Genomic DNA, 57,083 nt, shown 5'->3' on the forward strand with positions numbered 1-57,083 from the left:
GCAGCAGGTCAGGACTCGCCGCGGCGAGGTTCTCCTCGGCGAGGGCATGCAGGGGCAGACTGTCGGGTGCGGTCATCGTGCTGATCTCCTTCGAGCTTCGACACCTCGAAGATCAGCCGGTGGCCGTTCTCATATCCGGGCCCTCACTCCGACGCCAGGCCAAACGCCCGGATCAGGTGGGAACCCGTACACCACTTCCCAGGACGCAACCCTCGCCGGGCTGGTACCAGAACGCAGGGAGGGGGCTCCCAGAAGGCGGGGACCTGACCTTCCTGGCCAGAGCGCTCCAGGCTGCCACTGTCCATGAGTGAGGTGTTCGCGTCGAACGGTCAGGCCGCGTGGAGCCAGTCTCGGTAAACGTGAGTGAGGTCGTCGTCTCGACGGATCCCGCGTTCGGGGGCGGAGATGGTGGCCGGCCAGACCTCGAAGCGACGGGCGGCCGCGGGACCGATGACAGCCCAGCGGATGAACGACCTGGCGGCGCTGGATCAGCACGTGGAACTGCTCCCGCAGAGGAGCGGTGACGGAGGAAGACAGGACGAGCACGTGACCTTCTGCTTGGCCGGTGGTGATCGTGGACCTGTCGTCTCCGGGGTTGTGCCCGTCCGGACCGCCGGACGGGCACAACCCTGCCCAAGATCACCCGAGTGTTTCCTCCGTCACCGCGGCGGGCACGGAGATGCGCCAGGCGACGCACCCGGCCGCGGCGAGCCCGGTGACGGCCAGGAAGCTACTGGCGAGGAACGGGTCGGCGCCGTCCAGGGTGGGAGCGAACCCGATGCCGACGTAGAGCGTGATCCCGGTGGAACCGCCCAGTTGGTCGGCGGCTCGCTGGACGCCGGAGGCGATGCCGGCGTCCTCCTCCGTCACGCCGGTCACCGCGACGTACTGCAGCCCGACGATCCCGAACCCCATCCCGGCCGCGATGAGCGTCATGGCCGGAATCATCGCCCAACCGGTGATCCCGAGGGAGGAGACCAGAGCGATGGCGGCCATCGCCAGCACGGTGAAGCCGATCCCGGCCAGGACACAGGCCCGGACACCCCACCGTCCGAGCAGCCGGGGAACCAGCACCGAGGCCGCGATCAGGGACACCGCCAGGGGCAGCATCGTCAGACCGGCCCGGAGCGGGCCGGCGCCCCACCGGTCCTGCAGGTAGTAGGCGAACAGCAGGAACGAGGTGGACAGCGCCGCGCTCAGCAGAGCGGTGGCGAGGTTGGCCAGGACGCGCGGCCGGTTGCGGAAGAACCGCAGCGGCACGAGCGGGTTCCGTGAACGGCGCTCGACCCCGATGAACAGGGCTCCGGCTGCCACCGCCCCGATCAGCGCCACCGGTGGCAGCCACGGCAACGGGCTGTCCGCCTCTCCTGCCTCGATGACGCCGAGGGTGAACAGCAGCGGAGCCGCGACCAGCAGGAGCGAACCGGGAAGGTCCAGCGGTGTGGGTCCGGCGGGCCGTTCACTCGGCACGAGAACGGCCACAGCGGCGAGCACGGCCAGGATGAACGGCACGGACACCAGGAAGATCCACCGCCAGCCGAGCAGCTCGGTGATGATTCCGGAGACCACGAACCCGAGGACGAGGCCACAGCTCGCGACGGCCGCCCACACGCTCAGCGCCCGCGACCTGCGCGGCCCCTCGGGGAACATGAGCACGATCACCGCCATCGCCGCCGGAAGCGCGATCGCCTCTCCGGCACCCTGCAGCAGCCGGGCCGTCACCAGCACGGCGAAGGACGGCGCGAGCCCGGCCAGCAAGGACGCGGCACCGAAGAGCGTCGTGCCGAGCAGGAGGATGCGGCGCCTGCCGAGCACGTCACCAAGTCGGCCACCGAGCATCAGCAGCCCGCCGCCGGTGATCGTGTACCCGACCACGACCCACGTCAGTGCGTGACCGTCGACCCCGAAGTCGGCGCCGATCGAGGGCAGGGCGACGTTGACCACGGTCACATCAACCGCAATGAAGAACTGCAGCATGGCCATGCAGCACAGCACCAACCACGCACGCACCGGGGACGATCCGTCCCCGCGCGAAGAGAGAATGCCTGAGAACACCGAATGCTCCGTTGCCCAGAAGAAGTTCCGAGCAGCACGAACGTGCCGCTCCGGTCCAACCACGGAGCGACGGAACGTCCAACAGAAGTGAGATGAACGCCCCGCCGCTAGCGGAGCGTCCTCGTCACCGCGGCACAAGCCGCGCACGAAGCACCAGACATGTCGCCGATGGTACCGGAGCCGACGGCAAGTGATCCCTCGACGTCACTCCGCCGCGGACCTACCAGCCGCCCCCGCACCACACCCACACCCAGCCCCTGTCCCCCGTCACACCCGGCCGAGCCGACGCCGAAGCCGGTGGAGACGCTGAGAGCATCACCGGCTTCCCAGGCCTGGGCGAACTCACCGGAGCCCGCGTCCTGGCCGAGATCGGCGACGACCGGTCCCGGTTCGTCGACGGCCGGGCGCTCAGGGCATACGCCGGCTCGGCCCCCGTCACCAGAGCTTCTGGCAAGAGCTCGATCGTCCACCACCGCAAGGTGAAGAACCAGCGACCGGCCGCAGCCGGCTACCTCGCCGCCTGCGCAGGACTCACCCCGGCCATCCGGAACTCGGGCTCGTCGATCCGCGGCGAACAGCCCTCCAGGAGGGGAAACAAACAGATCAAACAGGCCTGCCTCCTTCTTTCTTTCCGTGTTCGCCGCCCTGAGCGACCCGGCATCGCGGGTCTGCTGCGACAAGAAGACCGCCCTGAACAAGCACCACACAGGCCTTGCGCTGCCCCGCCGCACACCGGGCGGTCACGCTCGTCGACCGGGTCGATCACGACCGGGTGACCACGGAAGTCGCACGGCCGCACGGCCTCACCAGCCGACCCCCGAACAGACACGTCAACACTCACGGTAGCCACACTGCCGGACCCCGCCCGGCACCGATCCGACCCCCTTGACCAAAGACGCAGGGACTCCCTCCCCACCGCGTCGGTCGTGGAAGCCGTCGCAGTTCTGGGACCGGGCGTCCGGTTCGTGCGCTACGCCGAGAGGTGAGCCCGGGCGTCGTCCGGCGGCGGAGTACGCGGGATGAGAGCGAGAAGGTCGAACGCGAACGCGGCGGCGTGAAGGCTCGCGCGCGGGTCCTCGGCGGTCTCGCCCACCCGGTGTGTCACCCCGTGCAGGGTCAGTACGTCGAGCCGTGAGTTCAGGTAGGCGCCGTGCAGGAATCCGTGCCCCTCGGTATCGACGAGCAGGGCCTCGCTCGCGTCCCGGGCCAGCAGCGCGGCCGTCTGGGAACGGTCGTCGCCGACGGTCGTGGGGCCGGTGGCCACCAGCCCGACCAGGGCACGCGGGGCGCCCTGGTCCGGCGACCGGCCGTCCCACCGGTCGCCTCGGGCGAGATGGCGGGCGTACTGGAGCATCCGGTGCGTGACCCGGTGCGCCCTGCCTCCCGGCAGCGGCCCTTGCGCCGTTTCCTTGACCGTCTGGTAGTCGAGGACGCAGTCGGCGACGACCACGTCACCGGGCCGGGCCTCGCCCAGGCCGCCGCCGAGCCCCACGAAGACGACGGCCTCGGGTGCGAAGGCGCTGCCCGCCCGGTCCGCCGCCAGCCCCGCCGACGCCATGCCGGGCTCCATGTGCACGAGAGCCACCTGCCAGGTGCCCATGTGCGTGGTCAGCACGCCGGTTTCGTACAGCGTGCCGCGCACCTCCCGCAGTTCGAAGGGCTCGTGGAGGGCGTCGCGCAGGGCGCGGTAGACGTCACCCGACGAGGTGAGGACCACGGCCTTGCGGCAGCCCCGGTCCGCGGTCGCGGCGGGCGTCCTCTCCAGCCGGCCCGGCTCCGCGGCCGCGAGTATCTCGCGCACCGGGGACAGAGCCGCGTCCAGCGTCGAGATCTCCTGCCGCAGCCGCTCCGTCAGCCAGTCCGCGAGCCGTCTGTCGTCCGCCAGGGGGCCTGCGCCGTCCGGCATCCAGCGCAACGCCGCGCGGAGGTTGGCGGTGATCTCGCCGTTGGCTTTGCACATGCGCCGCAGGCGCGCACGTCGGTGGGCGGCGGACTCGTCGAGCCGCCTGAGCCGGTCGACGAGTTCCCCGCGCGGACTCGCCCCGCGGACCAGGGCGTCCAGAGCGGTGTCCGTGCTGTCCCGCAGGTGGCGCTCCGTCCGGCCGTCGTCGAAGTGGCGCAGGTGGTGGCGGACCTTGGCGGCGTGCAGCAGGTGCCGGGTCAACGGAGCCGGCCGGCCGTCGCGGAAGGTGGTCCAGGTGATCCCGTCGGCCCGCGACTCATGGGCGGCGGCCACAGTCAGTGCGAGCCGTCGCAGCGGGCGGCCGTCGGCGAGTACCGGACCCGGCTCCCAGACCAGCAGCGCGCCGAGGTCGGTCGTCGTGGCGAGGGGAACGGAGCTGGTGCGGCCCGGCCTCCAGCAGCCGATCGCGCTCGGCCCGGGGAAGTGGCCGCGGACGAGCGCCGACGTCTGCGCGCCGGCGTCATGGACGGACAGGAACAGCCGCGCCTCCCCGAGCGCTTCGGGAACACCGCCGAGTTCCTCTCTGCACCGTTCGAGTCCGGCCCAGACGCGGCCGCACGGCTCGTCGGTCCTCGGTGCCATCATCAGCGTGAGCAGCAGCACGTCGTGTGCCGCCCACACGAGCGCCTGCCGGACCCCGTCGCCCGTCCGCTCGATCGCGGCGACACCGCCCGAGCCGGCGACGGGGGCCGGAATGCCGTCCGGCAACCCAGTGGGCAGGCCGAGAGCTGGGACGGGACGGTCGTAGCCGAGCCGGTCGACGATCCGGCACCACAGGGTGCGCAGCCCCTGCCAGGCCGGCTCGGCGTCGGGACCGGACGCGGGGACGAAGACGTGCGTCAGCAGCGCCGGGGCGCCGAGACCCCCGGCCGGCTCCGTCAACTGCCGTCCGCGTAAGCGGTGTCGATCCGGTGGATGAGTTCGTTGCCGACGTCGCGGCGAGCGGCCGACGCCTCCACCTCCGGGTCGTCCTCCTCGTCCGCGTCAGGCTCCTCACCCTGCTTCCGCGAGACCCGGAAGGCCATCTCGTCCAGGTCGAGCACGGCTTCGCGCAGCGCGCTCTCGTTCCCGTCGTCCAGCGCCGCCGACAGCCGCGCCACGGCATCGTCGTACGACACCCAGTCGGACACGGTGAGACGCGTGCGGAGCGTCATGCTCACCGCCTCCCTGGCCTCCTCGACCAGTGCGGGGTCGATCCCCTGGTTCACTGCTTTCCCTCCTTCATCGTGCTCGGTCCGTCCCTTTCGCCCGTCGGGGCACCCGCCGGTGCTCCTCAGGCTCCCATGTGGATGTGCGCCGCCCATACCTCCGGGAACCCCTCCCAGCGGTCCCGCAGTCGGTGGGTCGCCCGGTGCAGGGCATGCGGTGCGCCTGCCGCGCCACCGGTGCCGACGGTGTCGTACACCTCGGTGGCGACCCGCAGCGCGTGCCGGTCGGCGACCCGCCAGAGAGTGGAGACGACGTGCGAGAAACCGGCGAGCTGGAACGCCGCCGCGAGATGGATCGCCTCGTCCGGCAACGCCGTCCCCCGGCGCGCTGTCGCGCAGGCCGACAGGTAGGCGAACTCCGCGCGGTCGAGACGGAGCCGGACGATCTCCGCCACGGTGAGCGGGGCCGCGCGGTGGTCGTGGACGAGGAGCCGGCTGTCGGAGGGTGCCGCCAGGTCTCCGTACGCGTGGCAGGCGAGGTGGACCCAGTCGAACGACGGCAGGTCGGCGAGGAGACGGTCCCGGGTCGCCTCCGCGCCCTCCAGGACGGTGACCTCAGCGGTCGTGCGGGTGCGCAGCAGGTCCGTCTCGGCCACGGCGCCGGGCAGGTCCCGGGCGCCCGGGGTACGGGGCATGGCCACCCCGAGCGCCCGGGCCGGGGCCGCGTCGTCGCGCTCCGGCCGGGGGCGGCGAGCATGCCGCAGGGCACGCAGATTCGGGGTGTACGAGGACACGACCCGGTCGAGCACGGTGCGCGGGTCGGCGTCACCGCGGGTGCCGTGGTGGCCGGCGGCGTGCAGGGGCAGCAGTGACAGCGGGCCCGTCGGACACCACCACAACCGCTCCGGGGCGTGCTCGAAGCGGTCCAGCACCGGGCCGGTGACCCGGTCCCAGAGCCATCCCAGGGTCGCCTCGAACGACGCGCGCTCCTCCCGCCGGCGAGCGTGGTCGGGCCGGGGCCGCCCGGGGTCGACGTAGGTGAGGACCGTGTCCAGCCGGCGCTGCACGGCGTCCGGTGTCACCCCGGGCAGCGGCACCACGTCGATGCCGTCCGGGTTGAGGACCAGGGCGTCGGACCGCAGATCGCTGACGGTCAGTACGACGACGGGGCCGTGCGCCGCCGTGGCGAGGAGTTCCGCGGCGGTGGGCGGCAGTTGGAAGCGCTGGAAGCCCGGGAGGGCACGGATCCGGGCGAGGACGTCGGTGAGTGCCGTGGCCGCCTCGCGCCGCGCGTCGGTTCGCCGCCCGGCGGCTTCCGGCGGTTCCGGGCGCGACGGGCCCGGCGGCGGCGCCGCGTCCAGCGCGGCACGGAGGTCCTCGAACCGCTTCGCCAGCCGCGGGGCGGCCCGTCGCAGGCCGGTGACGTCCAGCCGGGCGTCGAGCAGACGGCTCGTCAGGACGTCGACCGACTGCTCCCAGAAGGTCAGGGCGTCCTTGGTCCGGCCGGCGCGCAGGCAGCTCGCGGCCGCGTCCGAGCCCAGGCCGACCAGGCCGCGCAGCGCCTGTTCCGTGTCGGCCCGGGTGTGGCCGGGAGGCGCGACCAGGCCGACCAGTCCGACGGCGGTCGCGTGGGCGTCGGCCGCGGGTTCCCAGCGATCGCCGCGGGCGGCGGCCGCCGCCCACTGCCGGGCCGCCGCCAGTCTCACGGTCGGAGGTCCGGCCGGGACCAGCGCGGCCCGCCGGTCGAGCTCCTCGACGGCCCGCAGATCCTCGGCCGAACCGGTCCGCAGGTGCCGGGTCCACCGGGCGGCGGCCAGGTTGACCAGGTACAGCGGAGCGTCGGGATGGTCCTCGGGCACGGCGTCCACGGCCTGGCGGCACGCGTGGACGCCTTCGTCCAGGTACGCGGGCGTACCGTCGTGTTCGAAGCGGGCGAGCAGCGCGAGACCGAGGTTGGACCAGTGGCCGGCCCGGCCCGGATGGTCTGCGGCCATCCCGTCCAGCGCCTGCCGCAGGTACCGGAGGGCTTCGTCGCCGTCGGTGGAGTCGGCGGGGCCGGCCGGATCGGTGGTGGCGTCGGCCGTGGCACCCTGTTCGGACTGTTCAGCCGCATCAGCCGTCTCGGCCGCATCGGCCGCATCGGCCGCATCGGCCGTCTCGGCCGTCTCGGCCGAGGTGCCGATGGCGACGGTGGGGTCGACGGTCCCGCTGCCGGCGGCAGCCGTGATGCGGATGCCGCCTGCGGCGTGTTCGTGGCGGGTGAGCAGCGCCAGGCCGAGGGTGGACCAGCGCACGGCCCGGTCCGGGTGGTCCGGCGCGGTACGGGCGACCGAGGCCCGGGCGGCGTCCACCGCGTCGTCGAGGTCCGCGGGGCGTCCGGCGGTTTCGTAGCGGGTGAGCAGCGCCGAGGCGAGGTTCATCGACACGGCCGCCTGTTCGGTGTGGTCGGCGGGGAGCACGGTGAGCGCGGCACGCAGGTGGCCGACCGCTTCCGTGAGGTCGTCGAGCATGCCGGTGTGCCGGAACCGCCCGACGAGCGCTGCCCCCAGGTTGCTGAGCAGGCCGGCCCGGTCGGTGTGGCCGGGTTGCAGGGTCGCGAGCGCGGCCCGCGAGGCGTCGACCGCCTCGTCGGCGCTGCGCAGGTCACCGTTGAGTTCGGTGCGGGTGCGCAGCACGCTGCCCAGGTTCGCCTGGTGCAGGGCGAGGTCCGGGTGACCGGCGGGCAGCGCGGCGACGACGGCGCGGGCCGTCCGTACGGCCTCGGCGAGATCGTCGTCCGAACCGGTGCGGATCGCCCGCGTCTCCAGGGCCAGGGCGAGCGTCGACTGCCGCTTCGGCCGGCCGGCGTCCCCCCGCGCGGTGTCCGCGACCGCCTGCCTGGCGTCTGCCACGGCCCGGTCGAGATCGGCCAGGTCGCCGGTCTCCCCGGCCCGCAGCCGCAGTACGTCGGCACGGTGGGAAAGGTGCCGGGCCCGGTCCGGATGGTCCTCGGGTGTGGCGGCGAGCGCCTCGGTCAGGCAGCGGTCGGCCGTGTCCAGGTCGGCGCGCCGTCCCGTGCGCTCGTAACGGCCGCGCAGGGCGGCGGCCAGTTCGGAGAGTGCTTCGGCGCGTCGGGCGTCCGGCTCCGTCGCCGCCTCCACCGCGCGCCGCAGGACGTCGACGGCGCGGTCGGCGTCCCGGCGGTCTCCCGTGTGCTCCGCGCGCCGATGATGGGCGCGGCCGAGCTGGATGAGGCTCGTGCGGCTCAGGTGCGGGCCGTCGACGGCGTTCTCCAGCCGGCCCACGGCCTGGTCGAGGAGGTCGCGGCGACCGGTCCGCACGCCCTGTTCGAGGAGGGACGCGCCGAGAACGCCGAGCGCGATGCGGTGATCGGGCGAGCCGGGCGCGGCGGCCTCGACGGCCTGCCGTGCGGCGGACAGCGCCGCGTGCAGGTCGTCGGCCGAGTGCCCGCGGCGGTACCGGGTCAGCAGGCTGCCGCCGAGGGTGGCCAGGTAGGAGGCGCGGTCCGTCGAGTCGACGGCGGGCAGAGCGGCGACGGACCGTTCGTGGGCGTCGACCGCTGCGTCGAGGTCCGTGGCGCGGCCCGTGTGCCGGTACCCGGCCAGCAGGGCGTTGCCGAGGTGGTGGAGAGCGGCGGCGGGTTCGTCGTCCGTGGCGTCCGCCGCGTCAGGGCCGGGGTCGGCGCGGCGTGCCAGGGCGATCGCCTCGCGCAGGTCGGCCGGGTTGCCGCTCTCTTCGAACCGGGCCCGCAGCGCGGCACTCAGCCCGGTGCGCCTGGACCGCGCGGACGGGTCGTCCGGGACGGTGAGGGCGAGGGCCTGGTGGGCGCTGTCGACGGCCTGGTCGAGGGCGGCCGCGTCGCCGAGGAGTCGGTGCCGCAGCCGCAGCGCGCCGCTGAGGTTGGCCAGGTGGGGTGCTCGCTCAGGATGCTCTGCGGGCAGGGCGTCCAGGGTCTCCCGCAGCGCCTCGACCGCTTCGTCCAGGACGGCGGTGTCCTCCGTCGCCACGGCGTACGCCAGCAGCCGCGCGCTCTGGCTGCCGGTGAACAGCGCATGGTCGTCGAGGAGTTCGGGATACTCGTCGAAGTACTCCGCGAGGGGCCGCGGCACCAGTTCGGGCCGTCCCCGGTACCAGGGCCGGAACAGGGCCAGGGCCCGGCACAGGTCGAGCTGGTCATGGCCGTCCGGCAGGTGCAGGTACCGGCCCAGGTGCACCAGGCCGGCGGTGCGGGTCACGGCGGCGTCGCGGGTGACATCGGGGCTCGCACCGATCAGTGCGCGCACGAGGCCCGGTGTGTCCTCGTCGAGCAGGGCCGCGGGGTCGCCGGTGTCCGCGCAGCGGTCCACACGGGTCCCGAGTTCGGCCAGGAGGACCGTGCGCCGGGAGGTGCCCCCGGTCACTGCCGGCGTCCCGCCGACCGCAGTACGTCGAGCAACTCGAAGGCGAAGGCCGCGGCGTGCCGTGCGGCACGGGGCTGTTCGGCGCGGTCGTTCTCTTCGCCCTTGTCGTCCAGCAAGTCCGAGACGCCGCGCACGACGAGCGCGTCGGCCCGGGGGTTGAGGTAGGCCCCGTGCAGGAAACCGTAGCCCTCCATCTCGACCGCCACCGCGTCACCGCAGTGCGCGCGCAGCAGCTCCGCGGTCCTGGAGCGGTCGTGGCCGACGACCTTGCCGCCCGCGGCGATCGGTGCGACCCGGGAGCGCGGCGGCGTCCCCTCGGGCGGGGCGGGGCGGACACGGGCCTGCCACTGTTCCCGGCGCGCAGTGGCCCGCGCGTACTGGAGCAGGCGGTGCGAGGACGACTTGGTCTTGATCCGCGGGACGAACCCGTCCTCGGTGTCCTTGCCCCGCTCGTAGTCGTAGACGGAGTCGGCTGCCACGACGTCCCCCAGCGCGACGTCCTTGACGCCCCCCGCGATGCCGACGAACAGCACCACGTCGGGCCCGAAAACCCGTACGGCCCGGTCCACTTCGATGCCGGCGCTGGTGTTGCCCTGCCCGGCCTCGACCAGCGGCACGGTCCAGGGACCGTGGTCTCCGTCGAAGGTGCCGATCTCGTACACCGTGCCGTCGGCCTCGTGCAACGGGCGGCGGCCGGGTGCGAAGTGCTCGGCGACCGCACGGCTCTCCACACCGAGGGCCGTGACCACCACCGCGACGGGCCCGGTGGACCCGGCGGGCGGGTGGGGAGCGAAGACGTCGCTTCGTGTCATGGCACGAGGGTGGCAGAAGTACCGCCCGCTCCGCACCACTTGAAGATACTTCGCCGGTCTTGGTTCACTTGCCGCCTGCTCGTCGGGCCCTCGCCGAGCCGCCCGCCGGAGCGGTGGAGGCCCGGCTCGTGTCGGGAGGGTCGGTGTCCGGTGACGACGACCTCGAGGAGATGGTCCGCCGCATCGCGGACGATCCCGTCGCGCTGCGCTCCCGGGATGCGCTCGCCGCCGTGGAGTCCCCGGTCACCGCGGTCGACCTGGCCGTCGTGCCGGTGCCACGGCCGGCGGAGGCGGCCCGGCTGTGCGCCCGCCGCCCCGTCCACCAGCCGCCTGCTGGTGCACAACCACCCCGACCGGCCGCTCACCGTCGCCGATGTGATCGCGCTCGATCTCACCGGGGCCGACCTGGCCTTCGTGTCCGCCTGCGAGACCGCACGCACCGGACCGACGCTCGTCGACGAGTCCATTCACCTCGGTTCGGCGTCCAGATCGCCGGGTTCCGGCAGGTGGTGGCCACCCTCTGGCCGGTGAGCGACCGGCACGCGGGCCGCCTCGCCCGCACGGTGTACCGGGCCGTCGCACACGCCGTGGTACCGGGGGCGATGCACGAGGCGGTACGACGCCGGCGCGACATCTGGCCCGACCTCCCCCCGCTGCGGGCGGTCCATGTGCACTCGGGAGCCCGAGTGGCGCGGCGACGGCCCGGCCGGGGCACGCCGGCGGCGGTCACCCAGCCGGCCGGGAGCAGTCCGAGGACGTCGGCACCGAGGTGGCACTCGCGGCCTGCGATTTCCTTGCCCGCGTCGATCCCCTGGTCGGCCGCGTGCACGTTCGCGGAGGTCTGGATGCTCTGCACGTCGAGCACGTTCTCGCACGGACGAAAGCCTGGAAGATCCTTCGCGACTGCCGTCTGAAAGGCGGTCGCGTTCACACCGCGATGCCCGGCATCGCCCGTCTGCACAGCCTCGCCCTCACGGAGTGACTCCCGCTCGGTACAGGGCCGGAGAGGTCAAAGGAAGGTGGTCCCCACCTCTCCGGCTCGAGAACGCTCAGTCAAGACAGAACTCGTTGCCCTCGATGTCCTGCATCGGGATGCACGCATCGTCGCCGTCATACAGCGTCCGCACGTGTACCGCGCCGAGCGGGACCAGTCGTGCGCATTCGGCCTCGAGTGCGGCGAGGCGCTCTTCACCCACGAGTCCGGTGGCGACCCGCACATCAAGATGCACCCGGTTCTTGGCAGCCTTCCCTTCGGGGACGCGCTGGAAATACAGTCGTGGGCCCGCACCTGTGGGGTCAATGCAGGCGAACCATGAATCCCGCTGCTCAGGTGGCTGCGACTGCTTGAAATCGTCCCACGTGGCAAACCCCTCCGGCGGCGGCGGTACGACGTACCCCAACACCTCGCACCAGAAACGAGCGAGGCGCTCAGGCTCTGCGCAGTCAAAGGTGACTTGGAACTTCCTGATCGCTGGCATCGGCGCACCGTACCAGGGAGGACTCTGCCGCTCCGCCCGTTTTCAGGTGGGCCGACCTGCTCCAAGGCGTCCTCCCCGAAGGTCTGGCGCTGGAGGGCCTACGCCAGGACCGGGTCCTCGACGAAACGTTCGAGACCGCCGTTCCCCTCGAGCTCACGCGCCTGTTCGGCATCGCCGAGCAGACGGCCATGCGCCACGTCGCCGCGGCCCACCCGGAACGAACAGCCGAACTGCCGCGGTGAGCGTCGTCTCCGGCTCGGGCCGGATCCGGCCAGGCACACAGGGCGTCCAGCAGTTGCGCCGGCGGAACCCTCGGGCGGGTGCACGCCCTCGTCGTACGACCGGCCATCGTCGTCAGTCGTCCAGCACCGCCAGGGCGTCGACCTCCACGAGCAGTCCCGGCGGGAGCTGCCCGGAGACCTGCAGGACGGGGCCCTTGCGGATGCCTTGGGACAGCGGGGCTGCGGGGGCGGGTGCGTTCTCGGTGGTGATGACGGTTCCGGTCATGGTGTGTCCTTCGGGAAGGGCGGCCGGAGGGTCAGCGCCAGGCCTGTCGTTCCTGGCCGCGTGGGTCGTCGGCCTGGGTCCATTCGGCGTCGATGCGCATGGTGGCCCGGCGCTCGTCGTCGTACGGGTCCCAGCCGGGGTCGCCGGTCCTGGCGAACCGGACCCATGTCCTGTGCGTACGGGCGGCGAGGTCCGTGGGGGGCTTGTCAGGGCCGAGCAGGGCGGTGGGGCCGTGCAGCTGCGGAAGGTGGGCGACATCGAAGACGAACGGCAGCTCGACCGCGTGGGTGGCGCCGAGCTCTCCGTCCAAGGCGTGGGAGCGCCAGGCGAACTCGTAGGCGTAGGTGGCGGATTCGGGGTGGGCGGCATGCGCACCGGCCAAGGCCCAGCTGCCTGCGCCGAACAGCGCGTCGCCCATGATGGCGGAGCGCAGCTCGCCGGAGGACGCCTCGGGGCGTGTCTTTTGGTACGTCTCGACGAGTCGCGCCGGTTCCGGGTGCGAACGCGCCGCCGCATCGTCGACGTCACCGGTGGTCGAGGTGGCGTACTTGCCCACCGGGACCAGATAGAGGTGTCCTTCCTCGGTGTTGGTCCCGATGAGCAGGTCGACATCGGCGCTCAGGCCTGCGGCCACGGATTCGGCGGGCTGTGTGTCGAGGACCAGGCTGAAGGGGCTGAGTCCGATCAGCGGATCGTGGTGCGTCCCGGTCCGCAGGTCGATGCCCGCGAGCCCGGATGCGGCCTCGACCAGGCGCTCGTCGGGGATCTCCGCGAAGGCGTCGGCATGAGGCTCGATGCCCAGGGCCTCGGCCGCTGCCCGGGTGACGCGGGCAGCCTGCTCGGTGGTGAACGCCCCCAGGCCGCTGCCGCTCTGGACGATCGCCCGGCGGAAGAGGCCCGCGGCTTCCGGGGCGGCGAGGACGCCGCCGACGACGGTCGCCCCGGCCGACTGGCCGAAGAGGGTGACGTTGTGCGGGTCACCGCCGAAGGCGGCGACGTTCTCCCGCACCCAGCGCAGCGCGGCGACGACGTCGAGCAGGCCGCGGTTGGCGGGCGCGCCGGGGAGGTCGAGGAATCCGGCGATGCCGAGCCGGTAGTTGAGGGTGACGAGGACGACGCCGTCGCGGGCGAAGGCGGAGCCGTCGTACAGCGCGGACCGCGTCGATCCGGCGACGAATCCGCCGCCGTGGACGAACACCATGACGGGCAGACCGCCGTTCGCGGCGGCGGGCGTCCAGACGTTGGCGGTGAGGTAGTCCTCGCCGCGGCTCCAACCGGTGCCGAAGTAGGGGGACATGTCGATGCTGCCGAGCTTGCGCTCGGACTGCGGAGCGTTGGGTCCCGGCGCGGTGGCGTCCCGTACGCCGTCCCACGGCTCGTGTGGCTGGGGCGGCGCGAACCGGCCGGCGCCGCGGGGCGGGGCGGCGTAGGGGATGTCGAGGAAAACGGCTGTGTCGCCCTGGCGCAGGCCGCGGACGGCTCCCTGCGCCGTGGTCACGATGACGTCGGGGTGGTGGCTCATGTCTCGTGTCTTTCCGCGGGCTTCAGGCCTGCTCGGTGTACGGGGCGAAGGGGGCCCAGCCCTTGATGGCGAACTTGTCTCCCTCACGTGTCACTTCGGCGGCGCCGTGGCCGCCCAGATGCGCGGGGATCACCAGGGCGTTGTTGTCGGCCGCCCAGCCCAGCACCTTGCGGCGGGTGGCGCGGGCGCCCGCGGGGTCCTCGCAGAAGCAGCTGTTGGAGTCCGGCTCGAGGATCTGCACGGGGCTGTGCAGCATGTCGCCGACGAATACCGCGCGGTCCGTCCCGGAGGTGAGGGTCAGCACGGAGGAACCGGGAGTGTGTCCGGGAGCCGGGTCGAGGCGGAGGCCGGCGTCGATCCGGTGGCTGTTTTCCCACAGCAGCGTCTGGCCGGCCTGGTGCACCGGGGCCACGCTGTCCTCGAAGACATTCTGGTTGCCGCGGCCGAGCAGTGGCTTGTGGTCGTTCTCGGGATTCCAGAAGTCGAAGTCGTCCTTCGGCATCAGATAGGTGGCGTTGGGAAAAGTGGGTACCCACTGCCGGCCGTTCAGGTACGTGTTCCAGCCGACGTGATCGATGTGGAGATGTGTGTTGATCACGATGTCCACGTCCTCGGGCTCGACGCCGGCGCGCGCGAGACTGGCCAGGAAGCCTGTTTCGAGGCGGTTCCAGACCGGCGCGTACGGGCGGTCCTTGTGGTTGCCCACGCCGGTGTCGACGAGGATGGTCCTGCCTTCGCTGCGCAGCAGCCAGGTCTGGATCGCGGAATTGACGACATTGTTCTCGGAATCGAGGAAATGCGGGGTCAGCCAGGAGGCTCCGTCGTTCCACACTTCCTCCGGACTTCCGGGGAAGAAGGTGTCGGGCGTCATTTCGACGGAACCGAAGTACTCCCATACCCGCGTGATGGTGACGTTGCCGAGCGTGATGTGGTCCATGGGGCGTCCTTGGGAATGTGGAGGCTTTCCCGGAACCGTACGAGCGGCCTCGGCGCGCGCGGTATCCGTAACGTGACTGCACCTGTGCGCACGGCCCGGGCACTGGCCCGGCCGCTTGTAGCCTGGTCGGGCCAGGTCAAGGCGACTTCGATCGAAAGCCGCAACTCCGGGAGACTCCGTGGACGAGCACACAGGCGACCGCGGTGCGGTCATGGGCCCGGAGCCGGATCCGGGGGAGCTGATCGTCGGCCGGGACGCGGTACGGGCACGCCTCTTTCGTGCGGCGGACTCGGTGCCGGCCGACAGGGTGCTGATGCTGGTCGGTGATGCGGGCACGGGGAAGAGCACGCTGCTGGAGCACGCGGTGCGCCGGGCTGAAGCCGGCGGTGCCCGTGTACTGCGTGCCGAGGGAAGCGAGTCGGAGTCGAGCCTGGCGTTCTCCGGACTGCATCAGCTGCTGCGGCCGGTCCTGGCCGAGGTGGACGGACTCCCGGGCAGGCAGCGCGCTGCGCTGCGGGACGCCTTCGGCACGGGGCCGGCCACGTCGGGACCCGATCTCATGCTGGTCGGGGTCGCCGTCCTGAGCCTGTTGTCAGGCCTGGGCGACCACCATCCCCTGCTCGTGGTGCTGGATGACGCGCACTGGTTCGATCGTGCTTCCCTGGACGCGCTGTCCTTCGCCGCCAGACGGTTGGAAGGGGAACCGGTCAGGATGCTGATCGGGGCTCGTGACGGTGATCACCTTCCGGGATTCGACCGTCACGTGCCGATGCTCACCCTGGGACCGCTCGACAACGCCGCGGCCCATCAGCTGCTGGACCTGCAGCCGAAGAGCCCCACCGGGCACACCAGGACGCGGATCCTCGACCAGGCAGGCGGCAACCCGCTGGCGCTGGTGGAACTGACGAGGGCGGCCTCGGCACAACGGACGGCCGCGGGGCTGCCGTCCGCGGGTCCGCTTCCGCTCACCGATCACCTGGAGCGGATCTTCGCCGCTCGTCTGAACAGTCTCCCCGCCTCCACCACGCGGGCTCTGCTGCTCCTGGCCGCCATGGACAGCGCCGACTCCGTGATCGCCGGCTCGGCGGGGCTGCCGCGCGCCGAGGACCCGGCCTGGCTGCCGGCCGGGCAGGCCGGGCTGGTCCGGCGGACCGGTCGGCATGTCCGCTTCCGCCACCCACTGGTCAGGTCCGCCGTGTATCACGCCGCGTCCTTGGACGCCCAGCGCGCGGCTCACCTCGCGCTCGCCGAGATGCTGCGGGACGAACCGGACCGGCGTGCCTGGCACCTTGCCGCCGCCTGCCCGCACCCGGACGCGGCCGTGTCGGCGGAGCTGGAGCGGACCGCCGGCCGGGCCCGCCGCCGCGGCGGCCACGCAGCGGCGGCCCGGGCCCTGCAGCGCGCCGCGGAACTCGCACCGCAGCGCGAGGACAGTGCCCGGCTGCTGGTCGAAGCCGCCGCGGCGGCCGTGTTCACCGGAGACCTCGCCTGGGTCGAGGAACTGGTCGCCGCGGCACGCATGCGCACGGATGACGCGGCCCTGCTGGCCTCCGCCGCCGTGCAGGCCGGACGGCTGGCGGTCCTGACCGTGCGCCACACCGTGGTCTTCTCCCGACTGGCCGACGCGGCCGCGAAGTTGGCGGTCTCCCAGCCCGCGGCCGGGCTGGACCTCGTGGCCGGCGCCGCGGTGGTCCGCTTCTACTGTGGAGAGGACACCCAGCGCCACCGCATCCAGGACATCCTGCGGCGCCTTCCCGGGAACGCCTCACACCCAGGCTTGCGCACCTGGGTGAGGGCCGTGTCGGACCCCTTCGACGACCGGGCCCGACTCGTCTCCCTGCTGCCGCAGTCGGCTGCCGAGGCGGAGGACCGGCCGGAGCGGCTCACCGCCGTCGGGATCATGGCGTGGCTCCTGGACGAGATCGTGCAGGCCGTCCGTGCCTTCGACGAGGCCTTCGACCTCTGGGAACTGCAGGGAGCGCTGCCCGAGGGGCTGGGCGGCGCGGTCGCCTGGGCCTATGTGGAGCGAGGACGGTGGGAGCAGGCCCGTCAGGCCTGCGCCCGCACCATCGCGGTCGGCCGGGCGGCCGGTCTCGACCACGCCGTGGCCTGTGCGGTCACCGTGGACGCCACCCTGTCGGCCTTCCAGGGCGATGCGTCCTCGGCCCGAACCCGGGCCGAGGAGGCGCTCGCTCTGATCGATCCGCTGGAAAGCCGCTCGGTCGCCGTCTACGCCCATCGCGCGCTCGGTGCCGCGGCAGCCGCGGAAGGCGCCTACGAGAGCGCGTACGGCCGACTCCGCCTGGTCTTCACGACGGACGGCGCACCCGTGCACTACCACGCCTCCTACCCGGCCCTCGCGGATCTGACGGCCGCCGCTGTGCGCTGCGGCCGCCACGAGGAGGCTGCCCTGATCGTCGAACGCTCGGCATCCGCGCTGGCGGACAACGCTTCACCTCGTCTGCGTGCGCTGATCAGCCGAGCCCGTGGCCTCCTGGCGGGCCCCGAGGACGCCGAAGCGCACTTCCGGGCGGCCCTGGCGGATCCGGTGCTGGAGTACTGGCCCTTCGAACGCGCACAGACCCTGCTCGACCTCGCCGAGTGGCTGCGGCGCCGTCGGCGCATCGCAGAGGCGCGTGGGCCGCTCACCGAAGCCCTGGAGACCTTCCGTCGCCTGAGCGCGCGCCCGTGGATCGAGCGTGCCCGGGCCGAATCGCGTGCCGCCGGCCTCGACGTCACGGATGCGGCCCCCGACGCGCTCGCCGAACTCTCCCCGCAACAGCAGCAGATCGTCCGGCTCGCCGCCCGCGGGCTGACCAACCGGGAGATCGGCGAGAAGCTCTTCCTCTCCCCGCGCACCGTCGGCTCGCACCTCTACCGCAGCTTCCCCAAGCTGGGCGTCACCGCCCGTTCCCAGCTGCGTGACCTCATCGAGGGGACCCCCGCGACGGCGGCCCACCAGGAATAGGGACACGCCCGGCCACGGAAGCAGGCACGTGACGCATACCGCGCGCCACCCGCCGGACCAGACTGACCCCAAGGGCGAGGCAGCACGTAACCCGCCAGGTCGCCCCTTCGCCCCGGTAAACCGACGCCCCCGCTTGTCCCCAAGGCCTTGCAGATGGGAACCTTCGCCCTCATGGCCTATTCCCTGTCCCAGTTCGCCAGGATCCGGCCCCACCGACTCCCGCGACCGACCGGGCGTCGGCCATCGCCTTCACGGCAGCCGCCCTCACGCGCTTGTGTCCGGTGCCCACGACGTCCTACGGAACCCTGAGGCGCCTGAGGGCGGCATTCCACAGCCGTCTTCGTGATGCACAGCAGGCCACGTCAGATCTCCCCGCGGACGGCGCAGCCGGCATCCGCAGAGCCGGACGACGCCTCGACCGGCTGCACACCCGCGCGCTGCTGCTTCAAGAATTCCTGTACGAGGCTCCCACCGGGCCGCTCCACGACACGACGGCGGAGCGCTCCTCCAGAGCCGTGACGCGCAGTTCGTCGAGCCGTCCGGCCTCCCTTGCCGGCAGCGCCCCTTCCAGGCCGGAGAACGCGGGGCCCCGCCACAGCGCGATCACCTCAGGACAGCCGGCGCCGGAGAAGGGCCTGCACAGGGTCGACACGTACGTCTGGATCAGCGCTCGGCGGGGATCACATGGCCGTGCTCCAGGACCAGCGCCGCGAGTAGCGCGCGGCTTGCCGCCGCCCAGTGGCACGTCGTCCCCCGCGACGATGCCGGTACGACTGTCTGTCGCGGCGGGGGTCGTCCGGAGTGGCGGCTCAGCGGTCGAGCCGGACCGTAGCCTGCGTACCGCGCCCCGCTCGAACAGGCCCAGTAACGATCGCTGTATGACCAATGCCACCACGCGGCATAGTGGTTGACGAAGCCTACGGCGGTCATGGTCACGCTTGGAGACCGGCGATTCCCGGCGGCGGCGCCGGTGGCGGGCGGGGTCCCGGGCGGGCACGGGCGGTGCCCGTACGCCGAAGGACCGCGGCGTCCCCGTCCCCGAGGTCGTCAAGAAGCTGACGGTCAAGACCGGGAAGAACGCCGGACAGCACCCGTCGGTCGCCTCCGTCTACCGCGCACTCGCCGAGGCGAGGAAGCCAACACCCGGGTCGCCGCGCACATCATCGGCCCCAGGCACAGTCAGCCCGGAGCAGCGGTGGAGCGAGTGCACCGGCCCGCGTCGCCGGGGACGGTCCGGATCCGTCATCACGTGCTACATGGTGCGCGCGTTCATGCACTACGACCGTTGAGGCTCGGGCCGGTGCCGGGCGCCCTGGAGCCACAGGGTGTCCGGCACCGCGTCAGCCGGACAGTCCCGCCTCCCACTTGCGCCGTTGAAGGACGTAGTCGCTGAAGAGATGGCGGGCCCGGTTCAGCAGTTCGCCCACTTCCGCGTCTCCGCGTGGGGTGTCCGCTCCCGGGTGCCAGCACTGCACCGACTGTCCGGCCCACGCGCGCAGTTTGTCGTCCGGATCGTCCAGCAGGGCGACCGCGGCCCGCAGTCCCACGACCCCACCGCGTGCGTCGAGCAGCCGGAACGCGGCGACCCGGACCGGCCGGGGCCGCTCGATGCTGAGGTGTGCTGTCAGCAGCCCGCTGGGCAGTGTCCCGGCGAACGGGAGCAGCGCGGCGGTCGTCTCCCGCACGACACCGGGTGCCGGGTCGTCGAGCAGCGGCAGCAGCCGTGCGACGTCGGTCGCGTCCAGCGTGCGCAGCCCGGCCACCACCCGTGCCCGCACCACCGGTGCCGGGTGGGCGAGCAGTGGCCACAGCAGCTCCGCGTCCACGCGCTCCCCGCACTCCGCCAGCCCGATCACCGCACCGGGCGGCACCGTCGGGTCGGCTGGGTCCGCGCATCGCTCCCGGTACCAGGGCAGCGGATCCGTCCCGTGCCGGCGTACGACATACCGCGCACAGGCCCGCACCAGCGCGGACCGGTCGATGAGGAACTCCACCGCCCGCTCGGGTCGTCCCGCCCGTCGCAGCGCGGTGACCCCGGCCGACCGCGCCCGGGGACTGCGCGCGTCCAGTAGCGGTTCCAGCACCTCGTCCCAGTCGTCCCCATCCGTCATGGCGGCCAGGGCGGCGTCGGCGCACAGGCCTTGGACGACCGCGTCGTCGTCCCAGGCGGCGCGGCGGGCCAGCTCGCCGGGAGAGAGGAGCCCCTCCTCAATGGCCAGCCGGAAGGCGAACCGGCGTACGGTGCGGCCGGTGTGGGTGTGCAGGGGCAGCAGCCGCTCGCGTGGTGCCCGGCGGAGCACGCTGTCGAGCAGTTCGAGTCCGAAGGCGCCCCGCTCGCGCCGGCCGACCCGCAGGATCAGCGGCGCGAGGGCGACCGCGGCCTCCACGTCGAGCCTCTCGCCCAGCAATCGCCGGGCCCGCTCCCGCACGGGCGTGGCCCAGTCACCGGTGCGTATGACGAGCAGCGGCAGGAGCACGGGATGTTCTGCGGTCCCGTCCAGAGCGGCCTCGCGTACCCGTCCGTCCGGATGGCACAGCGCGAGAGCGAGCCGGGCCCGCGCATCCTGCCCCGGGCTCCCGGCCGGGCGGCGGAAGCGGGCGGTGGCCCAGCGGCGGAGGCGGCCGGACCGGTCGGTTGCCGGTTGCCGGGGAGATGCCTCCGTACGCGGTGCGGCGGCGTCGGCCGTGCCGGAGCGCAGCACCGCGGTCCGGTCCCCGTCCGGCAGCAGCGCGTGCCCGTAGCGGAGGATCTGGCGGACGCCCACGTCGAACGCGGTCCAAGCCCGGGGGTCAGCGGTGTCCACAGCCTCGGTGAGGGGCGTTCCCCGGATCAGGCGGACCGCTGCCGTCCCACCGCTTCCGATGTCGTCGTCCATGCCCGTCCCGCCCCCGCCGACCTGCCGTTCCGAGTGATCTTAGAGGTGGTGCAACGGAGCGTCGCGAAAATTTGAACGCCGTTGCTCATGTTTTGACTCCACGGAGCGGCTTTCCACTTGGGCGCGGCGTCGGCGCCGGTCGTCGTTGACGGGCTGGTTGCAGGGGTAGCAGGCCGGCCGGTGACGCCGAGCGGGCGCAGTGGGGCGGCACGAATGGCGTTCATGGTGGGAATGTTGCCGGCTGTCTCTGAACAGCGGGCCAGAGCGAAGATGTCCGCGATATGCCGCGCCACTGCTTCAGGCGGTTGACGCACCGCTCGACGGCGTTCCGCCGTCTGTAAGTGTCGCGGTCGAACGCTGGTGGTCTTCCACCCCGGCTGCCCCGTCGCAGCCGGGGGCGCATTGATCTGTCGGCGCGGGGAGGGGGAGCGAAATCGCCTTTCGCGGCGGGTCGTCGACGGCTAGGGTTCGGGCGCGGCGAGTCATCCACGAGGAGCTGAGACATGGTCGGTTTTCCGAGCGCGCGTTGACGTCGTCGGCCGTGAGCGGCCTGTCATCGCGTGCTGCCCCTGATGTTGCGGCACAGCGAGCCTTCCCCTGCCTGAACCGCCGGTGTGCCTTTCGTGTGCCCGGTGGCGGGCCTCGTTGTCGGCAACCCAAGGGATTACCGTGCCGTCCGCTTTCTCCGTCGTATCCGATTCCGGTCGACCCGTTCCGTCAAGCCTGTGGCGGGACGCCGACTTCCGCAGGCTCTGGATGGGGCAGACCGCCTCCCAACTCGGTGAACACGTAAGTCTGGTGGTCCTGCCGCTCTTCGCCGTCCTGGCGCTCGACGCCAGTGTGGCCGCGACGATCACGTTCGTCGGCATGGGGCTGGCCCCGCTGGGCTCGCTCACCGGTGGATTCCTCGCGCAGGAGTGGGGGCTGCGCACCAGCCTCCTGGTGACGGCCGCGGGCATGATGCTGTCCCCCGTGATCATGGCGTTGTCCCCACTCGCACGCCTGGGACGGGAGCTTCCGGCCCCGTACGACGCGCCGTCGACGTACAAGTGAACGTGCATCACCTCGTACGGTCGGACCCCGGCACCCCGTACGAGCGATGCCGGTCTCGGTGATGTTGCCGCACAGTGGGGCGAGCGCGATGGCGAGCCTCGTGTGGACGAAGTTGTCGTCCCGCTTGTGGGCGCGTTCAGTAGGCGGGGAACGCCCAGCCACCGGGGTAGAAGGGCTCGCGGTCGGCGCGGAAGGCGCGTGTGGTGCGGGCCAGCGCGCCGGGTCGCACTTCCCGGACCAGGCCCGCTGCCGCGAGGGAGGCGAGCGTGGTGCCGCCGAGGAAGGCCGCCCCGAGCTCGGCTGCGGTGAGCCGGAGGTCGGCGGGGGCCTTCGTACGCTCGCAGACGACCGCGTCCCCTTCGGTCTGCAACCGGTAGCGCCCGGTGTTCCAGGGGCAGAAGTCGTCCTGGACGTCCAGGACCACGTCCAGCGGGGTGGAGTAGCGGCGTGCTGCCAGGGCCCGGCCGACGTCGACCAGTCGCACCCACAGCCGGTCGACCACGGTCGAGCGGACCGCCCGGGGTTCGGTCAGCAGGTGCGGCAGCGGCTCGTCCACGGCGGCCTCGTACTCGATCCACGGCACCAGGTCGATCCCGGCGAGGAAACGCCACAGCGTGGCGTAGGCGTGCTGGGTGGCGGCCGCCAGTTCCACGATCTGTACCGCGCTGGTGTCGTTGCCGGCAGCGTCGCTCGTGTCGTTGATCCGGTACAGCGCGTATCCGGTGGCGTCGCCACCGGGGTCGCGGTGCACGGCGTACCGCAGCGAGGTCGCGCCGCCGCGTGAGCGTGGCTCATCGGCCAGTCGGCTGTTCCAGGCCCGCTCGGCCCGGCCGGGCCAGGCGATCGAGTCCTCGCGGACACGGTCGTAGACCTTCTCGATCACAGGGCGGGCCGTGTGGCGGTCCAGGAGTTGGATGCCTCCGCCGCCGAAGTCGGTTCCGGGGCGGAAGGACATGGACCTCTTCTCGCACCGGAGCCGGTTCCCGCGGGTGGCCGGGCCGTAGCCGAAGCGGCCGTAGATCGCCGCCTCCGAGGGACGCAGTACGGCGATCGACTCGCCGCCGGACTCGTGCAGGTCGGTCAGTTGCCTGCGTGTCAGCGAGGTGAGGATGCCGCGTCGCCGGTGGGTGGGGGCCACGCCGACCCAGGTGACACCCGCGACCGGAAGACCGGCGCCGGGGACGGTGAGGGACCGGGTGTAGATCGCGGTGCCTCCCACTGGCATGCCGCCGTCGAACGCGGCGATCGTGCGGTCCAGTTCGATGGCGGCGCGTTCACGGGCGAGTTCCTCATCGGACCGGTCACTGCCGTAGGTGTTGGCGATCATGCGGGCCCATACAGCGAACTCATCGTCGGTGACGGGGCGGAGGAGGTAGGAGTCGGTCACCGCGCCTGTGTAGCGGACATCGAGCCGTGACGCGATCGAATTGTCGCGGAAGAGGTCGGACTTGCCGCTCTGCACGCCCGTTGCCGGGTTCCCCGGCCGGGGAGAGAACAAGAACGTGCACTGGCGCCGACAACCGCGTTCGCCTCTCTGTCCGGGTGGATCAGTTGTGAGCTCAGCGGACAGGCGCCGGCCATGCGCGTCTGGACGTGCTCGGCTCGCTGGACACGGGCGGTCCGAAAACGGTCGGTGGCGTCGCTCATCACCTTGATCGCAATGTCCGGCCTGCGCACATGGGGACTGGGGGCGTGTGCCGGAAGTGTTCTAGGTTGGCTCATGTGAGCGTGCAGGGGCGGGGTTACCGGTATGTCGGGCCGGCCGGGCTGAAGGCCGCGGTCCGGCCCGGCAGCGGCGGCTGCCGGATCGACTCGGCGGCCGGCTTCAGCAGTTGGGTTGCCGAGCGATCGACAGCGGAGCTGGTCGAACCGTTCACGTTCGTGGTCGGCATGGACGGCGTGCTTCGGCTGGCGCCGCGACGAAGCGAACATGTGGCCTGTGCCGGTGGGGAGATGGTTCTGAGCGCCGGAGAGATCAGCTTCATCCGCGAGGCGGGCCGCTGGGCCGCCGCCCACGTCAGCAACCAGTCAACCGGGTACTGCCCGGACGTCAGCTCCTGGTCGGCGGTCGCCCATGCTCTGGACGGCATAGGGCTCGAGCGTCCATCCGGCTTCACGCACGAAGTGGTCTTCCGGCGCTGTCCCGGCTGCCAGGAGCACAACGTCGTGCGCGAGGGCGACTTCGTCTGTGTCTTCTGCGGCAACGATTTGCCCGAGACGTGGAACGTGGACCCCGTCGGATGACTGCCGTCGGTCACAGCCACTCGTCGACGGCCGCGATGAGGACAGTCGCCCCGTAGTGGGCCGCCGGCCTGTCGTAGCGCGGCGCGAGGGCGCGATACCTCTTGAGGCGGCTGATCCCGCACTCGACCGTGTGGCGCTCGCGGTGGTCGACCGGGGCGCACACGTGGCCGGCACGGGCTCTCACTGACGCGAGCCCTCACACCGCCCGGCGACAACCACGACCGACGTGCCGATGTACGCGGACTGCTCCCGCAGTTCCCTGAACAGGGTACGGACCTGGCCGTGGGCCAGGGCGCGTGTCCGCAGGCCGACGTGGAGGCGCTGCGGCACCGCGGCTACGGTCTGCGCCCTGGTACGGACACCGGTGGGCAAGCCGGTGCCGGCGCGGGTCGAGAACGGCCGTGTCACCGGCGCCTATCACGTACGCGATCCCGAGGAACTGCCGTGTGCGGAGCGGGCGACCGCCGTGAGCCGCTGAGGCCGTGGCGTGAAGACGACCTAGGCGATGCGCCGCGGGCCCCGATGACCGGCCCGGCGCGCCCCGTCCAGCGGCCCTGGTGACAGCGCGCCCGCCTGGGTTCCGTCTCTCGTGCTTCGGCTCAGTCGCAGACGAGGTCCGTGACTCTCCGGCGCGGAGGCTACAAGTCGAACTCCAGGTGCTCGATGTCCGTGAAGCGGACTTCTTCCAGTTGGCCGGCGCGGCGGCCGCTGTCCTGGAAGTACACCTCCTTGAGCGCCTCGGCGACGATCTCCCGCAACTGCTGGTCGCCGGCGCCGGTCTGCTGGGCGTCGAAGAGGCGGGCGGCGTACCGTGGCGGCAGTGCGACGGTCAGGTGACGGAGCCTGTCCTCGTCCGTCGAGCCGATCGGCGCGGTGTAGCCGATCCGGGCACGGGTGTCGATGACGATGCCGTCGGTCGTCGCCGCCTTCCGCCGTGCCCTGGCGCGGATCTGCGGCTGCCAGCGCTTCTTCACCTCGTGTTCCAGACGGGCGGCCAGGTCCGGGCGGGGTTTCTTGATCTGGCCCTTCACGTACCGTTCGACGGTGCGCTGGGAGATGCGCAGCATCTGGGCGACCGCACGGGTGCCTTTGAGCTGCCTGACCAGGTACCGCATCTGCGCGGGCGCGCTTTTGGGCGCCGGGCGGGTGAACGATTTCCGCACCGCGGCGTCCAGGCCGTCCCCGAACAGGGTCATCGTCGCCTTCTCCTACTCGCCGTTGTCGATGCCGGTGACGGTGCCGTCCTTGATGTAGCGGGCGAGGTTGAGCTCCGGGGCGTCGAACCGCTCGCGGACCTCCTCACCCCACAGGACGCTCTGGGTGCCCTCGTGCTTGACCAGGCCCGGGTTGACGCCGAGCTTGAAGCCGCCGGGCAGCGGCCTGCCGTCCCGGTAGGGCAGGAAGTCCAGCGGGCTGGTGCCGCCGGCCGCGTACACGACACAGTCGGAGAGGATCGCGACCGGGTACTGGCCGGTGAACGCCGCATGCTTGACGATCTTGCGGTGGAGGTTGATCCGGGTGCGGGAGATGACGGCCGCGCGGATGTCCGGCCGCCATGTCGGCCGGGCGAGGGCCCGCCACGGCCGGCCCGGCCGCCAGCCCTCGCCGCGGGGTCGTTCGCGCAGTTTGCCCAGGCCGCCCTTGACCGTCGCCTTGATCGCCGAGACGACGATCGTCAGCTGCGGGTCGCGCTCCTTGTAGTCGTTCATGGCCGTCAGGAAGTCGGCCGGCTCCATGTCCGCGTGTACGCCGAGATCGGCCATCGTCGCCAAGTAGGCGCCGCGCAGCCTGTTGTACCAGTCGTCCAGGTAGCGGCCGTTGTCGTGGCGGACGTACGCCTCGATCGGACGCACCTCGTAGCCGAGCTCCGTCGCGTACGCGACGGTGGGTGTGGCGTACCAGGCCGGGCCCTCGGGGCGTTCGCCCTTCGGCGTGAACGGGGAGGGCAGCAGACTCGCGTCCAGCTCCGCCCACTTGTCCTTGCCGACCTTCACCCTCGACAGGTCGACGTGGGACAGGTCCACCAGCCACGACCCGGGCAGCTTCGCGTCGAACACCGGCGCCTTGACGTGTTCCGGCGCGCCGAGGCCGACGACCAGGCCGTTGGCGCCGGCGGCGAAGGCCATGTTCACGTCGATGCCGACCAGGTGCCGCAGGGTGCATTCGTCGTCGGTCATGGGCCGCGCCCAGTCGTACGCCTCCTCGAACAGCTTCTCGCCGGGGCCGCGGACGTGGAAGCGCGGCAGGTCCGCCAGGAGGGGGTGTCCGTCGGGGGCCTCGCACGGGGCGCAGTCCACCGGGTCCTTGCCCAGCGAGCCGGGGTTGTGCTCGGAGTGCCGCTTGCCCGTCGCGTCGGGTTCGGAGGCGCGGGTCGGCGGGTGCAGCGCGGTCATCAGCTCCAGGCCGGTGACGGCGGTGGAGCCGCGCGGCGTCATCACGCGGGAGGCGTACACGCCCAGGGTCCGGGCGAGGTCCGCCGGCGGGAGCTGTGCGGCGTGGCCCCAGTGGCGGGGGTCGAGGGCGTGCCAGGACGGGATGCACAGCTGGACGCAGTTGCGTTCCGCGCCCTGCGCGGGGCGGTAGATCCGCGCCCACGGCCCGAAGCCGCGCTTCGTCAGCTTCCACTCCGCGCGCGCGAGCTGCTTGACGGCCTTGTGGCCCTCCGGGATCCGCCCGGCGAGCCGCTCCTCGTCGGTGAGGGCGACGGGGAGGCCGTAGCGCTTGAGCGCGGCCTCGGTGAGCACGAGCAGCGGGTCGGCGTCCTTGCCCGGACCGGACAGCCTCGGCTGCCCGAGCTTCGCTTCCTTGAGGGTCCAGTCCACCAGGGCCGGCAGAGACCTGGCGGGCACCTCCAGGACCAGACCGCCGGTGCAGTACGCCAACACCTGCCCGTCCGTGTCGACGTCGACGACCGCGAGCGGCCCGTTCCCGAAGCGCGGATCGGCGCCGCCCGCAGGGGGGCCGGCCGGGGCCGCCTTCCGCGCGTCCGGGCGCCGTGACGTCGACGACGGCCCGGGGGTGTGCGGTGCCGCGGCCGGACGGGGCCGGGTGGTGTTCTCAGCCGTGGTCATGGCTACGGCTTCGGGCCCCTGGCCCGTGGACAGGGGCCGCGCCTTCGGCGCCGGGGTTGCCGGGGCGGTGGGCGTCTCGGGCATCGCCGTGTCCTCGCCCTGGGCGCCGGCGTCGGCCGGGGCGGGGTACAGCTTGGAGAGTCCGTCGAGGAGGCGTGCGTACGCGTCACGCTCCGGCGGGCGGGGTTCGGTCTTGCCGGCCTCCCAGCCGCTGACCGTGGCCCGGCGCACCTGCAGCGCGGTGGCGATCTCGTCGATCGTCAGTCCGTGGGCCTTGCGCAGACGCTTGCGCTCTTCGGGCGGTGGCAGTGGGGCGCGGGACGCGAGGAGCGCGTCGACCCGGTCGAACAATTCGGACATGGAGGGCCTCCTGTCCCCCAACTATAGCGTGAAGCGTACGGATCGAGTACGAGTCGAGTACGGATAGCGTACGAATCGTGTGCGGATACCGTTCGATCAGTACAGGGGACCCGGACGGCGGTCGGCGGGAACCGGCGGACTCGCGCCCATGGAAGCCGACGGCACCGTGGCGGTCACCGGCGCGGCAGGCGCGGCCGGAGGGCCCATCGCCCTGTCCCGCGGTGACGACTGTCCCGGCCTGGTGCGCGCCGGCGGCGAAGGGGCCGGCGACCGGAGTACGGCAGGGCGTCCTTCCCTTCACCGGGCGCAGCTCGGCGAGGACGAGCCGCGCCCATCAGGGTCCTGTCCGTCATCACCGGTCCTCGAGTACCGGCACCCGCGGCGCACGGCCGGTCTCAGCCTTGCCGCACCGCCGGTCTCAGCCTTGCCGCGCGGCCGCCGTCGGCGCCGCGCTGTAAAAGACGGCCGCGGTGTCCCGCACACGCCTCGGGCGTGCCCGTGACTCCCCCGGCATCGCCCGGCTCACCCTCCAGCAGGTCGAAGTGGATCACGACCCCAGGGCTGCCGCCGCGCAGCCCTGACTTGGCCGGCCCGGACGGCGAAGAGGGCGTAGAGGACCGAGCCGGGCCGGACGGCCCGGCTCGTCGGCCCCTTCCCGGGGAACAGGGGAATCACTCGAGCCCGGAGCCGCAGGGGAGCACCAACACCGAGTCCGTGTGGACCGTGATGCGCACCGGTGTGAAGGTGGTGGCGTCCACCGGCGATTCCCCGGTGCCGGGGTTACGGGCATAGCGGGGACTCGCGCCTCCGCTGATCTGCCAGCGTATGCGGTGACCTGCGGCGAAGCGATGGGCGGTGGAGCTCATCTCCACGGTGACCTGCGAGGGCGCAGGTCCGACTGTCCGAAGTCGGCCCAGTCCGTCGCAGACGTTGACGGAGCGGCCTTGCGCGTCCACGTCGCACAAGCGGGCGAAGACGTCGGCGTACCCGGTGTCCGTGGAGATGCTCAGCCGCGCGGAGACCGGGCCCAGGATGTCCACGGGCTCGGTCAGTGGTGGGCCGGTGAACGTCAGGACGTCGTTCCGGGCTTCCAGAACGCTGTTGTCGCGCGGGCCGGCGGTGCGGGAGAGCAGAGGACCTCCGAGGGAGGGGGTGGGGTCGGCCGGGTCGTAGCGGAACGTCGTCAGTGGCGCGGATTCCGTGGGGGGCTGCTGGGTGAGGTGCCCCTCCGGGGCGGGGTACCACGAGGTGGCGGCGGAGGCCGGCGGCCAGTCGTCGAGGTCCCGCCAGGTGTTCTCGCCGTTGATGTGCACGCGTACCGCGGTGGGGCGCAGGCCGGAGGGGTCGGCGCACAGGTGGGCGCGCAGCCAGGCGAGGCTTTCGGCGAACACCTCGGGCCATCCCTGCTGCAGGGCCGAGGTGTGGGTCCAGGGGCCGACGAGCAGGGCGGTTTCGCATCCGGCCCGGCGCAGCCGGTCGTACTGCCCGAAGGTCTGGTCGACGAGCGCGTCGTGCCATCCGGTGATCAGGGCCGTGGGCACGCCGAGCCGCTCCGCCGCCTCCGCCAATGACGCGCCGCGCCAGTAGGCGTCCTTGGCGTCCGGGTGCGTCATCACGTCGTCCAGCCAGGGCACTTCGCCCCCCAGGGCGGACTCGTACGCCCCACGCAGGGGTTGCGCGGCGGTGACGTCGCGCAGGCGGCGCTGCAGGCGCAGCGTCGCCTTCAGGAACGGCACCATGCCCTGGTGCTGGTAGGTCATGCCCGCGCCGACGGCGAGGACGTTCTCCAGGCGCAGCGCACCGTCCGCGTGGAACAGGGCGTAGGGATCGTGCAGTCCTACCTGCACCACCATTGCCTTCAGTTCCGGCGGTGGGTCCAGAGCGAGGGCCCATTGCACGTAGCCCAGGTAGCTGGGGCCGACTGTCCCCAGCGTTCCGTTGAACCAGGGCTGCTCGCGCAGCCAGGAGACCGTGGCCCGGCCGTCGGCGGCCTCGTTGCGCCACAGATCGAACACGCCGCCCGAGCCGCCGGTGCCGCGGCAGCTCTGCAGGACCACGTGGAAGCCCTGTTCGGCGAAGAGCAGGCCGTACTGGGGCGACCACGGCAGGCCTCGGCCGTAGGGCGAGCGAACCAGGAGGGTGGGGAAGTCACCCTGGGCGCGCGGGAAGTAGTGGTCGGTGATCAACGGGCTGCCGTCGGCGGCCGGCACCACCAGCCCCGGCTCCCGCCCGACCTCGTGCCGCTTCGCCGGCAGACCTCGCCAGGCCGCCCTCATCATCCGCGAGGACAGCGGCGGTTTTCCGGCGGGCGGCACCCAGACAGGTCCGGTCACGGCGTCGGGCGTGCGTGATGGCATCGTTCCCCTCCTCATTTCCGTACGATGTACGAGAATAGAGGATGCTTGGATGACCTTCGCAAGGACCACCCCGCAGTCGGAGGAAGGAGCGCAGAACCGTGCCCGGTGACCAGAAGTCCAGCGCCGCGAGCGTCGATCCCGAACAGCTCTGGCTGCGTCCCACCGAGTTCCGCAGAGGCCGCAGACCCTCCTTCAGCCGGGAGGCGATCACCGAGGCGGCCGTCGCCCTGGCGGACGCCGAAGGCCTCGAAGCGGTCACCATGCGACGGGTCGCCGCCCGGGTCGGAGCCGGTGTCATGTCGCTCTACAGCTACGCCCCCGACAAGGAGACACTGCTGGAACTGATGGTCGACCACGTCAGCGGCGAACTGGCGGTCACGGGCCCGCCCAGCGGCGACTGGCGTACCGATCTGAAGACCGTCGCCCACCTGCAGCGCGCCCACATGCTGCGTCATCCCTGGCTGCCCGCCGCCTTGACCACCCGTCGTGTTCCGGGCCCCAACACGCTGGCCTTCCTGGAACACGCGCTCGCCGTCCTACGACCCACCAGGCTGGACGGTGCGGCGAAGCTGGAGGTCTTCGCCCAGCTCACCGCATTCGTGGCCGGACACGTGGCTCACGAGATCGCGCAGGCCGCAGCCGCACGGTCCCCGGAGCGGGCCGCAGCCGAGGCCCGCTACCTCGCCGCTGTCGCCGCCGACGGCCACCACCCGGAACTCGCCGAAGCACTCTCCGCCCCCGGACGCCCGCTCACCGCCGAAGCCACCTTCACCCGGTTCCTGGGCCGCCTGATCGACGGTCTCGACGCCGACTGATGCGACGCGCCCGCGGATGCGTCCCGTCCGCGGCGCCCCGGTGGGACAAGCCGATGGTACGGAGCCCGTGCGTCGTCACGGGGCGGACCGCGACGCCGACGCCCGACGGGCCGTGCCGGAGGGCTGGGCGCGTCGCCGTACAGTCGGCGCGGGCGGGCGCCGGGCCCCGCGCCACCGGCCGCCCGGGGCCCGGCCGTGCTTCGAGAACGAAGCCGGTTCCTCGACGACGCCGCCCACCGACAGCCCGGTGCTCCCGTCGTGGTCGTCCGGGCGGCTTGAACGTGCGCGAGGACGCTCGCCCGGTGCGCGTCCTCCGGGAGATCCGGTACCGCGACGACGTCAGCGGCTCCGAGGAGTCAGCACCCCTTGGAACAGCGCACCGTACCGTGACACCAGTTCCGTACGGTCCATGCGGAGCAGCCCCTCGTCCCCGACCACCCACAGTGCGTACAGCAGTCCCCCCGCCAAGGCGGCTGCCATGCGTGCGCGGACGTCGGCGTCGGGGCCGGACAGGCGACGGCGCAGCGGTGCGACGAAGAGCTGCTCGTGCGTATCGCGCAGACGTTCGCGGATCTGCGGTTCGCCGCTGCCGTGCACCAGGGCCAGGAAGACGCCCCGCGCGGAACCGCCGAGTTCGACGAGGAGTTCGGCGAGCCGGTCCCCCAGGTGTTCCAGCGGCACGTCGAGCAGTGGCTCGTCATCGATCGTCAGGTGCATCGTCTCCAGGAACAGGAGTTCTTTGCTCTTGAAATGACGGATCACCAGTGCGGGGTCCGTGCCGGCCGCCGCCGCGATCTGGCGGACGGTGGTCCTGGAGAAGCCCTGGTTCCGGAACAGCCGGGCAGCGGCCGAGTGGATGGCCTCGCGGGTCGTGGTACTGGAGCCGGTCTGCAGCATGCGGGACAGGATAGGGGCCCCGGCGCTTCGCAACTGCGGGTTCGCGCGTCTGCGGGGCGAGCCGGGAGTCTTTCGTAAGCGTTTCAAGAAGTCCGGTCAACAATGTTGACTCCCCGCCGGGGGGCCTGCACATTACCTGACGGTAGAACTGCTCGGTAATGACGCGGCCCCGCACTCCCCCACGCCCGAACCGCTCCGTTCGCACCAACGGCACGCCCCGCCGACTGCCGCCCCACCGCTCCTCTCCCGAGAAGAGGGATCACATGCCGAAGCACGCCCTGCGAAATGTCATGGCCACATCATCCGCACTCGTCGGTGCGCTCGCCCTCAGCCTCACGGGCGGCACCGCACACGCCTCCGCGTCGCTGGACTACGTCGCCCTCGGCGACAGCTACAGCGCCGGCTCGGGCGTGCTGCCCGTGGATCCGACCAACCTGCTGTGCCTGCGCTCCACCGCGAACTACCCTCATGTGATCGCCGACCGTACGGGCGCCCACCTGAAGGACGTGACCTGCGGCGCCGCCCAGACAAAGGACTTCACCACATCGCAGTACCCCGGGGTCGGGCCCCAGGTGAACGCGCTCGGTCCGGGCACCGACCTGGTGACGCTGACGATCGGCGGCAACGACAACGGCACCTTCATCAACGCCATCACGGCCTGCGGTACCGCGGGCGTCCTCAGCGGAGGCAAGGGCAGCCCCTGCAAGGACCGGCACGGCACCTCCTTCACCGACCAGATCGACGCGAACACCTACCCCGCGCTGAAGACCGCCCTGCGGGCCGTTCGCGCCAAGGCCCCCAACGCCCGTGTGGCGGTTCTGGGTTACCCGTGGATCACACCGGCAGAGGCCGATCCCTCCTGCTTCGTGAAGCTTCCGGTCGCCGCCGGTGACGTGCCGTACCTGCGCGGCATACAGGCGCACCTCAACGCGGTCGTCGAACGCGCCAGTGATGAGACCGGCGCCACCTTTGTGGACTTCTCCCAAATCTCCGAGGGCCACGACGCGTGCAAGCCCGGCGGGACCCGCTGGATCGAGCCCCTCCTCTTCGGCGGCAGCCTCGTACCCGTCCATCCCAACGCCCTCGGAGAGCGGCGCATGGCCGAGCACACCATGAGCGTCCTCGGCCTGGGCTGACGGCGGCGCGCCTCACCCTCGACGGCCGGTCCGCTCGGGGCCGACGCGGAACTCGAGCGGGGCGAGCGTGGCCGGGCCCACCGCAGGGGCCAGGCCCTCCAGGAACGCGGCTCATCCGCGGCGGCGTGGACGCTCGCCCTGACGTCCGGAGGCTTGGTGGCTCCCGGGGACCCGGGGGTTTGTGAAGCGCTGTTCCCGGCGGGGCATCCGCTCACTCACCCCTGGTGACGAACGCGCCGGGACGCGATCCGAAGGACGGCTCCGCCTGCTCCGGCCGTCCGGTCAGGGGGCGATGGGCGGCCGGCGCTTGTGGTCGGTGAGGCGGTAGCGGCGGACGATCGTTTCGAAGGCCCGCTCGTCCACCGGCTTGCCCTCCAGGAAGTCGTCGATGACGTCGTAGGTCACTCCGAGCGCGTCCTCGTCGGCCTTGCCCGCGTCGAGGCTCTCCAGATCGGCCGTCGGGACCTTCCACACCAGCGCGGCGGGTGCGCCCAGCGCGTCCGCGACGGCGCGCACCCGGCGCTTGGTCAGGCCGGCCAGCGGGACCAGGTCGGCGGCGCCGTCGCCGAACTTGGTGAAGAACCCGGAGACCGCCTCGGCGGCCTGGTCCGTGCCGACGACCAGGCCGTCGTACGCGCCGGCCACCGTGTACTGGGCGATCATGCGCTGGCGTGCCTTGATGTTGCCGTGCACGAAGTCCTGGTGGCGGGCGTCGCGGAAGCTCACCCCGGCGGCCAGCGCGGCCTCGAGCGCGGCGTCGCCGGCGGGCTTGATGTCCACGGTCAGCACGTGGTCGGCCCGGATGAAGGAGAGCGCGAGCTGGGCGTCGTGCTCGTCGGCCTGGACCCCGTAGGGCAGGCGCATCGCGTAGAACCGCGCTTCGTGTCCGCCGGCCCGCGCCCGTTCGACGGCGAGCTGGCACAGTCGGCCCGCGGCGGTGGAGTCGATGCCACCGCTGATACCGAGCACGAGGGCACGCAGACCGGTGGAAGTCAGCCGCTCGGCGAGGAAGGCCACCCGACGCTCGATCTCCCGCCCGGCCTCGAAGGTCTCGGCGACACCCAGTTCCCGGGCGATCTCCTTCTGCAGGGCGATGGACACCGGCTCACTCACGTCTGCTCCTCGTTCCGGCTCACGATGTGCTGTCGCCTCCCCTGCTACCCAGGAGCTCTCCGGAGAATCCGGGCGGCGGGCCGGCTCGTGCGTGGCCGGCGGTGAGGAAGCTGTGCGGTGACAGCCCGGAGGGTGTCACGCGATACGCGATCCGCGACTCGCTGTGCGGATCGTGGAGAACCCGGTTGCAGGGTGATCGTCCTCGTGGCTAACGTCAACCGTCATCGACGTGTAGCTCAGCAGCAGAGCACCGGGCTCGAGACCCGGAGGGCGCAGGGGCGGAACCTGCCACGTCGGCTTATGAACGACAACGCTGAGCAGCAGCCCCCCACCGTGGCCCTGTCCTATCCGCAGGCCCAGCTGGCCAAGGCCTTCGTGACCGCGCTGACCCATGAGGACGCCGGCACCCGGCGCCGCGCCGAGGTGCGCGGGCAGCGCTGGCGGGAGGTCCTCACGGGACTGGTCACAGGCCGGTTGTCGGTCGGTTCGCGTACGCCCGTGGACGGGTTTCCGGCCTGGGTGACCCTTGAAGTGGTGCGGGGCGGCTTCGCCACCGGGACCGCGAGCGCGGGCGGCCCGCTCCAGGCGTACGAGACCGAGGCCGCGCGAAGTTTCGGGGTGCCCGCCGAGCGGCGCGCGCTCTTCGCCCACTGCCTCACCGAGCCCGGACTCGCCTGGCTGGGGGACCGGTTGGACAGTGGCCGCTACGAGATCGGCGTGCCCGAGGAGGCCGCGCTGCTCACCATGGCCTGGCTGGTCCGGCACGGGGAGACCGACGCGGCGCTCGACCTCGTGACGGAACTGGAACCGCTCGCCGACCGGCTGCGGTTCCTGCCCCGCCCGGCGGACGGGCCCGTGCCGGACGCCGGCGCGGCCGTCCACCGGTGCACCGTCTCCGAGGCCGTCGACACCCTGATACGGCGACGGCCCAACGCGGCCGTCGAGACCCAGCGCGAGGCACTCGCCGTATGGCAGCCGTTCGGCGACGAGCTGCTCGTGCACTGGCTGCGGACGGCGCGGGACGGACGAGTCCTCGAACTCGTCCCGGACGCCGACTGGCTGGCGCACGGCGAGGTCCTGCTCAGCCGTTACCGGCTGCTCGCCGCGGAACACACCCGCTGCACCAAGCACCGCGATCCCAAGGGGAATCTGGGCATTCTGCGCGGCGCGCTGGAGGAGACCGTCGCCGGACGGCCGCTGGACGCGCGCCGGCTCGGTCTGCTGCGGCACGCGGTGGAGTCCATGGTGCGGCGGCGCGGCCTGCCCGGTTCCACCGCTCACACGGCCCTGCGCCGGAGCCAGGCCGAGCAGGCGGCGCGTCCTTCCCACCACGCCCTGGCCCAGCTGATGCTGCGTCGGCTCGCCGTGCTCCCGCAGGAGACGGGCATCACCGATGTCGCCCCGCTCCTGGGCGCGGTGAGCGAGGAGGAGAGCCGGGAGACCGGCCTGCCCACCGGAGCGGTCGTACCGCCCGTGATCCGCCAGGTGGTCGAGTCCGCGCTGAGCGCACCGCTCGGCACGCTGGTGGAGCGGGGCGTCGTCCCGTCCGCCGAGGTCCTGGCCGAGCTGGTGCCGCAGTTGGTCGCCGCCACCACCGCACAGGCGTACGGCGACGAGACGCTGCGCACGCTGATGACCGTGAACTACCGGGCGTTCCGCAACCGCCGCTCATTGCTCCTGCTCAACCTGGAACGGCAGGTGCGCGTCGAGGAACTGCCCTGGGTACGGGCGGTGTCGGGGCAGCGATCCGCGGCGCTGGGCAAGCCGGACGACGAAGGCGCGCTCGCCGTGCTGCGACAGCTGGGCGAGCTGGCCGTACAGGCCTTCCCCGGCACGATCCTGCCCAACCCGCTGGTCCGCGAATTCGGCGTTCTTGAACGCCAGTGCGACCTGGGCGCCCCGTTCGTGGAGGAGCTGGCCGCCGACATCTTCATGGGCACGTTCAGCCCGAAGTTCCTCACGGCGGCACGGATCGCGGGCGAACTGCTCGGCGGCACGCTGTACGAGCGTTACTACGGCGTCGACTACGCGGCGATCCGCAATCTGGCGATCACCGAGACCGCTACGGCCCTGACCCGTTCCTACGGTGCCCGTACCTCTCCCGGCTTCGCGCGGCTGTGCGCCGAGCGGGCCGGGACGGCGTCGCGGTCCTCGTCGGTCGCGGCGAACGGCATGGTGATCGAGCAGGCGCAGATCCTCACCACGCACAATCTGGCCACGCTGGTCCACCGGGTGGGCATCGCTCCGCGGCCCGGCTGGGCCGACCTGGCACGCCGCTGTTTCGTGACCGTGTGCCGGCTGGTCTCCCGTGTGCACCACAACCCGCGGCCGTTGGGCACCATCAAGGACGCCGCGTACGCGTGGCGCCAGATGGTGTTCCACCTGTCCCTGTGCCCGCCGGAGGAACAGCGGCAGGTCATCGCAGGCCTGGACGAGACGACGGCCCGTCACCCGGCCCACGTCGCAACCCGGCTGGCCCCCGCCCTGGCGGGCCTCGCCCTGGTCGCCGAGGGCGGCGCTTTCGGCGGTGCCGGAACGACGGACGACAGCCACGCCCGGCGCTTTCTGGGATGGAGCACAGACGGGCACTGGATGCGGTGAGGGCGAAAGCGCGGACGCGACGGCATTCACTTTTCGGCGGTCGAGCCTACGCGGACGCGAACCGGAAGCTGGTCAGCTGGTCGTTGTGGATCTGCATGGCCGCGGAGGAGGCGCCCGGCTCGTAGCAGCCCAGGTCGTCAGTGTGGTTCTCGTGCCGGTACAGGCAGACGACGCGTTTGCTCCGGTTCCAGAACGAGGTCGTGCGGTCGTTCATGCAGCTGCCGACGTTGGGTGTGTCACGGTTGCTCGAGAAGAAGCGGCCTTCGTAGCTGCTGTGCTGCCAGACGCAGAAGTGCCCGGAGAGGCACTGGCTGTAGTGGGCCTGTGCGGCCGGGGCGTTGAGTGTCCCCAGGGCGCCGGCGAGCACTGCCGCGGACAGCAGGAGGCGGCGAAGTCGTGGCCCTTTCACAAGTCTCCCTCTTCGTGGTCGGACACCGGCGGTCAGTGGATCCGCAGGGCGTACAGCGGGGCGTTGAGGTTCTCGACGTCGCGGATGGAGGACCACTTGTCCATGGACCTGATCTCGTTGCCCAGCCACACGTGGACGCTGTTGTTGCCGGACGTGATGCGCTCGACGTCGAGCAGGCCGGGGGTCACGGTGCCCGCGTTGGCGAAGCACTTGGTGTCGGCGCCGCCGTTGTACCAGACCTTGACGAAGTCCGTCCTGGTACCGCAGTCGGTCTGACTGATCGCGGCGGCCGGTGCGGCCGGCAGCACGACCGTCATCGCTCCCGCAGCCGCTGCGGCGAGCGAGATGCGCAGGGTGGAACGCTTCATCGGTGGAATGTCCTTTCGCGAGGGTGCGGTGCCGCGGAGCAGCGCCGTTCATGAGGGGCGCCCCGTGCGACCGCGACGGCACCCCGCCACCGCGGTGATGGTGGCGGGGTGCGTGTGGTTCGTTTCCCGGCGGTGGGAGGCCGCCGGGTGTTCGTCACTTGGCCAGGAACGCCAGCAGGGCGTCGGTGACCTCCTGGGCGTGGGTCCACAGCAGGCCGTGCGGGGCGCCGTCGATGACGACGTAATCGGCCTGCGGGAGTGCCTTGTGGAACGGCTCACCGGTGGACTCGATCGGCAGGATGCGGTCGGCGGTGCCGTGCAGGATGAGCGCCGGTACGTCGATCTTGGGAATGTCGGCGCGGAAGTCGGTGGTCCAGGTGGCCACGCAGGCCAGGGAAGCGTACCAGGAGGCGCCGGCGGCGGTGTTCCAACTGGCCCGCAGGGCCTCCTCGCTGATGCGCGTGCCGAGGTTCTCGTCGAGGTTGTAGAAGTTCTCGTAGAACGCGGTGAAGTAGGCGTAGCGGTCGGTGGTGACGGCCTGTTCGATGTCCTGGAAGACGGCGCCGTCGACGCCGCCGGGGTTGTCGTCGGTCTTGAGGAGGAAGGGCTCCAGGGAGGCCAGGAAGGCGGCCTTGGCGATGCGGGCGGAGCCGTAGGTGCCCAGGTAGCGGCCGACCTCGCCGGTGCCCATGGAGAAGCCGACCAGGACGGCGTCGCGCAGGTCGAGCGTCTCGAGCACGGTGTTGAGGTCGGCGGCGAAGGTGTCGTAGTCGTAGCCGGTGGTGGGCCGGCTGGAGCGGCCGAAGCCGCGCCGGTCGTAGGTGACGACCCGGTGGCCGGCCTTCAGCAGGGCGGCGGACTGCTTCTCCCAGGAGTGGCCGTCGAGCGGGTAGCCGTGGATGAGCACGACCGGCTGCCCGGTGCCGTGGTCCTCGTAGTAGAGCTCGATGTCGGTGGTGTTCTCCTGGCCGACGGTGATGAACGGCATGGTGGTTGCTGCCTTCCTGTTGCGAGATGTGGCGGGGGCGGGGCCGGGTGGTGTCAGCGGACCGTGCGGGCGGCCTTCTCGACGATGCGGGTCACGGCGCCGGGGTGGGAGACGGACACCGCGTGGGAGGCGTCGATCTCGGTGGTGCGGGCGTGGGCCCGGTGCGACATGAAGCGCTGGGCGGCCACGGGGATGTTGAGGTCCTCGGTGGTGACCAGGGACCAGGAGGGGATGGTCTTCCAGGCGGCCCCGGTGGACTTCTCCTCGAGCGCGGCGGCGGCGATCGGGCGCTGGCCTGCGGCCATGAGCCGGGCCTGGCCTGCCGGTACGTCCGCGGCGAACTGCTTGTGGAACTTGTCCTGCTCGATGTAGACGTCGGCGCCCCGACTGCCGTCCGGCAGCGTGTAGTTCACCGAGTCGATCACATTGCCGAGGGTGCTGCCGGGGAACTTGTTCGTCAGTCCGAGGGAGCTCTCGCCGGTGTCGGGCAGGAAGGCGGCGACGTAGACGAGGGCCTTGACCTTGTCCTCCAGGCCGACGGCGGCCTGGCTGACGACGGTGCCACCGTAGGAGTGGCCGACCAGGACCACGGGCCCGTCGATGTGCTGGACGACGCCGCGCAGGTGGGCGGCGTCGCTCGCCGGACCGCGCAACGGGTTGGCGGCGGCCACGACCGGGTAGCCGGCCCGTTCCAGGCGCCGGACGACGCCGTCCCAGCTGGAGGCGTCGGCGAACGCGCCGTGCTCCAGCACGATCGTCGGCCGGGTCTGGTGGTGACGGGGCGCCGCGTCGGCCTCGCCGGGCAGGGTCACGGCCGTGACGGACAGGCCGACGGCCGTGACGCCGAGCAGCGTGAGCAGCCGGGCGGACGGGGTCGGTCGGATGATGCGCATCTTCAACGTCCTTCTATGTACGGGCTGTTGCCCGGATCGGGTCGGGCCGGCGAGACGGTCCCGCCCCCGCAAGAAACATAGCGCTAAATTAAATTGACCACAACTTAATTGCCTGAACGGAATGGTCCGGAGCGAGGGCATTCCGATATCGCCGGGGCCGGACGCCCGGGTGCCGTCCGGCCCCGGTGACGGGTCAGCGGGTGACGTCGAACGTGGCCGCGCGGGGCACGAACGTCGTGCCGCCGTCCTTCGCCGTCGCCAGCACCGACACGTACCAGGTGCCTTCCGCCAGGTCGGCCGCGTCCCGCTGCGTCACCTTCAGCGTGTAGGTGCAGCGGGACGTCCCGTCCGAGGTGCCGCGGCACTCGGCCTTGTCGACGTACCGCAGCTCCGCCTCGGTCGGGTCGAGCTCGGAGCTCGCCGGCCACGCGACGACCCTGACCTCGCGGACACCGGAGTCGTCGCTGACGTCCGCGGCGAACGAGAGCTTCCCCTCGCTCTTCTGGGACGGGGCGACGTAACCGGCGGAGCCGTTCTCCACGGTCGGCTCCGTGACGGTGGAGGCCATGGCGTAGCCGCCGGCGCCGAGGGCACCGAGGGTGACGAGGCCGATGACGGACGGGACGAGAACGCGCTTGGACATGAGGGATCCCCCTGCTTGCGAGTGGAGTTTCGATGGGCGGGAAAGCTCAGGAACCGCTGGTCGGTCGGCCGCTTTCCCGATGTGATCGAGACTATGGCCGGGAGCACCGCCCGATCCTCCCGCCGCGGGACGATTGCCGTGTCGAACCGCGGGTGCAGCATCTCCACCCCAGGTAAGAGAACGAGGTCCGCCTCGAGCCCGAGGGCAGCCGCTCACCTGCGGTCTTAACCTTGATCTCTTATGAAGAACACCGACGACCGGTTCCTGCCCCTCGTGCTGCTCGGCGCCCAGGCCACGGTGTGGCCGGGGGCGGATGTGATCCGCGGGAGCGTTCCGGCGGGGGCCGACCTCTTCGTGGCGGCCCTCGTCGCCGGGCTGGTGACGGCCGCGCTTTCGCTGCGCCGTTCGAAGCCGGTGATCACCCTCGTCCTGGTCGCCGCCGTCTGTGCGCTGGGAGCCGGTCCCCTGCCCGCCGGCGCCATGGCGGTGCTGGGAACAGCGGGTGTGGCCCTGGCCCTGTTCACCGTGGCCGGTGAACGCGACGCCTTCACCGCCCTGTTGTGCGTGACGGCGCTCGCCCTCTGGCAGTCCCTGTACGGCATCACCCTGCACGGACTCAGTGACCGCGACGGACTCGACCTCGTCCTGACGGCCGTGCTGTACGCCGCCGCGTCCGCCGCCGGCGTGCTGGCACGGCGGAGCCGGCGCACCCGGCTGGCCGCCGAACAGCGGTTGAAGCGGGCCGAGATCGAGCGTCACCGGCTCCCGGCGGTCGAACGGCGGCGGATGGAGAGGGAGTTGCACGACGTCAGTGCCCACCATCTGACGGCCGTGGTCGTCACGGCGGGCGCGGCGCTCGGGCTGCGCGACCGCCGGCCCGAACTGGCCGAGGAGGCCCTTCGGTTCGCTGCCGAGACGGGCCGTGAGGTCACCCGGGCGCTCGGCGCGGTGAGGGCTCCGGCGCCCTCACGGGAACAGCAACCGTCGCCGAGGGAGCGGATGCTGGGGCTGGTAGCCGGTTTCTCCCGGCTCGGTCAGCACGTGGAGTGCGAGATCGACGCGCTGCCGGACGGGGCCGTCGGGGACGCGGCGTACGGCATCGTGCGCGAGGCGCTGACCAACGTGGCGCGGCACGCGCCCGGTGCGCACACCACCGTGACATGCCGGTACGACGACGCCCGCACGGAGGTCGTCGTCACGAGCGCCGCACCGCCGGCCGGTTCACCGGCGCACGGCGCCGGCCTCGGCTCGAGACGCGGCCAGGGCTTTCTGCGCTCGCGGGCCCGGGAAGCGGGCGGCACCCTGACCAGCGGCCCGACGGCGGAGGGCGGCTGGGAGGTGAGCGCGGTCCTGCCCGGCCGGCTCGCCGCCGCCTCGGTGAAACCTCCGGTCCCGTGGCGGTACCGCCTGGCACAGGTGACGGCCGCCGTCGGTCTCGCCGTGCAACCGCTGCTGCCCCTGCTGGTCGTCCGGACGGAATCCGCGTCGAGCGGTCCGGGGGTGTCGGCAGGCGTGCTCTTCGCGTTGCTGGCCGCGGGGCAGGCGCTCGCACTGCTGTGGCGACACCGGGCACCCCGCACCGTCCAGGGTGTCGTGTGCGGTCTGGCCCTGCTCTGGCCGGTGGCGACGGCCGTGGGCGAGTACACCGGCTGGGTGCTCCTGCCGCCCCTGCTGAGCATGGCCGCCACCTGCGCGGTGATCGCCTCCGTCGCGGCCCGCACGACCACCGGCCCGTCCGTCGCCGACGGCCGCCCGCGCCTGCCTGCGTGGACCGGCCCGGTGGTGGCCACGACGGTGCACGCGGCGGCCACCACCGCCGCCCTTCTGCACCGGGGCGCGTCCTTCCCCGGCTGGGTGCTCGCCCCGGGGTCAACGGCCCTGGCGGCCCTGGTGGTCGGCGCGGCCTGGTGGGGCGGGACCCTGAGCGGGCGTCACCGCCGGGCCGCCCGCAGCGCGCAGGCGGAACATCTCGCGGCCTGGACCGAGGAGGCGGTACGGGACGCCTGGGCCGAGCGCCGCCGGATCGCCACCGGGCTGGAGACCACCGTGCTGGCGCGGACCGCCGACATGGTCGCGCAGGCCGAGGCGGGCCGGCTCGACGAGGTCGCCGAACGCGCCCGCGAGGCCCTCGCCGCGATGCGCGCCCTGCTCGACACGGTCCGGGACGCCGAGGCCGTGCCCGCGCTGCGGCCGCAGCCCACCCTGCAGGCTCTCGACCTCCTCGGCCATCAGATCCGGGCCACCGGCCGCGACGTCGGGATACGGCTGACCGACCGGATACCGAGACGGCTGCCCACCACCGTGGACCTGGCTGCCTACCATGCCTGCGAAACGGTGCTCGCGGCCGGCGGCGAGGAGCCGATGGCGGTGGAACTCGACGCGGACGACGCCGTGTTGACGATCACGGCGATCGGCGTTCCGGACGCCGTCCGTTCCGCCCTGTGCCGGCAGTTGTCGGCGCGGGCGGCGATGGCCGGCGGGACGGTCACCGCCGGCCCGTCGGGTCCGGTGCGCGTCCTGCTGCCGCTGACCGCGGCACCGGCTGCACCGCGGGACGACGAGGAGAGACAACGATGAGCCTCAGGGTGCTGGTCGTCGACGACCAGGGCATCGTACGGGCGGGGTTCGCCGCCGTGATCGACGCCGAGGAGGACATGACGGTCGTCGGCGAGGCCGCCGACGGCGCCGAGGCGGTACGGCTCGCCGGGGAACTGGCACCCGATGTGGTCCTCATGGACGTCCGCATGCCCGAACTGGACGGCATCGCCGCCACCCGGATCGTCACCGGGCGTCCCGACGCGCCCCGTGTCCTGGTGCTGACCACCTTCGACCTCGACGCGTACGTGTTCGACGCGCTGCGCGCCGGCGCCTCCGGTTTCCTCCTCAAGGACGTGCACCCCGACGAACTGCTGAACGGCATCCGGGTGGTGGCCTCCGGTGAGAGTGTCCTCGCCCCGTCCGCCACCCGCCGGCTCATCGGCCACTACGCCTCCGGACCGAGCACCGCGATTCCGGGCGGCAGCACGCCCCGCGAGCTGAACAGCCTGACCGGCCGCGAGCGCGACGTCCTCGGCCTGATCGCCGCGGGACTCACCAACACGGAGATCGCCGAACACCTCGGCATCACCGTCGGCACAGTGAAGTCCCATGTGAACGCGCTGCTCCGCAAACTCGGACTACGCGACCGGGTCCAGGCGACGATCCTCGCCTACGACCTCGGCCTCGTCCACCCCAACCCGCCCCACTCCCCCGTCTGACACCCCACCGGCCACCACGATCCAGGAGTCCACCACCATGACCGGTCCAGGTCCGTCCGTCCTGCGCGGTGTGCGCCGTGCCCTCGGCACGGCCGCCGCCCGTATCTACCTGGCGGGCTGTGCACTGCTGCTCGGATGGGCGCTCGTGGTCGCCTCCGACGGGTCCATGGCGGCTGTCATCCCGCTGTTCGCCACCGTCCCGGCCAGTCTCGTCCTGCTGCTCGTCCTTCCCGAAGGCAGCATGATGTTCCTGCTCTCCATCGTCCTCGGAGCACTGATCAACGCCATGGTCATCGGCTGGTGCGCCCGTGCGCTGCGCCGTGGGGCCACCCCGGACACGGCATCCTGACGGCGGGCGCCACCACCGCAGGCCGCGGCGCCGGTGCGCCGCGGCCTGTGCCCGCGTCGTGGCTCAGGGGGCCGCTCGGCTCATGCCGTGTGGATCTCCAGGGCGGCACGCACGGCGGACTCCACGGCTCCCTCGATCCACGCCGGCTTGACGGACGTGTGGTCCCCGGCGAAGTGCAACGGCCCTTCGTGTACGGGGATGGCGGGCAGCAGCTCCGTGTGCTGCCCGGGCAGGAGCACGGACGCCTCCCCGTAGGCGTAGGGGTCGCGCAGCCAGCTCTGTGTGCGGCCCGCGCCGGTGTAGAAGACCTCGATGCGCCGGCCGTAGACCTGCTGGAGGCCGCACAGGGCGTGCGGGTACCGTGCCTCGTCGTCCAGGGAGTCCCAGCGCAGCGCGTCGTCCGCCCAGCTGTAGGACGCCAGGACCACGCCCCCCGCGCTGCCCGGAACCGGGTGGGAGGGGTGGAACATGAACCGGTTGGCGTTGTCCGACACCGACCCGCCCCCCACGACGTCGACCGCCTCCGGCTGGTCGCGCATCAGCGCGCGGTTGGCGGCGTAGTGGGTGCGCTGGCCCGCTGAGATGTGCCCGTCGGGCACCGAGGGATGGGCGCCGAGCAGGCTGCCGTCCGCGGTGGCGCGGCCGGTGCGGTATGCGTCGTACAGGCCCGGCTCGATGGCGTTCAGTTCACGCTTCCAGTCGGCCTCGCCGAACTCCCACCAGCGGCGGCTGAACTCCAGGAGCACCTTGGTCGCGCTGTCGTAGTGCAGCTCGCAGACGGCGCGGCGCTTTCCGTACGACATGGGCGGCTCGATCTGTACGTGGCGCAGTCCGGAGAACGGCACCGTCACCACGGCGACGTCCGCGGTGAACTGCTCGCGTACGACGGGCCCGTCACGGCCCTCGGACACGGTGTCCACCCACACGTGCGGTCCCTTGCTCCGGACGTGCTCGGCGTCCGGCGAAGCGCGGTCGGGGTGGTGGTACTCGATGCGCGTGACACGGCGGTCGAACCGCACCTCCTTGCGCACGCGTTCCAGCAGGGCGTCCGGCAGTACGGCCGTGCCGCCCTCCAACTCGAAGAAGGGCGTGTCGGGGCTGATGAGGGAGGAGCCGATGAAGCTGTGGATGAAGGACAGCGGGAGGCGGGAGGTGAGGTTCTCCAGGGTGCCGATCAGGTCGATGGTCCGCTCGTCGAGGCCGGCGTGCTCGGTCAGGAAGCGGAACATCGACCAGTCGCCGAACCGCTGCACCACGCGGGCCCAGCCCTTCAACTGCTCGGGGAGCGGCTTGCCGACCCGCTTGCCGTCGCGGTCGAGGCGGCTGAACTCGTCGCGCACCGGGTCCAGTACGGAGCGCAGGATGGTGGCGGCGGGGGTGTCCCAGTGGGCCCGGGGAACGCCGAAGGACCGGTTCACGCGCCGGGGCGCGCGGGCGTAGTCGGCGCGCCGTACGCGGATGCCGTTGACGTGGATCCAGGTGCGGTGGGCGGGGCGTCCCTCGGTGTCGACGTCGACGTAGTGGAAACGCCGCTTCTTCAGGTCGAACCGGTCGATCAGCTCCATCACCAGGGGATGGCTGCCGGGAATGCGCATCGCGCCCGCCTCGGCGTACTGGCGGGGATCGGCGAAGGGCTGTCCGGCGTGTTCGTGGCCGCCGTTGCGGAAGGTCTTGATGCGTCCGCCCGCGCGGTTGCCGTTGGCCTCCAGCACCGTCACCCGGTGGCCGGCCTTCTTCAGCAGCCAGGCGGCCACCAGTCCGGCCGGACCGGCGCCGATGATCAGGACGTCCCTGGGGCGTGTCCGCCGGCGTGCCGGCAGTCCCTCCTGGAGGACACGCCGGTAACGCGGGACGAGGGGGTGGTCGTCGGAGTCCAGGACGAGCAGGGCGCGGGCGACGGCGAGGCACCGGTCGAAGTCGGGGCCACGGCTCCCGTCCGGGGCGGCCGGTGCGGGCAGGGCCGCGGCGGCACCGCCGGTCAGGGCCGTCGCCGCCGTGGCCGTACCGGCCGCCGCCGTGAAGCTCCTCCGGGAGAGGCCGCCGTCCCAGCGCACCACTGTGTGATCTTCAGTCATGGCGGTCTTTGTACTGGCGGCTGCGACCGAACGTTCCCCTTTCCTCCCGGAGTTGACCCGAAGGAGCGAAACGGCGACGAACCCTGACGTCACGGCTGGCCGGCCGGTGCGGACGGCTCGGGGAACCCGAAGGAATGAATGCCGGGCGACCCCGCGATGCCGTCGCGATCTTTCCCGCACACTGCCAGGTGCGTATCCACATCCGTGCTCTCCTGTGGGCTCGCGCGGCGCGCGCGTACGCGGCGCCGTCCCGGGCCCACAGGAGTGCGGGGCGACCGAGGGGGGAAGGGTGGCGCAGCCGCGCGCTCGGTTCGGCGACAGGGCCCGTTACTGGTTCGACAGCACGCTGACCCGCGGTGCTTCCGCCCTCGTCGGCTGGATGGCGCTGTTGTGTCTGGCCGTCGTCGTCCCGGCCAGTGCGGTGCTCGTGTGGACCGACCCCGACGCGCCGGCGTCCCTGACGGACCGGTTCGCGCAGGTGTGGCGCCTGACCGGGGAGACGCTGCGGCTGGGCGGTTCGACGGGTACGCCGCTGCGAGTGACGTTGTCGCTGCTGCTCGCACTGGTCGCCCTGCTGTACGTCTCGACCCTCGTCGGTCTGATCACGACGGCGCTGACGGAGCGGCTCACCGCGTTGCGCCGGGGCCGTTCCACGGTGCTCGAACAGGGGCACGCCGTGGTTCTGGGGTGGTCGGAGCAGGTCTTCACGGTGGTGGGCGAGCTGGTGGCCGCCAACGCCAACCAGCGGCGGGCGGCGGTGGCCGTGCTGGCCGACCGGGACAAGACCGCCATGGAGGAGGCCCTGAGCACGAAGGTGGGTCCCGGCGGCCGCACGCGGCTGATCTGCCGCAGCGGTCCCACCACCGACCCGGCCGTGATCGGCCTGACCAGCCCGGAGACGGCCGGTGTCGTGCTGGTGATGCCTCACGACGAGCCGGACGCCGACGCCGAGGTGGTCAAGACACTGTTGGCGCTCAGGGCGGCCCTGCCCGGGGATGCCGTCCTTCCGCCCGTCGTCGCCGCCGTCCGGGACGACCGCTACCGCCTGGCCGCCCGTCTCGCCGCCGGGCCGGGCGGCGTCATCCTGGAGAGTGACACCGTCACCGCCCGGCTGATCGTCCAGGCCGCGCGCCGCCCCGGGCTCTCCCTCGTCCACCAGGAACTCCTCGACTTCGCCGGCGACGAGTTCTACCTGATCGCCGAACCGGCCCTGGCCGGGCGGCCGTTCGGCGACGCGCTGCTGTCCTACCCGACGTCGAGCGTCGTCGGGATGGTGCGCTCGGGCACTCCCCTGCTCAACCCGCCGGAGCAGACGCCCCTGGCCCCGGACGACCTGCTCGTCGTCATCTCCCGTGACGACGACACGGCCTGGCTCGGCGATTGCGCGGAGCTGGTCGAGAAGGGGGCGATGGCGTCCGGGCCGCCGGCACCCGCGCGAGCGGAGCGGGTTCTCCTGCTGGGCTGGAACCGCCGGGCGCCGCTCATGATCGACCAGTTGCGCCGCCGCGCCCGGCCCGGATCCGCCGTCGACGTGGTGGCGGACGATGACGAGGCGACGGTCCGGCAGGTGGACGAGGCCGACGCGCACGGCGGCACCGGCCTGGCCCTGACGCTGCACCACGGGGACGTCACTCGCCCCGAGACCCTGCGGCGTCTGGACGTCCACTCCTACGACAGCGTGATCGTGCTCGGCCGGGACCCCGCTCCCGGACAGCCGCCGGGCGACCCGGACAACCGCACGCTCGTCACCCTCCTGCTGCTGCGCCGACTGGAGGAGGCCACCGGGCGCGAACTGCCGGTGGTCACCGAACTGATCGACGACCGCAACCGGGCGCTGGCCCCCATCAGTCCCGGAGCCGACGTGATCATCAGTGGCAAGCTCATCGGCCTGCTCATGGCGCAGATCTCCCAGAACCGTCACCTGGCGGCGGTGTTCGAGGAACTGTTCTCCGCCGACGGCACCGGGGTCCGCCTGCGGCCGGCCGCCGACTACGTACTGCCCGGGTGTGAGACGTCCTTCGCCACGGTCGTGGCCGCGGCACGTCATCGCGGCGAGTGCGCCATCGGTTACCGGAGCCACGACGGCTCGTCGACGGGTCCCGGTCACGGCGTGCGGGTCAACCCGCCCAAAGCCGAGCGGCGCCGGTGGACGGCCACGGACGAGGTGGTCGTCATCGGCAAGGACTGACGGACGGTCCCGCCCGGCTGCGTCAGGGCAGGGACGTGCCTGCGGGCCATGAGCACCGGGCCGCCGGAGGACGCGTGCAGGCCCTCCCCATGAACGGCATCACCGGCGGCTCCCCGCGAGCCGGGACTCCATGGCCGTGTGCGCCCCGGGGCACGTCCGCCGGTCACTCGCCGGGGACCGGGGGCATGCGCGCCCCGACCCGCGCGGCCATGTCACGCAGCCAGATGTGGGCGGCGTCGTGGGTGTGCACCGGGTGCCACCAGAGGGCTTCCCGCAGGGGCACGGCCTCGTACGGCGGTTCCATCAGCCGCACCGCGGCGACCGGTGTCAGCAGCCTGGCCAGGCGTGCCTGGATGAGGGCGATGCGCCGGGTGCCGGCGATCATCAGGGGCAGCAGCTGGAAGCTGTCGACGGAGACCTCCACGCGCGGCTCGATGCCGAGCATGCCGAGCTGGCGCACCGCGGGAGCGTCGTACGTGCGCTGGTACGTCACCCACGGCAGCCGGGCCAGGTCCCGCCGGGTGAGCCGGTCGTCGACGTCCGGGTGGTCGGCGGCGACGAGGAGGACCCAGTGGTCGTCGTAGAGGTGGGTGGCGGGGAAGCCGCTGATGATGCCGTGCGGCATCAGGAGGCCGTCGGTGGCGCTGAGCAGGGTGGCGGTGTCGTCGACCACGGTCGGGGGCGTCTGGGTGAAGCGCAGCCGGATGCCGGGGGCCTCCTCGTGGACGACGCGGGCGAGTTCGGCGCCGAAGACGGCCACCGCGTAGTCGGAGGCCACGAGCTTGAACTCACGGTTCTCCTGCGCGGGGTCGAAGTCGGCCTGGCTGGAGAAGAGGCGTTCCAGCACGTCGTAGGCGGTGGAGGTGCGGTCGAGGAGGACCTGGCCGAGGGCGGTGAGCTCGTAGTGGCCGCCGACGCGGTCGAGGAGGGCGTCGTCGAAGTGGCGGCGCAGGCGGGCCAGGGCGGCGCTCATGGCGGGCTGGCTGAGGCCGACGCGCTGTCCGGCCCGGGTGACGTTGCGCTCCTCCAGGAGGGCGCGCAGGGCGACGACGAGGTTGAGGTCGAGGCGGGCCAGGTTCACGGTCTTCCCCTTGCGGTGCGGCGGCGACATCAGGAGCAATAAACGCCATGGATGCTGGCTATCCACAGAATCGATTTCCTTGATCGCGGGTGGCGGGTCCAGATTAGTGGCACCGCAATCAGGAGGACATGTTCGTGAAACCTGAAGCCGCGCCCGCGCTCTTCGCGGGACCGTTCGCCCTCGCCACTCTCTCGGCCCCGGACGGGCCGGCCTTCCCCGCCCTCGTGACCCCCGACGCCCGGGCCCTCGATCTCCGGGCCGCCTTCGGCGACGAGCGGCTGACCGTCCTGGGACTGCTCGGCCGCTGGGAGACGGCACTGCCCCGGCTGCGCGCGCTGGCGGCCGACACCGGCCCCGGCCGCGTCCCCGTCTCGGACCTCCGCGTCCACGCGCCGGTCGAGCCGCGTCAGGTGCTGCAGTCGGGGGCGAACTACCGGCAGCACGTCATCGACCTCCATGTCGCGCACCGGGCTCCGGGTGACGACCGCCCGGAGGAGGAGCGGCGGGCCGAGGCGGCGCAGATCATGGACCGCCGGGCGGCCGAGGACCTGCCGTACGTCTTCATCGGTCTGCCCAGTGCGATCACCGGCCCGTACGACGACGTCGTCCTTCCCGCGTGGGCCGAGCAGCCGGACTGGGAGCTGGAGCTGGCGGTCGTGATCGGCCGGCCCGCCCACCGGGTCTCCGTGGAGGAGGCGCTGGACTGCGTGGCGGGATACACGATCGCCAACGACCTCACCGACCGCGCCACCGTCTTCCGCCGGGACATGCCGCAGATCGGCACCGACTGGCTGCGCAGCAAGAACGCGCCCGGCTTCACCCCGCTCGGCCCGTGGATCGTGCTCGCCGAGTCGATCGCGGACCCCGACGACCTGCGGGTCACGCTGAAGCTGAACGGCGAGACCATGCAGGACGAGTCCACCAGGGACATGATCTTCGGCGTGGCGCGCATGGTGGCGTACGCCTCACAGACGGCGCGGCTGCTCCCCGGGGATCTGGTGCTGACCGGGAGCCCGGCCGGCAACGGCATGCACTGGGGACGGCTGCTGCGCGACGGCGATGTCATGGAGGGTACGGTCACCGGTCTCGGGGTCCAGCGCACCCGTTGTGTCGCGGAGGACGCCGCGTGAACCGCCACGATCCCGAGGGCGCGATCGCCGAGGCCGCCAAGTCGTTTTCCAACTGGGGGCGTTGGGGCGAGGACGACCGGCTCGGCACCCTCAACTTCCTGGACGAGGGCAAGCGCCGTGAGGGCGCGACGCTGGTGCGGCGGGGCGTCAGCTTCTCGCTGTCCCAGCGGTTCGACATGAACGGCCCGCAGAAGGGCTGGCGGCGGCGCACCAACCCGGTGCACACCATGCTGGACACCGGCACCGACGCGGCCCTCGGCCGCCAGGGGTTCCCGCACGGGCTGGGCGGCGCCGACGACGTGATCGCGATGCCGCTGCAGTGCTCCACGCAGTGGGACGGGCTCGGCCACATCTTCGACCACGGCAAGGCGTGGAACGGCCGCCCCGCCGAGAAGGTCGTCACCTCCGACGGCGACCTGGTCACCGGCATCGAGCACATGGCCCCGCACGTGGCCGGGCGCGGGGTGCTGCTCGACGTCGGGCGGGCGGTCGGGGAGGACGGTGAGCTGCCCGACGGGTTCGCGATCACCGAGGAGCACCTGACCGCAACCGCCGAGGCGCACGGGGTGGACGTCGGACGCGGGGACATCGTCGTCGTACGGACCGGGCAGCTCGCCCGGGTCCGCCGCGACGGATGGGGCGAGTACGCCGGCGGCCCCGCACCCGGGCTGTCGTTCACCACGGCCGGCTGGCTGCACCGTACGGAGATCGCCGCGATCGCCACCGACACCTGGGGCTTCGAGGTCCGGCCGAACGAGTTCGAGCACGCCTTCCAGCCGCTGCACCAGGTGGCCATCCCGAACATCGGCCTGCTGATCGGCGAGATGTGGGACCTGGAGGCGCTCGCCGAGGACTGCGCCGAGGACGGCGGGTACGACTTCTGGCTCACCGCCGCTCCCCTGCCCATCACCGGCGCGGTCGGCTCCCCCGTCAACCCGATCGCCGTCAAGTAACCAGCGGAACGAAGGAGTTCCCCTATGAGCACACCCCGCACGGTCCTCGTCGTCGGCGGCGGCGCGGCCGGCAACGCCGTCACCGTCCTGCTGCGCCGGGCCGGTCTGGCCGTGGACCTGATCGAGGCCAAGTCCGACTGGAACGCCACCGCCGGCTCGGGCATCACCCTCCAGGGCAACGCCCTGCGCGTCCTGCGCGAACTGGGCGTCTGGGAGCGGGTGAAGGAGTCCGGCTTCGGCTTCGGGTCGGTCGGCATCACCGCGCCGGACGGCACCGTACTGCATGTGGCCCGTGACATCCGCACCGGTGGTGACGATCTGCCCGCCACCGTCGGCATGCAGCGCCCGCGGCTCCAGCGGATCCTGATCGACGCGGTCCGCGCGAGCGGCGCCTCGGTGCGCCTGGGCACCCGGGCACAGTCCCTGGAACAGGACGCCGACGGGGTGACCGCACGGTTCACGGACGGCACCGAGGGCCGCTACGACCTGGTGATCGCCGCCGACGGCCTGGGCTCCACCACACGGGCGGCGATCGGCGTCACGGCGAAGCCCGAGCCCACCGGCATGGCCATCTGGCGCGTCGCCGCACCGCGGCCCGCCGGCGTGACCCGCACGGACCTGGCCTACGGCGGCCCGGCCTACATCGCCGGCTACTGCCCGACCAGCGAGACCACCCTGTACGCGTACGTCGTCGAGGCGAACCGTGACCGCGCGTCGATCCCGCCGGAGTCGTACGCCGACGAGATGCGCCGGCTGGCCTCCTCCTACGGCGGCTTCTGGCCGGAGATCACCGAGCACATCACCGACCCGGCGAAGGTCAACTACACCTGGTTCGACCGGATGCTGGTCGAGGGCTCCTGGCACCGCGGCCGGGTGGTGCTGGCCGGGGACGCGGCGCACTGCTGCCCGCCGACCCTCGCGCAGGGCGCCGCCCTGTCCCTGGAGGACGCCCTCGTCCTCGCCGAACTGCTCACCGGCGGCCGGGAGTGGGACGACGCGCTCTTCCAGGCGTACTACGAGCGTCGCGCCCCGCGGGTCCGTGCGGTGGTCGAGGCGTCCGTGCGGATCGGGCAGTGGCAGCTCGACGGCGTCCGTGACGCCGACGTGCCCGGCCTGATGGGCCGCACCATGACGATGCTGCGGGAGGCGCCGTGACGGGGCCCACCGTGGACGTGCACGCGCATGTCCTGCTGCCCGAGGTCGAGGCGCTGGTGGAGGGCCTGCCGGGCCTCGCGGAGGCGAGGGCGCTGGACGCCCGGCGCAACGGCCCCGCCGCCCTGTCCGTCAACGGCCCGATGGTGCGGGAGCGCATCGCGCGGCTGACGGACGTCACGGTGCGGCTGGCCGCCATGGACGCGCAGGGCGTGGACGCGCAGTTGGTCAGTCCCTCGCCCTCGCACTACCACTACTGGGCGGCTCCGGAGACGGCCGAGAAGGTGTACCGGACCGCCAACGAGGCGACGGCGGCGCACTGTTCGGCCGCCCAGGACCGGCTGCGCGGGCTCGGCCTGGTGCCGCTCCAGCACCCGGACCTGGCGGTCCGTGCCCTGGACCACGCCCTGGAGCAGGGGCTGGCCGGCGTGGAGATCTCCAGCCACGCCCCCGGGCGCGAACTCTCCGACCCGGCCTACGAACCCCTGTGGAGCCGGGCCGAGGAGACCGGCGCGATCCTCTTCCTGCACCCCTTCGGCTGCACCCTGGACGAGCGGCTGGACCGGTGGTACCTGTCCAACACGGTCGGCCAGCCGGTGGAGAACGCCGTCGCGCTGTCCCACCTGATCTTCTCGGGCGTCCTGGACCGGCATCCGGGACTGAGGGTGATCGCGGCGCACGGCGGCGGTTACCTGCCCACTCACATCGGCCGCAGCGACCACGCCTGGTCGGCCCGCTCCGACGCGGGCGCGGGCTGCGCCCACCTGCCCAGCAGCTACCTGAAGCGCCTGTACTTCGACTCCCTCGTCCACGACCCGTACGTGCTGCGGGAGCTGGTACGGGTCGCCGGGGCGGACCGCGTCCTGCTCGGCTCCGACTTCCCCTTCGACATGGGGACCGAGGACCCGGTCGCCGCCCTGCGCGCCGCACGACTGCCCGAGGCCGACTTCGACGCCGTCCGCGGCGCGAACGCCGCCGCACTCCTGAGGAAGGACTGACACCATGCGTCTGCTCACCCACCTGCGCCACGTCGACCTCGCCGTGCCCGACTACGACAAGCAGCTCGACTTCTACGCCGGCGTCTGGGGCCTGACCAAGGTCGCCGAGGACTCCGGGATCTCCTTCCTGGCCGCCGAGGGCTCCCCCGAGCAGTACGTCGTACGACTGCGCAAGGCCGACGAGAAGCGCCTCGACCTCGTCTCCTACGGCGCCGCCTCGCGCGAGGACGTCGACACCCTCGCCGAGCGGCTCCTCGCCGGCGGCGTGCAACTGATCACCCGGCCCGGCAAGGTCGACACCCCCGGCGGCGGCTACGGCTTCCGCTTCTTCGACGTCGACGGCCGCACCATCGAGGTCTCCGCCGACGTTCAGGTCAGGCAGCACCGCAGGATCGAGGAGAAGGAGTCCATCCCGGTCAAGCTCTCCCACGTCGTCCTCAACTCCCCCGACCTGAACCGCACCCGCGAGTGGTACGAGCGTCACCTCGGCTTCGCGCTCTCGGACACGCTCAGCTCGCCGCACATGGGCGAGGTCATGCACTTCATGCGGATCAGCAACCAGCACCACTCGATGGCGCTGGCCAAGGGCCCGCACACCGCGCTGCACCACATCTCCTTCGAGATGCGCGGCATCGACGAGTACATGCGCGGCTCCGGACGCGTCATCCGCGCCGGGTACCGGAAGATCTGGGGTCCGGGCCGGCACATGGCCGGGGACAACACCTTCACCTACTTCCTCGACCCGCACGGCAACACCGTCGAGTACACCACCGAACTGGAGTGCCTGGACGAGGACACCTGGCACCCCCACGTCTACGACTTCTCCCAGCCGGAGGTCACCGACCAGTGGGGCACCGCCAACCCCATGAACGAACTCGTCGCCAAGGAGTCGTTCAACGACCCCGACCGCGGCGTCTTCGTCGCCCCGCCGGTCTGATCCCGCCCTTCCCAGGAGCCCACCATGCGCTTCGCCGCATACGAGCATCAGCAGCACCGGCGAGTGGCCGTCGTGGCCGAGGACAACACGCTTCACCCACTGCCCGGCGTCACCTCGCTCACCGCCCTCCTCGCGGAGACCGGAGGGCTGCCCGGCCTCCTCGCCGCCGGCGCCGCGGCCCGTGAGGCGCCGCCCGGTCCGCAGGTGTCCGAGGTGAGGCTGCTGCCTCCCCTCCAGCCCGCGTCGGTACGGGACTTCGTCACCTTCGAGGAACACGTCGAAGGGGTGCGCCGGTCCGTCGACGGTTCGGCCGGCGTGCCCGAGCAGTGGTACGCGGCACCGACGTTCTACTTCACCAACCCGCACGCGGTCTTCGGCGCGTACGACGGCGTCCCCGTCCCCCCGGGGACGGCGGCGCTCGACTTCGAGCTGGAGGTCGCCGCGGTCATCGGCCGCGAGGGCCGCGACCTCACCCCCGAGCAGGCCCGCGACCACATCGTCGGCTACACCGTCTTCAACGACTGGTCCGCCCGTGACCTGCAGTCCGCCGAGATGAAGGTCGGCCTCGGCCCCTGCAAGGGCAAGGACACCGCCACCACCCTCGGCCCGTACCTGGTCACCGCCGACGAGCTGGAGCCGTACCGGAACGCCGACGGCTTCCTGCGCCTGGCGCTGACCGCCGAGGTCAACGGCGAGAAGGTCGGCGAGGACCTGCTGTCCCACATGAGCTGGACCTTCGAGGAGATGACCGCCTACGCCTCGCGCGGCACCCGGGTCGTCCCCGGTGACGTGCTGGGCTCCGGCACCTGCGGCAACGGCGGCTGCCTCGCCGAACTGTGGGGCCGGCGCGGCGAGCAGGTCCCGCCGCCCCTGAAGCCCGGCGACACCGTCACCCTCACGGTGGAGGGCATCGGCATCCTCACCAACACCGTCGTCCCCGGCGCCGAGCCCGTTCCCCTGCCGTCCGGCCGGCGCCGCCCCCGGGAGCGACCGTGACCGACCTGCGTCCCAAGAGGCTGCTCGGCAAGGTCGTCGTCGTGACCGGGGCGGCTCGTGGGCAGGGCGCCGCCGAGGCCGAGGCACTCACTCGCGAGGGCGCCCACGTCATCGCCACCGACATCACCGAGACGCCCGGCTGCCGCCGGCTCGACGTCACCAGTGAGCAGGACTGGGCCGAACTCGCGGCCGAGCTGCGGGAGTCGTACGGACAGGTGCACGGCCTGGTCAACAACGCGGGCATCACCTGGCGGGCCCGCGTCGGCGAGGTGCGCCCCGAGGACATGGCGCGTGTCCACGCGGTCAACGTCACCGGCCCGCTGCTGGGCATCCAGCACCTCGCACCGCTCATGCCGGCGGGCTCCTCCGTCGTCAACGTCGGCTCGTCCGCGGCCCTCACTGCGCACTACCCGGTCGCGTACACGACCAGCAAGTGGGCGCTGCGGGGCCTGTCGCACACCGCCGCGCTGGAACTCGGGCCGCGCGGCATCCGCGTCAACACGGTCCACCCCGGTTACATCGAGACGGAGATGACCGCCTCCGCGGCGCCCGTCTTCCGTGCGGCCAACATCCGCGAGACCCCGCTCGGCCGCACCGGAACGGTCGACGAGGTCGCTCCGCTGGTGGTCTTCCTGCTGTCGGACGAGTCCTCGTTCATCACGGGCGCCGAGATCCCCGTCGACGGCGGGCTCACCGCGCACGGCGGCGTCAAGTCGGTCTCCGACGCGCTGCGCGAGGGGGCGTCGTGAAGCGGCTGGAGAGCAAGGTCGCCCTGATCTCCGGCACGGCCCACGTGCGGACCAGCCGGCCGCGCGTTAGCGTGGGGAGCGTCGGCGGCAGCCAGCAGCGCGCACCCGGGGAAGGTGACGCCCATGCCGGACACGGAAGCAGCCATGCCGAGGGCCGTCCCGGAGGAAGCCCTGGCGCACGAGCTTCGCTCCTCGCTGCACGGTGAGGTGATCGACCGTGGCCATCCCGGCTACGACGAGGCCAGAGCCGTATGGAACGGGCTGATAGACCGGCACCCCGCACTCGTCGCCCGGTGCTCGGGTACGGCGGACGTGGTCGAGGCGGTACGGGCGGCGCGGAAGTTCCGGCCCGTCGTCAGTGTCCGCGGAGGCGGGCACCAGGTGGCGGGCAGCGCGGTCTGCGACGACGGGCTGGTGATCGACCTCTCGCACATGAAGGGCGTACACGTCGACCCCGCCGCGCGCACGGCTCGGGCCCGGGCGGGAGTGACCTGGGGCGAGTTCGACCGTGAGACCCAGCTGTACCGTCTGGCCGCGCCGGGCGGGGAGATCTCGGCGACCGGGATCGCCGGCCTCACCCTCGGCGGCGGCTTCGGCTTCGTGATGCGGACGTTCGGTCTGAGCTGTGACAGCCTCCGCTCCCTGACGGTCGTCACCGCGGACGGCACGGTACGCACCGCGAGCCGGGAGGAGGAGCCCGAGCTGTTCTGGGCGGCGCGCGGCGGCGGCCGGGGCATCGGTGTCGTCACCTCCTTCGAGTTCGACCTCCACCCGCTCGGCCCCGAGGTGGCCGCCGTGCTGGTCCTCCACCCGTACGAGCGTGCCGAGGAGGTACTGCGGGCCTGGCGGGACGCCGCGGCCGTAGCGCCGGAGACGGTGACGCCGGAGCTGCTGCTGTGGAGCGTCCCCGCGGAGCCCACGGTTCCGGCCGAACTGCACCGGGCGGACTGCGTGATGGTCGGGGCCGTCCACGGGGGCCCGCCGGGAGACGGCGCCGCGGCGGCGCTGGCCCCGCAGCGCGAACTGGGCCCACCACTGGTCGACTTGAGCGGAACCGTGCCCTACGTCGCGTTGCAGGGCGCCAACACCTGGCGGTTCCCCGACGGGGAGCGCTACTTCATGAAGTCACACTTCATGGACGGCCTCGGCGACGAGGCCATCCGGACCCTGCTGGACTGGTACTCCCGGCGGCCGACTCCGGAGAGCCTGATCGTCGTCCGCACCCTGGGCGGCGCCGTGGCGCGCGTCGGCCCCGACGACAGCGCGTTCGCACACCGGTCCGCACGCTTCAACGTCAGCATCGACGCCGGCTGGCAGGACCCGGCGCTGGACGACACCGCGATCGGCTGGGCACGCTCGGCGTGGGACGCGATGAAGCCCTTCTCCAGCGGCGGGACGTACGTCAACTTCGCGGGGCTCGGCGAGGACGCCGGGGAGTTGAGAGGCGCGGTGTTCGGCTCGCACGAGGAGCGGCTCGAGCGCACCCGCGCCGCGTACGACCCGGAGGGCCTCTTCCGGTCGGCCGCGTACCGTCCGTGACCTTGACGTGGACCGACCTCAGGGGTCCGGCGGCGGGTGGGTCTCACCGCCGAGGCTCTCGACCG

45 protein-coding genes, 1 tRNA gene and 6 pseudogenes (1 of these 52 running past the window's edge) are annotated in these 57,083 nt (G+C 72.2%); 23 read left to right on the plus strand and 29 right to left on the minus strand.

Annotated elements, in window-relative coordinates:
- Positions 1-639 precede the first annotated feature (639 nt).
- Positions 640-1,983 carry an MFS transporter gene (locus AMK33_RS18165; protein ID WP_073934177.1) on the minus strand — a complete coding sequence of 448 codons (1,344 nt, stop codon included), beginning with the start codon at positions 1,981-1,983 and terminating at the stop codon, positions 640-642.
- Positions 1,984-2,372: 389 nt separating this feature from the next.
- Here AMK33_RS18165 and AMK33_RS43825 point away from each other — a divergent pair.
- Positions 2,373-2,901: pseudogene (locus AMK33_RS43825) on the plus strand (transposase); the annotation flags it as partial.
- 124 nt (positions 2,902-3,025) lie between these two features.
- Here the strand turns inward: AMK33_RS43825 and AMK33_RS18175 are convergent.
- From AMK33_RS18175 to AMK33_RS18190, 4 genes are all read right to left on the minus strand, one after another.
- The gene (locus AMK33_RS18175; protein ID WP_073933891.1) at positions 3,026-4,900 is read right to left on the minus strand and encodes a CATRA conflict system CASPASE/TPR repeat-associated protein; all 1,875 of its coding nucleotides are present in this window, start codon (positions 4,898-4,900) and stop codon (positions 3,026-3,028) included.
- Positions 4,897-5,226, minus strand: a complete 330-nt coding sequence (locus AMK33_RS18180) for a CATRA system-associated protein (RefSeq protein ID WP_073933892.1) — start codon at positions 5,224-5,226, stop codon at positions 4,897-4,899. The genes AMK33_RS18175 and AMK33_RS18180 overlap by 4 nt, the downstream gene beginning before the upstream one ends.
- Positions 5,227-5,291: 65 nt before the next feature.
- Complete coding sequence (locus tag AMK33_RS18185) at positions 5,292-9,566, minus strand: CHAT domain-containing protein (RefSeq protein WP_073933893.1); 4,275 nt, start codon at positions 9,564-9,566, stop codon at positions 5,292-5,294.
- Positions 9,563-10,378, minus strand: coding sequence for a 5'-methylthioadenosine/S-adenosylhomocysteine nucleosidase family protein (locus tag AMK33_RS18190; protein ID WP_073933894.1), 816 nt, complete (start codon positions 10,376-10,378; stop codon positions 9,563-9,565). Before AMK33_RS18190 ends, AMK33_RS18185 begins: the two co-directional genes overlap by 4 nt.
- A gap of 170 nt (positions 10,379-10,548) precedes the next feature.
- Here AMK33_RS18190 and AMK33_RS45180 point away from each other — a divergent pair.
- Positions 10,549-10,992: pseudogene (locus AMK33_RS45180) on the plus strand (CHAT domain-containing protein); the annotation flags it as partial.
- A gap of 98 nt (positions 10,993-11,090) precedes the next feature.
- Here AMK33_RS45180 and AMK33_RS44910 read toward each other — a convergent pair.
- A pseudogene (locus AMK33_RS44910) lies at positions 11,091-11,240 on the minus strand (IS5 family transposase); the annotation flags it as partial.
- On the opposite strand from AMK33_RS44910, the pseudogene AMK33_RS41480 reads away from it, so the two are divergent.
- Positions 11,235-11,360: pseudogene (locus AMK33_RS41480) on the plus strand (IS5/IS1182 family transposase); the annotation flags it as partial. The pseudogenes AMK33_RS44910 and AMK33_RS41480 sit on opposite strands and share 6 nt — an antisense overlap.
- Positions 11,361-11,427: 67 nt before the next feature.
- Here the strand turns inward: AMK33_RS41480 and AMK33_RS18210 are convergent.
- The 4 genes from AMK33_RS18210 to AMK33_RS18225 form a co-directional block, all read right to left on the minus strand.
- Positions 11,428-11,856 carry a VOC family protein gene (locus tag AMK33_RS18210; protein WP_073933896.1) on the minus strand — a complete coding sequence of 143 codons (429 nt, stop codon included), beginning with the start codon at positions 11,854-11,856 and terminating at the stop codon, positions 11,428-11,430.
- 354 nt (positions 11,857-12,210) lie between these two features.
- Positions 12,211-12,363 (minus strand): hypothetical protein, encoded by a 153-nt coding sequence (locus AMK33_RS42450; protein ID WP_158075127.1) that lies wholly within the window; start codon positions 12,361-12,363, stop codon positions 12,211-12,213.
- Between the two features lie 31 nt (positions 12,364-12,394).
- Entirely contained in the window at positions 12,395-13,885 is a 1,491-nt protein-coding gene (locus tag AMK33_RS18220; RefSeq protein ID WP_073933897.1) for a carboxylesterase/lipase family protein, read from the minus strand.
- 22 nt (positions 13,886-13,907) lie between these two features.
- Positions 13,908-14,822, minus strand: a complete 915-nt coding sequence (locus AMK33_RS18225; protein WP_073933898.1) for an MBL fold metallo-hydrolase — start codon at positions 14,820-14,822, stop codon at positions 13,908-13,910.
- A 178-nt stretch (positions 14,823-15,000) separates the two neighbouring features.
- Here AMK33_RS18225 and AMK33_RS18230 point away from each other — a divergent pair, with 178 nt between their 5' ends.
- The gene (locus AMK33_RS18230) at positions 15,001-17,790 is read left to right on the plus strand and encodes a helix-turn-helix transcriptional regulator (protein ID WP_073933899.1); all 2,790 of its coding nucleotides are present in this window, start codon (positions 15,001-15,003) and stop codon (positions 17,788-17,790) included.
- Between the two features lie 445 nt (positions 17,791-18,235).
- Here AMK33_RS18230 and AMK33_RS42170 read toward each other — a convergent pair whose 3' ends face one another.
- Entirely contained in the window at positions 18,236-18,442 is a 207-nt protein-coding gene (locus tag AMK33_RS42170) for a hypothetical protein (protein ID WP_143203836.1), read from the minus strand.
- 286 nt (positions 18,443-18,728) lie between these two features.
- Here AMK33_RS42170 and AMK33_RS43260 point away from each other — a divergent pair, with 286 nt between their 5' ends.
- Positions 18,729-19,079, plus strand: a complete 351-nt coding sequence (locus tag AMK33_RS43260; protein WP_073933900.1) for a hypothetical protein — start codon at positions 18,729-18,731, stop codon at positions 19,077-19,079.
- A 51-nt stretch (positions 19,080-19,130) separates the two neighbouring features.
- Here AMK33_RS43260 and AMK33_RS18240 read toward each other — a convergent pair whose 3' ends face one another.
- Entirely contained in the window at positions 19,131-20,666 is a 1,536-nt protein-coding gene (locus AMK33_RS18240; RefSeq protein WP_073933901.1) for a hypothetical protein, read from the minus strand.
- A gap of 277 nt (positions 20,667-20,943) precedes the next feature.
- Positions 20,944-21,090: pseudogene (locus tag AMK33_RS43830) on the minus strand (IS5/IS1182 family transposase); the annotation flags it as partial.
- Positions 21,091-21,506: 416 nt separating this feature from the next.
- Here AMK33_RS43830 and AMK33_RS18250 point away from each other — a divergent pair.
- Positions 21,507-21,719: pseudogene (locus tag AMK33_RS18250) on the plus strand (MFS transporter); the annotation flags it as partial.
- Positions 21,720-21,855: 136 nt separating this feature from the next.
- On the opposite strand, the gene AMK33_RS18255 reads toward AMK33_RS18250, so the two are convergent.
- A complete protein-coding gene (locus AMK33_RS18255; protein ID WP_235618125.1) occupies positions 21,856-23,181 on the minus strand; it encodes a GNAT family N-acetyltransferase in 1,326 nt (441 codons plus the stop codon).
- A 215-nt stretch (positions 23,182-23,396) separates the two neighbouring features.
- Between AMK33_RS18255 and AMK33_RS18260 the strand changes: the two genes are divergently transcribed.
- Positions 23,397-23,963 (plus strand): hypothetical protein, encoded by a 567-nt coding sequence (locus AMK33_RS18260; RefSeq protein WP_383461800.1) that lies wholly within the window; start codon positions 23,397-23,399, stop codon positions 23,961-23,963.
- 10 nt (positions 23,964-23,973) lie between these two features.
- Here the strand turns inward: AMK33_RS18260 and AMK33_RS41500 are convergent, their stop codons facing one another.
- The 5 genes from AMK33_RS41500 to AMK33_RS18280 all read right to left on the minus strand — a co-directional run bounded on the left by AMK33_RS41500 (position 23,974) and on the right by AMK33_RS18280 (position 29,751).
- The gene (locus tag AMK33_RS41500; protein ID WP_073933904.1) at positions 23,974-24,147 is read right to left on the minus strand and encodes a transposase; all 174 of its coding nucleotides are present in this window, start codon (positions 24,145-24,147) and stop codon (positions 23,974-23,976) included.
- Positions 24,144-24,293 carry a hypothetical protein gene (locus tag AMK33_RS42455; protein ID WP_158075128.1) on the minus strand — a complete coding sequence of 50 codons (150 nt, stop codon included), beginning with the start codon at positions 24,291-24,293 and terminating at the stop codon, positions 24,144-24,146. Before AMK33_RS42455 ends, AMK33_RS41500 begins: the two co-directional genes overlap by 4 nt.
- Before the next feature lie 308 nt (positions 24,294-24,601).
- Positions 24,602-25,159, minus strand: coding sequence for a telomere-protecting terminal protein Tpg (gene tpg, locus AMK33_RS18270; RefSeq protein ID WP_073933905.1), 558 nt, complete (start codon positions 25,157-25,159; stop codon positions 24,602-24,604).
- Between the two features lie 12 nt (positions 25,160-25,171).
- On the minus strand, positions 25,172-27,394 hold the full coding sequence (gene tap, locus AMK33_RS18275; RefSeq protein WP_073933906.1) for a telomere-associated protein Tap: 2,223 nt from the start codon (positions 27,392-27,394) through the stop codon (positions 25,172-25,174).
- Positions 27,395-28,065: 671 nt separating this feature from the next.
- Positions 28,066-29,751: a CocE/NonD family hydrolase gene (locus AMK33_RS18280; protein ID WP_073933907.1), complete on the minus strand. Its 1,686-nt coding sequence runs from the start codon at positions 29,749-29,751 to the stop codon at positions 28,066-28,068.
- 98 nt (positions 29,752-29,849) lie between these two features.
- Here AMK33_RS18280 and AMK33_RS18285 point away from each other — a divergent pair, with 98 nt between their 5' ends.
- Positions 29,850-30,566, plus strand: a complete 717-nt coding sequence (locus AMK33_RS18285; protein ID WP_073933908.1) for a TetR/AcrR family transcriptional regulator — start codon at positions 29,850-29,852, stop codon at positions 30,564-30,566.
- Positions 30,567-30,905: 339 nt separating this feature from the next.
- Here the strand turns inward: AMK33_RS18285 and AMK33_RS18290 are convergent, their stop codons facing one another.
- Entirely contained in the window at positions 30,906-31,463 is a 558-nt protein-coding gene (locus AMK33_RS18290; RefSeq protein WP_073933909.1) for a TetR/AcrR family transcriptional regulator, read from the minus strand.
- Between the two features lie 263 nt (positions 31,464-31,726).
- On the opposite strand from AMK33_RS18290, the gene AMK33_RS18295 reads away from it, so the two are divergent.
- Positions 31,727-32,599: an SGNH/GDSL hydrolase family protein gene (locus AMK33_RS18295; RefSeq protein WP_073933910.1), complete on the plus strand. Its 873-nt coding sequence runs from the start codon at positions 31,727-31,729 to the stop codon at positions 32,597-32,599.
- A gap of 282 nt (positions 32,600-32,881) precedes the next feature.
- Here AMK33_RS18295 and nadE read toward each other — a convergent pair whose 3' ends face one another.
- Positions 32,882-33,712: an ammonia-dependent NAD(+) synthetase gene (nadE, locus tag AMK33_RS18300; RefSeq protein WP_073933911.1), complete on the minus strand. Its 831-nt coding sequence runs from the start codon at positions 33,710-33,712 to the stop codon at positions 32,882-32,884.
- A 225-nt stretch (positions 33,713-33,937) separates the two neighbouring features.
- On the opposite strand from nadE, the gene AMK33_RS18305 reads away from it, so the two are divergent.
- Positions 33,938-34,009: transfer RNA gene (locus tag AMK33_RS18305), tRNA-Ser, on the plus strand.
- 3 nt (positions 34,010-34,012) lie between these two features.
- A complete protein-coding gene (locus tag AMK33_RS18310; RefSeq protein WP_073933912.1) occupies positions 34,013-36,313 on the plus strand; it encodes a hypothetical protein in 2,301 nt (766 codons plus the stop codon).
- 46 nt (positions 36,314-36,359) lie between these two features.
- Here the strand turns inward: AMK33_RS18310 and AMK33_RS42460 are convergent, their stop codons facing one another.
- The 5 genes from AMK33_RS42460 to AMK33_RS18335 all read right to left on the minus strand — a co-directional run bounded on the left by AMK33_RS42460 (position 36,360) and on the right by AMK33_RS18335 (position 39,614).
- Complete coding sequence (locus AMK33_RS42460) at positions 36,360-36,722, minus strand: peptidase inhibitor family I36 protein (protein WP_073933913.1); 363 nt, start codon at positions 36,720-36,722, stop codon at positions 36,360-36,362.
- 32 nt (positions 36,723-36,754) lie between these two features.
- The gene (locus AMK33_RS18320; RefSeq protein WP_073933914.1) at positions 36,755-37,090 is read right to left on the minus strand and encodes a beta/gamma crystallin domain-containing protein; all 336 of its coding nucleotides are present in this window, start codon (positions 37,088-37,090) and stop codon (positions 36,755-36,757) included.
- Positions 37,091-37,244: 154 nt separating this feature from the next.
- Complete coding sequence (locus tag AMK33_RS18325) at positions 37,245-38,078, minus strand: alpha/beta fold hydrolase (RefSeq protein ID WP_073933915.1); 834 nt, start codon at positions 38,076-38,078, stop codon at positions 37,245-37,247.
- 53 nt (positions 38,079-38,131) lie between these two features.
- Positions 38,132-38,971 carry an alpha/beta fold hydrolase gene (locus AMK33_RS18330; protein WP_073933916.1) on the minus strand — a complete coding sequence of 280 codons (840 nt, stop codon included), beginning with the start codon at positions 38,969-38,971 and terminating at the stop codon, positions 38,132-38,134.
- 193 nt (positions 38,972-39,164) lie between these two features.
- On the minus strand, positions 39,165-39,614 hold the full coding sequence (locus tag AMK33_RS18335) for a DUF5707 domain-containing protein (RefSeq protein ID WP_073933917.1): 450 nt from the start codon (positions 39,612-39,614) through the stop codon (positions 39,165-39,167).
- A gap of 240 nt (positions 39,615-39,854) precedes the next feature.
- Between AMK33_RS18335 and AMK33_RS18340 the strand changes: the two genes are divergently transcribed.
- From AMK33_RS18340 to AMK33_RS18350, 3 genes are read left to right on the plus strand one after another with little or no spacing between them, the layout of a single operon-like run.
- Positions 39,855-42,191: a sensor histidine kinase gene (locus tag AMK33_RS18340; RefSeq protein WP_073933918.1), complete on the plus strand. Its 2,337-nt coding sequence runs from the start codon at positions 39,855-39,857 to the stop codon at positions 42,189-42,191.
- Positions 42,188-42,871 carry a response regulator gene (locus AMK33_RS18345; RefSeq protein WP_073933919.1) on the plus strand — a complete coding sequence of 228 codons (684 nt, stop codon included), beginning with the start codon at positions 42,188-42,190 and terminating at the stop codon, positions 42,869-42,871. The genes AMK33_RS18340 and AMK33_RS18345 overlap by 4 nt, the downstream gene beginning before the upstream one ends.
- Positions 42,872-42,908: 37 nt before the next feature.
- A complete protein-coding gene (locus AMK33_RS18350) occupies positions 42,909-43,220 on the plus strand; it encodes an SCO4225 family membrane protein (RefSeq protein ID WP_073933920.1) in 312 nt (103 codons plus the stop codon).
- Positions 43,221-43,300: 80 nt separating this feature from the next.
- On the opposite strand, the gene AMK33_RS18355 is transcribed toward AMK33_RS18350, so the two are convergent.
- Positions 43,301-45,295: a flavin monoamine oxidase family protein gene (locus AMK33_RS18355; RefSeq protein WP_073933921.1), complete on the minus strand. Its 1,995-nt coding sequence runs from the start codon at positions 45,293-45,295 to the stop codon at positions 43,301-43,303.
- A 289-nt stretch (positions 45,296-45,584) separates the two neighbouring features.
- Here AMK33_RS18355 and AMK33_RS18360 point away from each other — a divergent pair, with 289 nt between their 5' ends.
- Positions 45,585-47,483 (plus strand): CASTOR/POLLUX-related putative ion channel, encoded by a 1,899-nt coding sequence (locus AMK33_RS18360; protein ID WP_073933922.1) that lies wholly within the window; start codon positions 45,585-45,587, stop codon positions 47,481-47,483.
- A 163-nt stretch (positions 47,484-47,646) separates the two neighbouring features.
- Here AMK33_RS18360 and AMK33_RS18365 read toward each other — a convergent pair whose 3' ends face one another.
- Entirely contained in the window at positions 47,647-48,564 is a 918-nt protein-coding gene (locus AMK33_RS18365) for a LysR family transcriptional regulator (protein ID WP_073934180.1), read from the minus strand.
- A gap of 128 nt (positions 48,565-48,692) precedes the next feature.
- Between AMK33_RS18365 and AMK33_RS18370 the strand changes: the two genes are divergently transcribed.
- The 8 genes from AMK33_RS18370 (at position 48,693) to AMK33_RS18405 (ending at position 57,018) form a co-directional block, all read left to right on the plus strand.
- Positions 48,693-49,694 carry a fumarylacetoacetate hydrolase family protein gene (locus AMK33_RS18370; protein WP_073933923.1) on the plus strand — a complete coding sequence of 334 codons (1,002 nt, stop codon included), beginning with the start codon at positions 48,693-48,695 and terminating at the stop codon, positions 49,692-49,694.
- Positions 49,691-50,647 carry a cyclase family protein gene (locus AMK33_RS18375; protein ID WP_073933924.1) on the plus strand — a complete coding sequence of 319 codons (957 nt, stop codon included), beginning with the start codon at positions 49,691-49,693 and terminating at the stop codon, positions 50,645-50,647. The genes AMK33_RS18370 and AMK33_RS18375 overlap by 4 nt, the downstream gene beginning before the upstream one ends.
- Positions 50,648-50,671: 24 nt before the next feature.
- A complete protein-coding gene (locus AMK33_RS18380) occupies positions 50,672-51,802 on the plus strand; it encodes an FAD-dependent oxidoreductase (protein WP_073933925.1) in 1,131 nt (376 codons plus the stop codon).
- Positions 51,799-52,797 (plus strand): amidohydrolase family protein, encoded by a 999-nt coding sequence (locus AMK33_RS18385; protein ID WP_073933926.1) that lies wholly within the window; start codon positions 51,799-51,801, stop codon positions 52,795-52,797. Before AMK33_RS18380 ends, AMK33_RS18385 begins: the two co-directional genes overlap by 4 nt.
- A 4-nt stretch (positions 52,798-52,801) precedes the next feature.
- Complete coding sequence (locus AMK33_RS18390; RefSeq protein ID WP_073933927.1) at positions 52,802-53,734, plus strand: VOC family protein; 933 nt, start codon at positions 52,802-52,804, stop codon at positions 53,732-53,734.
- Positions 53,735-53,758: 24 nt separating this feature from the next.
- Complete coding sequence (locus AMK33_RS18395) at positions 53,759-54,730, plus strand: fumarylacetoacetate hydrolase family protein (protein ID WP_073933928.1); 972 nt, start codon at positions 53,759-53,761, stop codon at positions 54,728-54,730.
- A complete protein-coding gene (locus AMK33_RS18400; RefSeq protein ID WP_073933929.1) occupies positions 54,727-55,479 on the plus strand; it encodes an SDR family NAD(P)-dependent oxidoreductase in 753 nt (250 codons plus the stop codon). The genes AMK33_RS18395 and AMK33_RS18400 overlap by 4 nt, the downstream gene beginning before the upstream one ends.
- 123 nt (positions 55,480-55,602) lie before the next feature.
- Positions 55,603-57,018, plus strand: a complete 1,416-nt coding sequence (locus AMK33_RS18405) for an FAD-binding oxidoreductase (protein ID WP_079194903.1) — start codon at positions 55,603-55,605, stop codon at positions 57,016-57,018.
- Positions 57,019-57,036: 18 nt separating this feature from the next.
- Here the strand turns inward: AMK33_RS18405 and AMK33_RS43835 are convergent, their stop codons facing one another.
- Positions 57,037-57,083: the end of a hypothetical protein gene (locus AMK33_RS43835; RefSeq protein ID WP_235618126.1), read on the minus strand. 124 nt of this gene lie beyond the right edge of the window; the window shows 47 of its 171 coding nt (coding positions 125-171); the start codon falls outside the window, past its right edge; its stop codon occupies positions 57,037-57,039.

Source organism: Streptomyces sp. CB02400, from assembly GCF_001905725.1.
GTDB lineage: Bacteria > Actinomycetota > Actinomycetes > Streptomycetales > Streptomycetaceae > Streptomyces > Streptomyces atrovirens.

Excerpts from the sequence above, each read along its gene's own strand:
- AMK33_RS18310 (WP_073933912.1), top strand. The coding sequence starts at position 34,013 with ATGAACGACAACGCTGAGCAGCAGCCCCCCACCGTGGCCCTGTCCTAT.
- AMK33_RS18240 (WP_073933901.1), bottom strand. The coding sequence starts at position 20,666 with ATGGACGACGACATCGGAAGCGGTGGGACGGCAGCGGTCCGCCTGATC.
- AMK33_RS18290 (WP_073933909.1), bottom strand. The coding sequence starts at position 31,463 with ATGCTGCAGACCGGCTCCAGTACCACGACCCGCGAGGCCATCCACTCG.
- AMK33_RS18225 (WP_073933898.1), bottom strand. The coding sequence starts at position 14,822 with ATGGACCACATCACGCTCGGCAACGTCACCATCACGCGGGTATGGGAG.
- AMK33_RS42450 (WP_158075127.1), bottom strand. The coding sequence starts at position 12,363 with ATGACCGGAACCGTCATCACCACCGAGAACGCACCCGCCCCCGCAGCC.
- tap (WP_073933906.1), bottom strand. The coding sequence starts at position 27,394 with ATGTCCGAATTGTTCGACCGGGTCGACGCGCTCCTCGCGTCCCGCGCC.
- AMK33_RS18210 (WP_073933896.1), bottom strand. The coding sequence starts at position 11,856 with ATGCCAGCGATCAGGAAGTTCCAAGTCACCTTTGACTGCGCAGAGCCT.
- AMK33_RS18395 (WP_073933928.1), top strand. The coding sequence starts at position 53,759 with ATGCGCTTCGCCGCATACGAGCATCAGCAGCACCGGCGAGTGGCCGTC.
- AMK33_RS18340 (WP_073933918.1), top strand. The coding sequence starts at position 39,855 with ATGAAGAACACCGACGACCGGTTCCTGCCCCTCGTGCTGCTCGGCGCC.
- AMK33_RS18260 (WP_383461800.1), top strand. The coding sequence starts at position 23,397 with ATGGGGACTGGGGGCGTGTGCCGGAAGTGTTCTAGGTTGGCTCATGTG.
- AMK33_RS18295 (WP_073933910.1), top strand. The coding sequence starts at position 31,727 with ATGCCGAAGCACGCCCTGCGAAATGTCATGGCCACATCATCCGCACTC.
- AMK33_RS18190 (WP_073933894.1), bottom strand. The coding sequence starts at position 10,378 with ATGACACGAAGCGACGTCTTCGCTCCCCACCCGCCCGCCGGGTCCACC.
- AMK33_RS18335 (WP_073933917.1), bottom strand. The coding sequence starts at position 39,614 with ATGTCCAAGCGCGTTCTCGTCCCGTCCGTCATCGGCCTCGTCACCCTC.
- AMK33_RS18325 (WP_073933915.1), bottom strand. The coding sequence starts at position 38,078 with ATGCCGTTCATCACCGTCGGCCAGGAGAACACCACCGACATCGAGCTC.
- AMK33_RS18280 (WP_073933907.1), bottom strand. The coding sequence starts at position 29,751 with ATGCCATCACGCACGCCCGACGCCGTGACCGGACCTGTCTGGGTGCCG.
- AMK33_RS18405 (WP_079194903.1), top strand. The coding sequence starts at position 55,603 with ATGCCGGACACGGAAGCAGCCATGCCGAGGGCCGTCCCGGAGGAAGCC.
- AMK33_RS18355 (WP_073933921.1), bottom strand. The coding sequence starts at position 45,295 with ATGACTGAAGATCACACAGTGGTGCGCTGGGACGGCGGCCTCTCCCGG.
- AMK33_RS18350 (WP_073933920.1), top strand. The coding sequence starts at position 42,909 with ATGACCGGTCCAGGTCCGTCCGTCCTGCGCGGTGTGCGCCGTGCCCTC.
- AMK33_RS18220 (WP_073933897.1), bottom strand. The coding sequence starts at position 13,885 with ATGAGCCACCACCCCGACGTCATCGTGACCACGGCGCAGGGAGCCGTC.
- AMK33_RS18390 (WP_073933927.1), top strand. The coding sequence starts at position 52,802 with ATGCGTCTGCTCACCCACCTGCGCCACGTCGACCTCGCCGTGCCCGAC.
- AMK33_RS18380 (WP_073933925.1), top strand. The coding sequence starts at position 50,672 with ATGAGCACACCCCGCACGGTCCTCGTCGTCGGCGGCGGCGCGGCCGGC.
- tpg (WP_073933905.1), bottom strand. The coding sequence starts at position 25,159 with ATGACCCTGTTCGGGGACGGCCTGGACGCCGCGGTGCGGAAATCGTTC.
- AMK33_RS18165 (WP_073934177.1), bottom strand. The coding sequence starts at position 1,983 with ATGGCCATGCTGCAGTTCTTCATTGCGGTTGATGTGACCGTGGTCAAC.
- AMK33_RS18320 (WP_073933914.1), bottom strand. The coding sequence starts at position 37,090 with ATGAAGCGTTCCACCCTGCGCATCTCGCTCGCCGCAGCGGCTGCGGGA.
- AMK33_RS18370 (WP_073933923.1), top strand. The coding sequence starts at position 48,693 with ATGTTCGTGAAACCTGAAGCCGCGCCCGCGCTCTTCGCGGGACCGTTC.
- AMK33_RS18345 (WP_073933919.1), top strand. The coding sequence starts at position 42,188 with ATGAGCCTCAGGGTGCTGGTCGTCGACGACCAGGGCATCGTACGGGCG.
- AMK33_RS18330 (WP_073933916.1), bottom strand. The coding sequence starts at position 38,971 with ATGCGCATCATCCGACCGACCCCGTCCGCCCGGCTGCTCACGCTGCTC.